Here is a 57,157-nt window from a genome sequence, read left to right as displayed (position 1 = left end):
CGCCGCCGAAGGCCTCGTCGAGCGCCTCGGCCAGTCGGCCTTCAGCGGCCTGGCGCCAGACGGCCAGCAGCGGCGGGCAGGGCGAGCGGCGGTAGCCGTACTCGCCGCCCACCGGGAGCCAGGCGAGCACGGCCAGCACCTCGGCGTCGGCGCGGCGGGCCTCGACGACAGCCCGGTGCAGGGCAGCAAGGCTGCCGAGTGATCCACTGACGCCGACCACGACACGCTGCTGTCTCTCCTGGGTGCCCGAGTACATTCCAGTCCTTCCTCTTTCGACTGTCCCCAGCAGAACCCCGGGACAGCCGGTTCGGGCCCGCTCCTGACGCCACCCTGACGGACGCACCCGGAATCCGAACGTGCCCCTGACGGGAGGGGCGGGCGAGGGGTCAGAGACCCGGGATGAACTGCACCAGCAGGTCGATGACCTTGATGCCGACGAACGGCAGGATCAGCCCGCCGAGTCCGTAGATCCGCAGGTTGCGGCGCAGCAGGTCGGAGGCGGAGGCGGGTCGGTAGCGGACCCCGCGCAGGGCGAGCGGGATCAGCGCGACGATGATCAGCGCGTTGAAGATGATCGCCGAGGTGATCGCGGACTTGGGGCTGTGCAGGGCCATGATGTTGAGGTCGCCGAGTCCGGGGTAGGCGGCGGCGAACATCGCCGGGATGATCGCGAAGTACTTGGCGACGTCGTTGGCGATCGAGAAGGTGGTCAACGCACCTCGGGTGATGAGGAGTTGCTTGCCGATCTCGACGATGTCGATCAGCTTGGTGGGGTTGGAGTCCAGGTCGACCATGTTGCCGGCCTCCTTGGCGGCCGAGGTCCCGGTGTTCATCGCCACGCCGACATCGGCCTGGGCGAGGGCCGGGGCGTCGTTGGTGCCGTCGCCGGTCATCGCGACCAGCTTGCCGCCCTCCTGCTCCTGCCTGATCAGGGCCAGCTTGTCCTCGGGGGTGGCTTCGGCCAGGAAGTCGTCCACGCCCGCCTCCTGCGCGATCGCGCGGGCCGTCAGGGCATTGTCGCCGGTCACCATCACCGTGCGGATGCCCATCCGGCGCAGCTCGGCGAACCGTTCGCGGATGCCGTCCTTGACCACGTCGGTCAGCTGGATCACGCCCATCGCCCGGGCGCCGTGCCGGTCGTGGACGGCGACCAGCAGCGGGGTGCCGCCGTCCCTCGCGATCGCGTCGACAATCTCGAACGCCTGCGCCGGGACCTGCCCGCCGTGCTCGTGCACCCAGGTCGCGACCGCCGTCGAGGAACCCTTGCGCACCAGGACGGACGGGCTGCCCGGCCAGCTGAGGTCGACGCCGCTCATCCTGCTCTGCGCGCTGAACGGGACGAACTCCATGTGCCCCAACTCCCCCTCCGCGCGGGCCCGCAGCGCGTAGCGCTCCTTGGCGAGCACCACGACCGAGCGACCCTCCGGGGTCTCGTCGGCAAGACTGGACAGCTGGGCGGCCTCGGCGAGTTCGTCGTCCGGCACGTTCGACAGCGGTACGAACCGAACGGCCTGCCGGTTGCCGAAGGTGATGGTGCCGGTCTTGTCGAGCAGCAGAGTGTTGACGTCGCCGGCGGCCTCGACCGCGCGCCCCGACATCGCCAGCACGTTGCGCTGCACCAGCCGGTCCATACCGGCGATGCCGATCGCCGAGAGCAGCGCGCCGATGGTGGTCGGGATCAGCGCCACCAGCAGGGCGACCAGCACGGCGATGCTCTGCTCGGCGCCCGCGTAGACACCGAACGGCTGGAGCGTGACGACGGTGAGGATGAAGACGACGGTCAGCGCGGCCAGCAGCAGGTTGAGGGCGATCTCGTTCGGGGTCTTGCGGCGCTCGGCGCCCTCCACCAGGGCGATCATCCGGTCGATGAAGGTCAGCCCGGGCTTGGAGGTGATCCGGACGACGATCCGGTCCGAGAGCACCCTGGTCCCGCCGGTCACCGCGCAGCGATCGCCCCCGGCCTCCCGGATCACCGGCGCCGACTCACCCGTGATCGCCGACTCGTCGACCGCCGCGATGCCGTCCACCACGTCGCCGTCCCCGGGCACCGTCTCACCGGCCTCGACCACCACGAAGTCGTAGAGCCGCAGCTCCTCGGCCGGCACCAGCTCCTCGGGGCAGCGCTCGATCCCGACCCGCCAGCGGATCAGCCGACGGGCCACCGTCCCCGTCCTCGCCCGGCGCAGCGACTCGGCCTGCGCCTTGCCGCGCCCCTCCGCGACCGCCTCGGCGAGGTTGGCGAACACCACCGTGAGCCAGAGCCAGAGGCTGATCAGCCAGGTGAAGACGCTCGGCGCCAGGACCGCCGACAGCGTGGTGAGGGCCGAGCCGACCTCCACCACGAACATCACCGGGTTCTTCGCCATCACCCGCGGGTGCAGCTTGCGCAGCGCCTCGGGGAACGAGCGGATCAGCTGTTTCGGGTCGAACAACCCGCTCGGCGCACGGTGGCGACTGACCGTCGGAAGCTGTGGTGAGCCGTCGACGGTGACGTTCTTCTCAGGTGTGGGAGCCAGGAGAGGCATGCGGCGGGACCTTCTGCGCGCGGGCGGGTGTCACGGCGGGAATCAGGTGACCCCAGGGCCCAGCCAACCGGCCGCGCGGGCGACGGCAGCCTCTTCCTGACAGGTTCCTGACGGAGCGCCAGAAAAGCTTGACGCGCCCTTCACGTCCGAGCGGGACTCCCGGCCGGCCCGACAACTCCCCGGCGTCACGGCAGGGAGCTCCACGGGTGGCGGTCCGCGTCAAGGCCTCGTCAGCGATCGGGGCGCAACAGTCAACGAGACGTCAGGAATGGGTGACCGGAGCATGACCCGGCGTAGCGTCGGGGACGTTCCCGTCGGATCGGCGGAGCCCCCGCACTGGGCCCGGCTCCCCAGAAGGTATCCGACGGCGCCTCGGACAGGTGGCTTCCCAGATGACGGCTCTCGCTCCTTTCCCCTCCCTCACCCGCCACCGGCCGCCGGTCCGGCTCCGCTCGCGCCTGGCCGGCGTGTTCCGGCGGCTCGCCCTGAGCCCGCTCGACAGCCCTGTGCTGCACGCGCTCCACGGTCCGCTCGCCGACCGGAGCCCGGTCACCGCCCGTCGAGCATCGGGAGTGCGGGCCACCTGGCGAACCGTCACCGGACCCGACGGACGGCCCCGGCTCGAAGCGTCCTGGGCACCCGACCACTGAGCGCGCGCAACACGGCAGCAGCATCGCAAGGAGAAGGACTGTGTCACTGCACTACCCTCGGGTCTCGCACGCCCGCTCGCCTCACCCGCACCACGCCGTCCGCTCCATCGGCTCGCACGGCGACCTCGCCGGTCCCCCGCCGGCTCCGCCGACTCCCGCGCCCCTCGGCATCCTGGTCGATCAGGAGGCCCGACTGGCAACCGCGGGCGGCCGACCGCTGGACCTCACGTACACCGAGTTCGAACTGCTCGCCCATCTGGTGGCCCATCCGCAGCGGGTCTACACCCGCACCCAGCTGCTGACCGCCGCCGGGGGCCAGCCGCCGTTCGGTGACACCCGCACGGTCGACGTCTACGTGGCCCGGCTGCGCCGCAAGCTCGGGCCCGTCTACCGCGCCACCATCGCCACCGTCCGCCAGGTCGGCTACCGCTTCGACCCCGCCGGCGCGGCACCCGCGCGGAGTTGACGGCGACCTCGCGATCCCGCCCGTCAGGGCCGCGTCAAGGAAGCCGTGAAGGGCGTAGTGCGTACGTCAAGGAGCCGGGGCGGGACGCCACGCAGGTGTCCACTGGAAGCCGATCCGATCGGGTGTCCTGATCGGCGCATCGGTGGCCACGGTCCCGCGACCTCGTCGGCCCGGGCAGAGGAAGAAGGCGAAGTGCCATGTCCGAGGGTTCTCGTGTCATCGTCGGGGTCAACGGCTCGCTGAGCAGTCTCGCGGCCGTCTACCGCGCCGTGGAGGAGGCGAGCAGGCGGGACGCCACGCTGGTCCCGGTGATCGCGTGGTCCAGCACCGACGACGACCGGCTGCGGCCGCTGTCGGAGCTGGAGCACACCGCGCGCAGGCGGCTGGACACCGTCTTCGAGCAGGCCTTCGGCGGCTATCCGCACGACGTGGTGATCCGGCCGCTGGTGGTCCGCGCCGACGCCGGCCACGCCCTGGTCGCGACGGCCGACCGGCCGACCGACCTGCTGGTGGTGGGCAGCGGGCGGCACGGACGGCTCCGCCACGCCCTGCACGGCTCGGTGACCCGTTACTGCCGTGCTCATGCGGTGTGCGAGGTCCTGGTCATCTCCCCGTCCGTCCTCCTGGACAGCCTGGAACTGACCGCCCGCAGCGGAGCACCCATGCCCTTCCTGCTCGGCCACCGCTGGACGGCCCACCACCCCGCGACCACCGCCTGAGCGGTCGAGCCCGATCGACACGAGCGGAGCCGGTGCCCGAGCACCGGCTCCGCCGCGTTCTGTGCGTCTCGGCTGGTAGGGGATCCACGTCCCAGTTCGCGACCCGCATCGCCTCCACGAACACGTGGAGTTCGCGCCGCAGCTCGGCCCTGGCGAGAGCGCCGACGTGCGCCTGGCTCCCCTGCAGCCCGAACAGTGGCAGCACTCAACCGGTCGGGAGCGTCGGCGGGCTCGTCCGGGGGATCGGCACGCCGGTGATCACGGTGACGCAGTCCGTACTGCCGTCGAGCGAGTGGAGCAGGACCTGGCCGGGCGGGCAACTGGTCGGGTGCGGCCGTACGTAGCTGATCGTGGGCCGGGGCCCCGGGTCACCGGGCACCGGACGGGTCGCCGACGGCTTCGCCGGCACCGCCGGGGTGTGCCGGGTCGCCGCAGGCGCCGGCGCGTGGGTCGGCGCCTGCTCGGACGGCTGACGGGTCGCCGACCCGACGGGCACGAGCGAGGGACTGGGCGAGAGGCTCGGAGCGGAGCTGGGGGACGGGCTCGGGCTCAGCGTGGGACTCGCACCGGAGGACGGGCTCGCACTGGGCGCGGGGCTGGACGGCCGCGGCGCGGTCGCGGCTGCCGAGGTGTGCCCGCGGAGGGCCAACCCGCCGACACCCGCCAGCACCAGGGCAGCCGCCCCGACCGACAGGCCGAGCGGGAGCATCCGCTGGACTGCCGACTGCACCGGCTGCTGCTCGTCACTGCTCTCTGACACTGGTGGGCCCCGTTCGATCAGCCGTCTCAACCACGCGGATCCTAGCGAGCAGGCCACTCGCACGCCTGAGGCGGGGGCGGACCCCGGGGGGCCGCCCCAACCTGCTGCGCGTCGGTCTCCGGTGGGAGCAGAAGGAACGCCGCCGCCGCAGGTCAGCAACGCCTCAGCTGCTCGGCGTGCTTTCGTCGTTGCCGGCCTGATCCACGGCGTCCGCCGCAGGGTCGGCCGTTGCTGCCTCGGCCGCGGCCGTTTCAGCCGCGGTCGTCTCGATGGGGGTCGCCGCGTCCGACTTGGCGCCTCCTCCCGTGTAACCGGGCATCGCCTTACCTCCTGAGTAGTTGGGCATTGTGTCGGCGTCGGGTGAAAAAGCTGGTTCTGGATCACTTTCCGTGCCTGGGCCACGGAGCGTCACCGGAACCGCGATCATGAACGGTCGTGACTGACGATTCCCTCCAAGACCTCTGGCTCCACCAGGCCGCCGACATCAAGGTCAACACTCTGACCATCCGCGCCGACAGCGTGACCGTCCACGCCGCCACGACCGGCGACGAGGCGGGCTGTCCGTTGTGCGGAACCGTCTCGACCCGGGTGCACAGCAGCTACGTGCGGCGGTTGGACGACAGCGCGGCGGGTGGGCGGCGGGTGGTGGTCGAGTTACGGGTCCGCCGGTTCCGCTGCCGTGAACGAGCTTGTCCCCGGGCCACGTTCGTCGAGCAGGCGGCAGGGCTGACCTTCCGTCACGGACGGCGGAGCCAGGGCCTGCAGACCGCGCTGCAGCAGCTCGCTCTGGCCCTGGCCGGCCGGGCGGGCTCCCGTCTGGCCGAGAGCTTCGCGGTCCCGGTGAGCCGCTCCACGCTCCTGCGGCTGATACGCGCCCTGCCGGATCCGGCGCACGCGGTGCCGCGCGTTCTGGGCGTCGACGAGTTCGCCCTGCGCAAGGGCCACGTCTACGCCACGATCCTGGTCGACATCGAGACCCGCCGCGCGGTCGATCTGCTGCCCGACCGCACGGTGGCAACCGTCCGGTCCTGGCTGGCCGACCACCCCGGGGTGAAGGTCGTCTGCCGCGACCGATCGGCCTCCTATGCCGAAGCCGTCCGGCTCGGCGCCCCGGACGCGATCCATGTCGCCGATCGGTTCCATCTGTGGCAGAACCTCGCCGACGCGGTGGAGAAGACCGTGCTCCAGCACCGTGCCCTGCTACCTGAACCGGCCCCTCCAGCCGAGTCAGCTCCGGCTGTCGCCCTAGCGTCCGTCAGCTCCGAACCCCGCCGGACCGGGCGACTGTCCGACCGGGTCCGCGAACAGCATGCCGCCGTCCACGCACTCATGGAGGACGGGTTCAGCCTGCGCGTCATCGCCCGCAGACTGGACCTGGCTCGCGGCACAGTTCGCCGACTGGCCCGCGCGAAGGACCCCGACGAACTGCTCGTCGGCCGCTGGACGGGACGCACCAGCATCCTCGACCCCTACAAGCCCTACATCGACCAGCGTTTCGCTGAGGGCCACACGATCGCCCGGCGCCTGTTCGAGGAGATCCGGCAGCGCGGATTCCCCGGGCAGGAACAGATCGTCCGCGAGTACGTCCGCCGACTTCGAGCAACGTTCCCACACCAGGACCCGCCACGCCGAAAGCCCTCCGTCAGGGACGTGACCAGCTGGATCACCCGCCGCCCCGACCGCCTCCGCAGTGAAGAGGCCCAGCAGCTCAAGGAGCTTCTCGCCCGAGTCCCGGCGCTGGCCACCACCGCCGAGCACGTCAGGGCCTTTGCCGAGCTGATGAACGACCGCCGCGGAAGCGAGCTCAAGGACTGGATCACACGCGTCCAGCAGGACCAGGTCCCGGCCCTTAGCAGCTTCGCCAACGGTCTCCTGCAGGACCTCGATGCAGTCGTCGCCGGCCTGACCCTGCCCTACAGCTCCGGCGCGGTCGAGGGCCACAACAACAAGATCAAAATGATCAAGCGTCAGATGTTCGACCGTGCCGGGTTCGACCTCCTGCGCAAGCGCGTCCTCCTCGCGGCATGAGGCCGCCGGTCGTGGCGGCGTGGACGGTCACGCGGTCGGCGCGGATGGTCAGAGTGTTGACCTTGATGTCGGCGGCCTGGTGGAGCCAGAGGTCTTGGAGGGAATCGTCAGTCACGACCGTTCATGATCGCGGTTCCGGTGACGCTCCGTGGCCCAGGCACGGAAAGTGATCCAGAACCACCGTTTTCAACCGCCGCCGACACATTGCCGTACCTCCCGCGATCCTGGGATGGCTCATCCTCCCCGGCGCGTTAAACGACCGCTCAACGTCCAGGCGGGAGAAGGACCAACGCTCCCGGCTGATCCACGGGTTGCGTGTGTCTGCCGAAGCTGCAAGGGCAGACCAAGGCCAGTGACCCTGAATCCGCGTGACCGGAGGAGGTGGCGCCGCGGATGCGGGAGGCTTCGGCTGGATGCGACGTCTGTCAGGTCGGGTTCGCTGCCAGGGTCAGGATGTCCTTGTTGCCCTCGCCCCACCCGGCGGTCATGACGATTTCGTCGATCTTCCATCCGGTGCTGGTCCTGGTCAGCCCGAAGCGGTACGTGCCGTAGAGGGTCCACTGCGGCGAACCGTAGGGGTTGGCCAGCCGGTGTGTGGACTGGAAGGAGGCGGTGAGCACTGCGCGATCGCCGTCCCCCGTGACGAGGTGGTTGCCGAGCAGGTGCTGGGCGGCGTCGAAGGCGCCGATCAGCTTCGACCAGATCCCGGTCACCTCGGCCGCCGTCAGAAGCTGGGGCTCGCCGCCGTGGATGCTGGTGAAGTCGTGGACGACCTTGTCGCCGAGAAGTCCCGGCAGTGCCGCCCAGTCGCGGGTGTCAACGCTCCACATCATCCGGGTGCAGGTCTCGATGATGTCGTGACGGTCCTGAAGTTCCATGACGTGCTTACTCCTTGATGAAGGGTGGGACAGGCAGCAGCCCGCGCTCGTCGAAGACCCGGCGGGCGACCGACATGGCGGCCAGGGTGCGCGGGAACCCGGCGTACGGCGCGGCTTGGATGATCGCCTCGACGACCTCCCGCGGCTGGACGCCGGCTCCCAGTGCCGAGCCGATGTGGGCGTCGAGCTGCGATTCGAGACCGCCCAGTCCGATGAGGACGCCGAGGATCACCAGTTCACGCCGCCCCGCGTCCAGACCGGGCCTGGCGTGGATGTCGCCGTACGCGAACTCGACGGCCAACCGCGGCAGATCCGGCGCGATGTCGCCGAGGGCGTCGTAGGCCCGCTCGCGAGCCCCGCCGGCCCCGCCCAACTCGGCCTGCCGGACCAGTCCCCGCTCGTAGCGTGTCGACATGCGTCCTGCCCTCCCGTATCCATGCGATGCGTGCAGGTCAGAGTCTGGACCGCGGCGGTGCGACCACCCAGACCCCTCCTTGTACGGGTACTGCCAGGGCCACCCTGAGCCGTGGGGATACTGGACGTCATGGAAGATCTGGGAGCGTTCCTGTACTCGCGCCGGGCCCGGGTGACCCCCGAGTCCGTCGGACTGCGGCCCAGCGCCCGCCGCCGGGTCCCCGGACTGCGCCGCGAGGAAGTCGCCCACCTGGCAGGGATCAGCGTGGAGTACTACCAGCGCCTGGAACAGGGCCGGTCGGCCAGCCCCTCTCCGGCCGTACTCGACGCCATCGCCCAGGTCCTTCGCCTGGACGAGGTGGAACGCGGCCACCTCGGCACTCTCGCCCACCCGCCCCGCCGCCCGGCCGACCACCAGTCCGCACAGGTCCGGCCGGAACTGCGCCGCATGCTCGAGCACATGACCCAGATCGCCGCCCTCGTCATCAACGACCGCTTCGACGTCCTCGGCGCCAACGCACTGGGCGCGCGCATGTTCGAGCCCGTGCTGACCGGACAGAACGCCAATCCCAACATGGCACGCCACCTGTTCCTGGACCCGGCCGCCGCCGACTTCTACCTCGAGTGGAGCGACGTGGCCGCAGCCACCGCCGCCCAGCTCCGGCTGGTCCACGCCCGCTCCCCTGCGGACACCGAACTGACAGCACTGATCGATGACTTGACCACCGGAAGCGTCGCCTTTGGAACCCACTGGGCGGCAGGCGATGTGGAACTGAGGACCGCAGGAAGCAAAAACCTGCGCCACCCCGAGGTGGGAGTGCTGGCCTTGCACTACGAAAACCTCGACCTGCCCGGCGACCCCGGACAACGCATCGTCACCCTGAGCCCGGCCGAGGACTCCGCCACCAAGAGCGCCTTGAGACTCCTGTCCCTGCGGACGGCCGACGCGCCGTGAGATAGCGAGGCGACAGCTGACAGCAAGCCATATGTGTCAGGGCGCCTTGGGCTGCGGCGACGGACGGGGACTGTCGTTGGCCGGTCTTGATTGGCTCTGGCGCGAGTTCCGCGAAAGCGGCGAACGTGCTGTGACTGTCGGACGCCCGGAGAAGACCTGTCGAGCGGTGCGGGCCGCTTCGGCTTCGGCTTCGGCTTCGGCTCGGGAAGTGGCCGGGTGCAGCTGCGGTGACTGGGAGGTCACCGAGGGCCGCGCCCGGGCGCGGCCGGGACGGGTAGTCGGCAGGCTCCTTGGCGTACTGGTCGCAGGTGGCGCCAGGGGCGCGGCGGCCCACTGTGGAAATAGCGAAAACCGCCGAAAGGAATTGCGCATGTTCCCTGAGCGCGTGAGCGAAGAAGAGGAAGCGCAACTCGTGCGGCACGCCGCTGCATTGGAAGCCGACCTTAGTGGTCTGGTTCGGAAGTCCTTCGGGGGTTGATCACGCGGCGAGGTAGAACGAGGATTCTTCTGGGTGATCGGCAGTGTGCCGGTCGAGTCTGGCCAGCAGATCGTCCAGGTCGGAGGTGGTGAACTTCCACTGGAATGGCTGTGCCGTGGCGTTGTAGCGGTCTTCGAAGGCTCGGAGCCGGTCCCCGACCTGGGTGAGGTCGGTGAAGTCGTTCGGCGTCACGACCTTGCGCTGCACGACGGAGAAGAAGATCTCCACCTGGTTCAACCAGGAGGCGTGCACTGGGGTGTGGACCAGCACCGCGTTCGGGAACGCCGCGGTCAGCCGGTCCGCTGCCGCCTTGCCGCGATGGGAGGAGCCGTTGTCGACAATCCAGAACACCCGCTTGGAGCTCGCGTAAGGTTCATGGCTCATGACCTGGGCGACCAGGTTCATGAACGGGTCGATGCCGGTGGTTGGTTCGCAGCGGCCGAACACCTTGGCCTGGTGGACGTCGTAGGCGGCCAGGTAAGCCAGCGCGCCACCGCGTCCGTAGGTGTGGTTCACGCGCATCGCGCGGGCCTGCCCGGGGGCGAGGGTGGGGTGGCAGCGGCAGCGGGCCTGGATGGAGGTCTTCTCGTCGGCGCTGATGACGTGCTCGTCCGGTCCGAGCGGCTCGCCGTTCCAGGTGCGGGCGTACAGGTCCAGGACGCGCTCGGCCTTGGGTCGGAAGTCAGGGTCGGTGATGAAGATCCACGAGCGGTGCTGCCAAGGTTTGATCGCGTCCTTGGCGAGCCAGCGGCGCACGGTGGAGGCGGACAGGAAGGGCGTGATGCCGTGCTCGACGGCTTCGCGGGCCAGTTCCGGGCAGCTCCAGCGCGACAGCGGCGTGCCGGTTTCGGCGGGAAGTTGGCAGGCCAGCGCCGTGACCTGAGCGGCCTGCAGTGCGCTGAAGACGTGGGGGCGGCCGGATCGCTTGCGGTCGGCCAGGCCCGCAAGGCCCTGCCCGGCGAATCGGCGCCGCCAGGTACGAACCGTGTCCAGGTGCAGTCCGGTCTCGCGGGCAATGCGCGCGTTGGAGCGTCCGCGCGCCGCGTGCAGCACGATCTGCGCCCGGCACCGAGCCTGGGAAGGAGTCTTGTGCCCGTAGGCCATCTTCTTGAGCCGGTGCCGCTCGGCGGCAGTCAGCGATATCGGGTGGGCAGCGGCCACGGGCATGGCAGACGGGCCGATCGGGAGAAGTGGATCAGGGGTGGAACGCAGCTTGTCGCATCGCGCGGGGCCAGGTCGACACCTGACAGTAGGCATGCCCACGACCGGTTCTGGCGCCAACCCCTGAAGAACTTCAGAGCCGATCGCTTTGCCCGCTGGTGGCCTCGGTCGGATCGGCCTCGCGCCGGCGTCAGTTGGACCGCAGCACGCAGGGGTGGACCAGGTAGGCACCCAGCCAGCCATCCCGGTCGCCGTCCTTGAACGCTATGGCCCGGCCGGCCAACCGGTCCCGCTCGGCACGTAGTTCGAGACCGAAGCTGGGGCTGTTCAGCCGAGCGTCGGCGGTAGCTATTTGCATCCGGGCGCTCACGCGCAGGTCCCAGCGCTGGGACGCGATGGCCGACGCGGTGACGGGCGGGCCGTCGGCCAGCCGAATCTCTACCTGACCGTTTGCCAGGATCCTGATCCACAGCGGGATGTCCCCCTCCGCGGTGCTGATCTCTCCGGCCCACTCGCCCTGCGCCAGCGCCATCGGTCGGGTCTGCTCGGTGACCGGGTTGAGCTGGTCGCTGGAGAAGCCGGGCGCCAGGATGCCCACGAGATGATCAACGATGGCGTCGCGGGCCGCCTTGTTGGTGGAGTTGGCCAGGACAGCGACCGAGAGCTCGCGCTCGGGGATCTCGATCATCATCGCGGCGACGCCACCCATGCCACCGCCGTGGCTGCGGATCACCGGTCCGATGCCGCGCGAGACGATCCGGCCGAGCCCGTAGCCGAGATGCTCGTTGATCGGCACGGCGTCGTGCATGGCCGCGATCGTGGCGGGCTTGAGCAGTTGGGAGGTAGTTCGGGCGAAACGCGCGATGTCGCCGGCGGTCGCCCAGCCAGCCCCCGCAGCAGGGTGACCACTGAAGCAGGTGGCGTACGCGCGACCATCGGCGGAGTAGCGCTGGGCGACGGGCGCTGGCCCGGCGTAGGCCGGCCCGTACCCGAAGCTGGTCAGGCCCAGCGGCTCGGTGATCCGCTCGCGCAGGTAGTCGCCCAGGTTCTGGCCGGTCACAGCCTCCAACAGCCTACCCAACTCGTGGTAGCCGATGTTGGAGTACTCGAAGTCGGTACCCGGCTCGCGGACGAGCGTGCGGTAGCGGTTGATGTCGATTGGCAGCGGGCCGGTGTCGTAGTAGAAGTTGTAGAACGCCGGAAATCCACCGCGGTGTTGGAGGAGCTGGCGTGGTGTCGGTGCGGTCCACTGGAAGCTGCCGGGGATCGGGGTGTCGAGGTCCAGCAGGTCCTCGTCGGCGGCCAGGCAGAGGGCTGTGGCGGTGAAGGCCTTGGTGATGGAGGCCAGCCCGTAGACCGTCTCCGGAGTGGCCGGCTGCTGGTCGGCGACGCTCGCCTGGCCGTAGGCCCGGGTGAGCACGAGCTCGTCGCGTTCGGCCACCGCGACGGAGACGGACGCACAGCCGTGTTCGGCCAGCGCCCGCGCGCAGAACTCGTCCAGCTCGTCCAGCATGCGGTCGACCTCCCGATCGGATTCTTCGTCGGTCGAACGATAGTGCTCCGCCTCCGAACGGTCATCGGCAGGGATGATCCGGAGTCGACGCACCGCCAGAAGTGGCCGTGGGCAGAACTTCTATGTCGCTGAGGTCCGCCCTTTGACGTGGTCCAGTACGTCCTTGGCGAAACGGGGCGCAGCTGCGGCGGGATGCCGGTGCCGTCGTAGGTACACCGACGTGGTCCAAGAACCCATGCCCTCCGCGTCAACCCCCGAAGGACTTCCGCACCAGACCACTTAGGTTCGTCGGACTGCCCGTTTGTCCATCGGTAAGGCCGGCCGAACGGTCGCGGTGATCGGCCGGCGACAGGTCGCCAGGGTGTGAGTGGTGCGGCCGGACCGGCGAACTCCCCGTTCATCGAGTGGGACAAGACCTTCGGGGACGCCCGCCTCTGCGCGGCCATCGCCGACCGGATCACCTTCCGCTGCTCCGCCGCAGACCGTGAGCAAGCGGTGCGCGCCCAAGAACCGATGCGCGCGGCAGGGTGCCCCGAAGATGTTCACGCGGATCCGGACCGACTTCCTGGCTGCTGGGGCCGTAGCCGGCGGCCTGCTGGTCGTCGCCGGCGAGGGACATAGAGGCCGGCGCAGGTCGAGAGCGATGTGGAGGGGCGGGTCCAGCCGGGCGGCGGTGAGCCGCTGGTCCGGGGCCTTCGTGGGCGCGCCCGATCAGCGGTGCGGGTCTTCGGCGACCGGGCTGCGACCGAACGCGTGTCGGCGCCACCACATGGTCACTGACAGCCATCACGATGTGAGCTGGATCCCCTTGAGGAGGGTGCCGGACCGGGGCGGCCCGTGACGGTGCTCACGCGTCCTGGGCGCCCCCTACCCTTCCTAGTAGGCCACCCATCGGCTCCGGCCACCGCGCTCGCCCGGCTGCTCGCCGCCCCCGCCGCGCTCCCGCGCCGACGGCCGAGCCTCCACTGTTTTCGCAGGTCAAACCGGTGCAAAACGCCCAAAAAAGCATGCCATGCCAGGTTTGACCGCCCGGACGACGAGCAGTCGGCCCGCGCGCGAGCGGCGCGTTCGCCCCACCCTGCTACGACGCGGCGTCGTAGCAGGCACCCCTTGGAGCCAGCCGCCGACCCCGCTAACAATGGCTCAGTCGCCAGCTGCGGCGGTGGTCCGATCCACTCCCGCAACTCCCGTACGGCGGTCACCACTCGTGACCGCCCCGGTGCCGACTCCCGCCCGCCGGGCCCCACCGGGTCCGCCGAACCGCGGGGCGAGGCGCCCACACGATTGAGGTCGAACTCCACATGCCCGTGATCTCCACCCGCATGCGCAAGTCCGTCGCCCTGCTCGCCTCCGCCGTCGGCATCGCCGCGATCGGCGCCTCCATCGCCCCGACCGTCGCCTCGGCCGAAACGCCGCAGTCGCTGGCGGCGAGCATCGTCCCCGCCGGCCAGCTCGCCTCCTTCGACCAGATCATCAGCCACGAGAGCGGCTGGAACGTCACCGCGACCAACGCGTCCTCGGGTGCCTACGGCCTGGGCCAGGCCCTGCCCGGCAACAAGATGGCCTCCGCCGGCTCCGACTGGCAGACCAACGCGGGCACCCAGATCAAGTGGGCCTACGACTACATGAACAGCCGCTACGGCAGCCCGAACCAGGCCTGGGCCTACTGGCAGGTCCACCACAACTACTGACCGGCCGCAGCCGCCGATCGGCCACACCACCGATCCGCCGCTCAGCCACCCACCCCACGACCCACGGCGGACGCCACAAGCCGAAAGCGGGGTCGAACGGGGCCAGAGCCGAGGGGCCCGACGCGCGAACCACGCGCACCGGGCCCCTCGGCCTCATCGTGTCCGCGCCGCGCCGGTGTCCGCGCCCGTGTCCAGCCCGGACCGGGGCGAGAGCGCCTCCGCGACCGACGCCAGCGCGACGACCGGCCATGGCAACCCGCTCCCGATCGCTGCGGCCCAGGCCCAGCGGCCGACCGAGGAGCCGCGCGCGTTGGTGAGAATGGTGCGCTCCGCCCTGCCGCTGCCACTGCTGGGGGGCTCGCGTGTCGGCGTACACGGGTAAGTGCTCAGCCACGTACTACTGAACGTGCTCGCCTGTCCGCTTCGGCGAAGCCTCCCCCCACCGTGTGGTTGCCCGACGGTGAGTGGCGCGGATCAGTACGGTGACCAGAGCCGCCAGATCGAGGGCGCCGTCCGGGTCGTCCGCATAGCGGGTGGTCTGCAGCGGCCCCACTTCGTCCAGGCGTACTCCTTCCCTCTCCAGGACGTGGGCGAGGACCAGCAGGGCCAGACGGGCGTTGCCGTCCGGGTAGGGGTGGAAGAAGGCGATGTCGAGGTACGCCCTGGCCGCCCGGGCTGGCAGGGGGACCGACGGGTCGGCGCTCTGGTGCAGGAAGGCGGCGAATTCCTGCCAAGTGCGAGGCGTCAGCCCGTATCGTTCCCGGCCGCCCTTGGCGAAGGCGTCGCTCTGACGCAGACCCACCTCGTTCACACCGAGGACCAGCTTCTGCCAGCCCGCGAGAAGGGTCGGGGTGAGCGGCTCTCCCTGGGAGGCAGCGGCGCGTGACAGGGTCATCGCGGCGAGCAGCCGGTCGGCGCGGTCCGGGTCGCGGAGGCGGACCGGGCCGTTGAACCAGGCGGCGAGTCCGTCCACGACCGGGCGCACCAGTGCCGGGCTCACGCTCGCGGCCGAGGACCAGTCGACCTGCTCCCTGACCTTGCACCACGCGGCCAGCGCGTCACCGCTCACGGTAGAAGCCGCGGCCGGTCAGGCTGATCGCCAGGTCCTCTCCTACCGTGTCGACCAGGGTCGGGGCGGGCGCAATGTGGCTCCTGAATCGGCCGCCGATCGCGGCTTCCACCGCCTTCCGGGCCTCGTCCGGTCCCAGGCCGGTGGAGGTGAGGAACCAGGTCAGCGTCGTTTCGCAGGTCCCGTACCAGGACGACTCGGCGTGGGTGCTGTTGACGACTGCGGTGACCAGGCGGGTCACCGCGCGTTCCAGGTGCCAGCTGCGGTCCTCGGCGTCCGCGCCGGGAAGGGGTGCAAGCTGCTCGAACCGCTCGGCCATGTCCTCCAGCCAGTCACGCCACTCCAGCAGGCAGGTCACGACGCGTTCGGCGGTCTCCGCCGCCTCTCCGACCGAGTGCGAATCGCAGCACCAGGTTTCGACAGGTCCACCGTGGTGGTTCGAATGGTCCCAGCCGCAGGCCCACCGGCCATACCGGGACACCAGGAGCACGGTGACCTCGTCGATGAACCGAAAGCCCGCCATCCGCTCGGCACCGATGGGAGGCACCATCGGAACGACCAGCGCCGTCAGCCGCGCCGCCTCGTCGTCGTCCCAGTCGAAAGCGTTCCGGCCGGGGTCAGCAGCGGACCACGGCAGGTCCCGGGCTCGTTCGGGGTGGATGGACGTGGCGTACCTCCGAGGTGAGACATGACGGAACAACTGACCGATCATGCCGACCAGGCCGAGAACTGTCATCCCAATTTGTTGACCACCGACCGGATCGGTGTCCCGGCCGGTGACGGAGCCTGTGGCAGCACGCACCCAGGACCGGGCCGGACTCGACGAGTCCGGCCCGGTCCTGGGTGCGATCAGTCAGCGAGCGGTTCGGGCGATCACCGGCTGAGGATCATCTGGGTGCCGTCGGAGCCGGCCGCGATCGACTTGACGACGGCGTCGCTCTCCTGGGTCCAGTTGTAGAGGCCGATGCTGTTCTTCGCCAGCACCGTGCCGGAGTTGTCCAGGATCATCTGGGTGCCGTCAGCGCCCATCGCGATCGACTGCACCACGGCGTCGCTCTCCTGCGTCCAGTTGTAGAGGCCGATGCTGTTCTTCGCCAGCACCGTGCCGGAGTTGTCCAGGATCATCTGCACGCCGCCGTTGGTGGAGATCGCCTTGACGACGGCGTCGCTCTCCTGCGTCCAGTTGTAGAGACCGATGCTGTTCTTCGCCAGCACCGTACCGGAGTTGTCCAGGATCATCTGGGTGCCGTCGGAGCCGACCGCGATCGACTGCACCACGGCGTCGCTCTCCTGCGTCCAGTTGTAGAGACCGATGCTGTTCTTCGCCAGCACCGTGCCGGAGTTGTCCAGGATCATCTGCACGCCGCCGTTGGTGGCGATCGCCTTGATGCCGGGGTCGCTCTCGACGGTCCAGTTGTAGAGGCCGATGCCGTTCTTCGCCAGGACCGAGCCGGTGCTGTCCAGGATCATCTGGGTGCCGTCCGAACCGACGGCGATCGCCTTCACTCCCGGGTCGCTCTCCTGCACCCAGTTGTACAGCCCGATGCTGTCCTTGGCCCAGACGACACCGTTGTTGTCGAGGATCATCTGCACGCCACCGCCGGTCGCCCCGGCGACGACCACGGGGTCGCTCTCCTTGGTCCAGTTGTAGAGGCCGATGCTGTTCTTCGCGAGGACCGTGTTGTACTGCACGGCGGGCGGGGTGTTGCCGGTGGTGAACGAGCCGCCCCCGTAGGTGTGGTTCAGGCCGTCGGTCTCGTTGGCGGTCATGCTGATCGTGTAGGTGCCGTTGGCCAGGCGCGTCGTGTCGAGCGCGTACGGGTAGTTCAGCGCGCCACCGCCGGCGCGGACCTCGCTGTGGTAACCGCCCGGGCCGTCGATCACGTAGTCGAGCCACTCGATGACGCCGCTCTGGGTCGGGTGGGCGGTCAGGTTGACCGTGCCCGAGAGGGTCTGGCCGGAGTTGAAGCCCCACAGCGCCACGTTGAAGCCGGCCGGGATGGCCGGGGCGACGGCGCCCATCCGGTAGTAGCCGATGTTGCTGATGGGCGGCACCCAGCGGTGGTGCCCGACGATGCCCGCGGCGACGTAGTTGGCGTCCACCACGTCGAAGCTGCCGTCATGGTTGTTGGCGACCACGATCGCGGTGTGCAGCTGGTCGCCGTCGTAGGTGCCTTCCTGGATGATGTCACCCTTGACCGCCGTCGCCGCCGTGACCGCCACGCCACCGGCGTCGAGGTAGCTGCGCTGGTAGTTGCCGCCGGAGTCGACCGGCCACTGGGAGTGGCCGCTGACCATGTAGACGATGCAGTTGGCGAACTGCTTGCACTGGTCACCGCCGCTCTGGTGGGCCTCGGCGCAGGCCGTGGTGCCCGAACCGCCCACGTAGGTCAGGGCCTTGTCCGCGAGGTCGGCGTTGCTGTACGAGCCGACCGCGTGGGCGGCGGTGACGCCCAGCATCACGGGGGCGAAGCCTGCGATGGTCGCGGTGGCCAGCAGGGCGGCGGACAGCCGACGGCGAGCGGGCTTGGTGCGGCCGACGGCGGTGCGGGCAGCGGCGGTGCGGGATTCGGTGGTGCGGGATTCGGTGAACATGCGGGATTCTCCCTGTGTGTGACGAGATGTGAGGTGAGAGACAAGCTCAGGCGGAGCGGCCGCCGGTATGCACGGCGGGGTACTGCTGGGTACTACGGGGTGCGGCGGGCTGTCGCGGAACTTGCCGGCGGGCGGGCGGTGCTCAGCCGTCCAGCGCCGCCAGCGGCAGTGCGCTGACGCTGAAGTCGTCGGTGAGCCAGCGGGACAGGACGGGGCTTCGACGGGCTCTGTCGAGCAGTCCTTCGGTGATGCGGATGGCGTCGGCGGTGGTCTCGGCCCGTAGGAGTACGAGCAGTTCGAGTTCGCCGACGGGCAGTGGGGCGCGGACCCGGACGTGGTCGAGCTGGTCGGCGGTGACGGCGTGGGCCCAGACGAGGTCGACCACGGTGGCCGGGTGCGGGGCCCGGTCGTCGGTGGGTGGGCCGGTCAGGCGGGCGGCCACCGCGTAGCGGGTGCGCATCGGTCTAGGCCCAACAGGCCCCGCAGACCTGGCCGTCGGTACTGGCCGGGCCGACTGAGGCGGTCGAGCCGGCGTCGGCGGTCGGGCTCGCGGCAAAGGCAAAGGCAGCCGGCCCGGAGGCGGCGGTCGGCACTGCATCGGCGTTCGCGGGTGCGGCGCAGAGTCCGAGACCGAACAGGGCGATCAGGCCGAACAGGACGAATCGCAGTGTTCCGGGCATGGCTGGACCTCCGTCGGGCGTCTTCGGGGTGTCGGCAGGGGCGTTCGCTCCGCTGCCGGATCCGTCGGACTGTCGGCGTCCTCCGGTGAGAAGAAGTCTTCCGTGCAGCTCAGGCGGGCGGAAGCCGCTGCCACTGGCCCGAAGGTTCCATGGCACGATCGGGCCACCCCTCGGGCCGGCCGGCCCGGACCTTGCCCCCGTCGGACCGCCCGTGCCACGCTCTGATCGCTTGCAGGCACGGCAACGTCATCACACGGGGGAACGGGGGCTGGAGCGATGCTGCGCGCTCTGGGACTGGACGCGGTCTGCGACCAGGTGTACCGCGAACTGCTGGCCGAACCGACACTGGACGCAACCCTGCTGGCCGATCGCCTCGGCCTGAGCCAGGACCAGGTCGGCGCCAGCCTGGACACGTTGGCGGATCTCGCGCTGCTGCGGATGTCACGCGAGGCGCCGGACCAGCGGCGGCCGGTCAGCCCGGAGCGCGCCCGCGCGTTGCTGCTGCGCCGTCAGGAGGAGGATCTCCAGGCCCGCCTCGCCGCCCTGGAGGCCAACCGCGCCGCAGTCGCCACCGCGGCCGAACAGCAGACCCGCGACCAGTGGCGCACCCCCACCGGCGGCGACCGGCTCGACGGCCTGGACGAGATCCAGTCCCGCCTGGAGTCCCTGGTCCAGGGCGCCACCACCGAGATCTGCTCCATCGTCCCCACCCAGATGTCCCCCGAGGCCCTGGAGGCCTCCCGCGCCCTGGACGAGGAACTGCTCGCCCGCGGCATCACCCTCAGGACCCTCTGCCACGAGGGCGCGCGCACCAACCAGCGCTCCCTCTCCTACGCCAGCGCGATGGCCGCCAGCGGCGCACAGCTGCGCACGGCGCCGGCGCTGCCGCACCGCCTGCTGCTGGTGGACCGGACCACCGCCCTGGTCCCGCTCGACCCGGCCGTACCGGCCCCCAGCGCGGTGGTGGTCACCACCCCCGGGATCGTGGCCGCCCTGGCCGAGCTCTTCGACCGGATCTGGGCGGACGCCGTCCCGCTGGGCCCGGACCCCGTCCGCGACGACGCCACCGGCATCACCGCCGGCGAACGCGAACTCCTGAGGATCCTCTCCACCGGAGTGACCGACGAAGCCGCCGCCAAGCGCCTGGGCGTCTCCGTCCGCACCGTCAAACGCCGCATGGAGGACCTGATGCGCCGACTGGAGGCCGGCTCCCGCTTCGAAGCCGGGTTCAGGGCCTGCCGCCAGGGCTGGCTCTGACACCCGGCGACAGCCACCCGGCGACAGCCACTCAGCGCCCCGAGGACTGAGAGGACATCTCATGTGGGTGGCGTCGAGTCCTCCAAGCGCCTTGGCCGGCTTCGTAGAAGGTGCCGTCTCGGAGCATGGCGAAGAGCACGTCGATGCGTCGTCTGGCGAGGCAGACGGGGGCGGCGACGTGGTGTTTGCCAGCCGCGGCGCTTCTTGTCGTAGTAGGCGCGTGATGCGGGCTGGGACAGTGAGGCGAACGCGTCGCTCTCCGTCGATGTCTCGGGGCCCGAGTCGTACGGTGCGAGTCAGGCCACAGATGGGTCCTGGGCGCGGACGGCATCGCCGTCAGTAGTGCTCTTGGGAATACGGATCCGCGCTTGATCTTTGAACGCGGTGACACGGTCGGCGTCGGTCCTCTGGCGCGCGGCCGTCCAAGCCTTGTCCGGACGAGAAAGTGCGGTGATCACGCAATGCAAGCGGTGCGGTTTCACGAGTACGGCGGGATCGATGTGCTGCGGGTGGAGGAGGTGGAGCGGCCGGTGCCCGGTCCTGGGCAGGTGCTGGTCGAGGTCCGCGCGGCCGGGATCCAGCCTGGCGAGGCGCACATCCGCATGGGCGGGCTGCACGAACGCTGGCCGGCGGCGTTTCCGTCCGGGCAGGGCAGCGATCTGGCTGGCGTCGTTGTGGAGGCCGGCCCGCACGTCCGGGGCTTCGCGGTGGGTGATGAGGTTTTGGGCTTCACCCACAGGCGGGCCAGCCACGCGCAGTTCGTCGTGGTCGACGACGTGAATCTGGTCTCCCGTCCGGCGGGGTTGGCGTGGGAGGTGGCTGGGGCGCTGTACGTGGCAGGAACGACCGCCTACGCCACCGTGTTCGCGGTGGACCCCGGCCCGGACGACGTGGTCGTCGTCTCCGGTGCGGCGGGCGGCGTCGGGTCGCTTGCCGTGCAGCTCGCGCGGCGGCGCGGCGCCACGGTGATCGGGCTGGCGAGCGAGCGAAACCACGCCTGGTTGAAAGATCGCGGTGTCCTCCCGGTCGAGTACGGGCCGGGTGTGGCCGAGCGGATCCGTCAGGCGTCCGACGGCAGGGTCGACGCGTTCATCGACACCTTCGGCGACGGCTACGTGGCACTGGCAGTAGAGCTGGGCGTGCGGCCCGAGCGAATCAACACGATCCGCGACTGGCAGACCGCGGCCAAGGTCGGCGCGCGAACCTACGGAGAAGGCGCGGCGGCGTGCGCGGTCGTGCTCGGCGAGCTGGCCCGGCTTGCCGCACGCGGGCAGCTGGAGGTGCCGATCGCCCGCACCTACCCCCTGGAACAGGTGCGAGACGCCTTCCGCGAGCTGGAACAGCAGCACACCCACGGCAAGATCGTGCTCCGACCCTAGCCGCAGCGGCTGCCCGAGGCGACCACCGAGAAGGCATCCACGAACATCAGCGCAGCGTCACCGCTGGCGGAGCCAGATGACTCCCCATCAGGTGGCTGGCCGTCCAACCAGGTGGTTGCCACCGCCTGGTGCGCCGGACGACCAGCGCGACCTCTTCTCAGTGCTTACCGCTGGCAGCAGTTCCCGATGGCCTGGTCGCTTCACCGATCGGGCCATCCTGCTGTCGGGCTACTGGTTGTCGAGCCAGTCCCACACCTTCACGATCAGGGGCGCCAGCTGTGAGGCCGTCTCCACCCAGTACTTGGCCTCAGTCACCGGATCGGGCAAGCCGCTGCGCGGGCCCAACGGCGCCGATAGCGTGGGCGGCCGGGAGTTCGTGAACGGGAGGGCGGCTGCGGTGAGGTTTCTCAGCAGGCAGAGGCTGGCGGCGCTGAGTGACGTGGAGTACGAGGCTCTCGCCTCGCTGCACTTCGCGGTGAACGACCTGCGTCACGAGTGGGTGGCGTCCCGTGCGGTGGTGGATCGGATGATCGCACTGATCGACCACGCGGACCACGCCGACAGCGAGACACGGTTCGCCCACCGGTCGAAGGCACTGTCGCAGGTGAGTCGAGCTGCGTACCGGTACAGCCGGGCTGTGGAGACGGCGATGTGGCCCTGCGTCAGCGCGTACACCGTCCTCGGCATCACGCTCCTGGATCGGGTGGTCAGCGGGCATGGGCCACTGGAGGCCCACACCGTCCATGCCCTGAGCGGCGAGCCCACCGTCGCCGAGCTCCAGGCCGCCCTGTCCATCCCGGTCGCCGGCTTGCAGCGTGCCCGCTTCTCCAGCGCCCAGGAATCCGCGCAGGAGCACCAGGACGAGGTGCTCAGTGCGGTGGAGGGCCTCTACCAAGATCTCGCCGACTCAGCCAGGGACAAGCCGCTGGACCGGGTGCAGGCGGCTGCGTGCCGACTCACCGAAGCCGACGACCCGGGCATCGACCCCCTGTGGGAGGGGCTGCTTGAGCCGCTCGCCTTCCTTGCCGAGCAGAACACCCTGGAGATCGGCTACTACCTCGACCATCGGGACTGACACCGCCGCACCAGCGAGCCGGTCCTGGGCGTGGCGGTGCCGGTCGACGACGAGACGCTGGTACGCCGCTGGTACGTGCACCGAGTGGGGTTCGACAGCGTCGGCACCGCCCGGCGGGTGCGGATCGGCACGCAGGCCTTCGCGCGCGAGACCGAGTGGTTCGACCTGAACGAGTGCTCGATGACGCCCGAGGGCTTTCGCACACCGGCGGTCGAGCGCATCATCCACGCCCGCAGCACCCGCGCTCCCCAAGGCGTGTGGAGGCCACCCGCGCCGGCGCCTACGGAGCGGCAGGCGCAGCAGCCGCACCCCGCGGGGCGCCTGGAGGCTGCCCTGCGGTCCGGCTCCAGAAGCGCCGTCCAATCGGCGTACGACGACCTCGAAGCCGCCGGCCCCGACTGGGGCGAGGCAGCCGAGAAGGTAGCCGCCGTACTCGAGCGGGCCCAGGCATGGCTGGCCGAACACCACCGCGAGCGCGAGGAGATGTTCGGGCCACTGCGCAGCAAAACGGGTCGAACCGGACAGGCTGCGACGCTGCTGGGACGGGGCTGGGACGTCGCGGTCCGATCCAGCTGAGCCGACTGCTGTTTGCCCGGTATGGGCCGGGCGGCTGATCGCACCGCTCACGGATGGGTGACGCGCAGGCACTGGTGCCTGCGCCGCTGCTAGAAGTCTGGCAGCGCAGACATGTCACACAACGGATCGAGGCCGCAGTGAACGCCCTTGCCACGGCGAGCCTCCGGCTGGACGCCGGACCCGTCGACTACGCCCTGCTGCTCGTCTACTTCGCGCTGGTGCTCGGCATCGGCACGCTCGCCCGCCGATCGGTCTCCTCCAGCCTGGACTTCTTCCTCTCCGGGCGCTCGCTGCCCGCCTGGGTGACCGGCCTGGCGTTCATCTCGGCAAACCTCGGTGCGGTCGAGATCTTCGGGATGACCGCCAACGGCGCCCAGTTCGGCATCCCGACCGTGCACTACTACTGGATCGGCGCGATCCCGGCCATGGTCTTCCTCGGCCTGGTGATGATGCCCTTCTACTACGGCTCCCAGGTCCGCAGCGTGCCCGAGTTCCTGCTCCGCCGCTTCGGCCGGTTCGCGCACCTGGTGAACGGGATCAGCTTCGCGCTGGCACAGGTGCTGATCGCCGGCGTGAACCTCTACGCTCTGGCCACCGTGGTGAACCTGCTGCTCGGCTGGCCGCTCTGGGTCTCCATCGTGGTCGCGGCTGTCATCGTCCTCGCGTACACCTCATTGGGCGGGCTCTCGGCCGCGGTCTACAACGAGGTGATGCAGTTCTTCGTGATCGTGGCGATGCTGGTCCCGATCACCCTGGTCGGCCTGCACAAGGCGGGCGGCTGGAACGGCCTGACGCACCGGATCATGGCAGCCAACACCGACGCGAGCGAGCAGTTGCACGCCTGGCCGGGCAGCAACCTCACCGGCATCGCCAACGCCACGCTCTCCGTCCTGGGGATCGTGTTCGGCCTCGGCTTCGTGCTGTCCTTCGGCTACTGGACGACCAACTTCGCCGAGGTGCAGCGCGCCCTGGCGGCCAGGAACATGTCCGCCGCCCGCCGCACCCCGCTGATCGGCGCCTACCCGAAGGCGCTCATCGCCCTGGTCATCGTGATCCCCGGCATGCTGGCTGCGGTGCTCTCCCCGGAGCTGGCCGCCTACAAGGCCAGCGGCGGGACCCTCGCCAACGGCGTGACCTACAACAACGCGATCGAGCTGCTGATCCGCGACCTGCTCCCGAACGGCATGCTGGGCGTGGCGATCACCGGGCTGCTGGCGGCGTTCATGGCCGGCATGGCGGCGAACGTCAGCTCGTTCAACACGGTGTTCACCTACGACATCTGGCAGACCTACGTGGTCAGGGACCGGCCGGACGCCTACTACCTGCGGGTGGGCCGGCTCACCACGGCACTCGGCTGCGTGATCGCGATCGGCACCGCGTTCATCGCCAGTGGCTACAACAACATCATGGATTACTTGCAGACACTGTTCTCCTTCTTCAACGCGCCGCTGTTCGCGACCTTCATCCTGGGCATGTTCTGGAAGCGCATGACCCCGATGGCCGGCGGGGTCGGTTTGATCGTCGGCACCGCCTCGGCCGTGACGGTGGACCAGCTCAACCGGCACGGCGTTCTGCACATGTCCGGGCAGGGCCCCAGCTTCGTCGCCGCGAGCGCCGCCTTCGTCATGGACATCGCGGTCAGCGTCGCGGTCTCACTGCGCACCGCGCCCAAACCGGACAGTGAGCTGGTCGGCCTGGTCTGGTCGCTGACGCCGCGGGACACCCTCAAGAGCACCCGCCTCGCCGAGGACTACGGCTGGTACCGCAAGCCCGTGGTGCTCGGGAGCGGGGCGCTGGCCCTCGCCGTCGTACTCGACATCATCTTCTGGTGAGGAGCCGCCCGCCCATGACCGATCAACTCCACAAGCCCCGGGGGGTCGGCCTGTTCGACCTCCGGTGGATCCTCGCGCTGCTGTTCGCCGTCTACGGCGTCGTGTTGACCGTGATGGGCGCGGCCTTCACCTCTCAGGCCGACCTGGACCGGGCTGCCGGGACCAACGTCAACCTGTGGGTCGGGATCGGCATGCTGATCGGCGCGGCGGCCTTCGCAACCTGGTCCCTGCTCCGGCCGATCCGGCTGCGGCCGGCCGCGCCGCCGGGGCCGGGGCCGGGCCGGGACTAAGGGTGCCCGCCGCCGGAACGGAGTGTGCCGGGCCGTCGTCGAAGCCGGTCACGGACTTCGTCAAGGGCTACGTGGACGCCGTACGCGCAGCGGGCCTGCGGGTCGGGCTCTACTACTCGCCCATCGACTGGCGCTACCCCGGCTACTACGACGTCACCGGCGCGAAGCCGCCGAGCCCCGCGCTCGCCTCCGACTGCGTGCTGCCGAACAGCCTGTACCCGTGGAACTACGAGGGCACCGACCCGGCCGGCTTCGACTACCACGAGGACGCCCGGACCATGAAGAACGAGGTGTACCAGTCCGTGAAGGAAAACTGGTCACCGACTACGGCGCGGTCGACGACTTCTGGTGGGACGGCGGCTGGCTGGCGCAGCAGGGCACCGACGCGTCGGGGTCCTTCTTCTGGGAGCCCGGCCAGTACCGCGACCCCGGCAACAGCTGGCCGGTCGACGCCGCGTACGGCGAGAACGAATCGAGCACCGGCAAGCCGCTGGGCCTCACCGGCCTGGTGCGCCGGCACCAGCCGAACGCCGTGTCCAACTCGCGTTCGGGATGGGTGGGCGACTACGACATCGAGGAGGGGGGTACGTCTCGACCGGGCCGATCCGGTTCGGCCGCCTGGTCCAGAAGGCGTTCAGCATCTCCGGCACCACCTGGGGGTACGACGGAGACGTCGCCATGTCCTTCCCCCAGGCCATGGCCGTCTTCGTCAACGCCTTCGTCCGCGACATGTGCGTGATCGTCAACGTCGGCCCGGACGCGACCGGTACGGTTCCCAGCAAGCAGGCGGCGGTGCTGCGACAGGTCGGCGGATTCCTGAGCGCCAACAGCGAGGCGCTCTACAGCACCCGCGGCGGCCCGTGGAACCCGGTGGAGGGCCAGTACGGCTTCACCTTCACCAACCAGACCGTCTACGCGCACCTGCTGGCCGGCTACAGCGTCTACACCACCACCAGCGGCAGCGGCGGCAGCGGCGGCGGCGGCGGCGGCGGCGGCGGCATGGAGAACATCAGCGGCCTGTCCGGTTCCGGACGGTACGTGCGGATGTACGGCACCGCGCGCGCCACCCAGTGGAGCTACTCGCTCTACTCCCTGGAGGTGTTCAGCAGCTGACCCGGACGGGTCGCAACGCGTCGGCGCGGGTCCGCCGGATCGTCATCCGGCGGACCCGCGCCGGACCCCGGCAACAGAACCGACGAGTGAGAGCAGACCTCCTCTTGAACCACCGCCGACCACGACGACCGGTGGCTCGCTGATCATCGGCAGTGCCAACCAGGGCTCCGACACGCTCACGGCTTTCCACCGCGACCCGTCATCGGGGAACCTGACACCCACCGGGGAACATCTGGCGGTCACCGAGCCCACGTCCGTCCTGCCCATCGGGCCGTGAACCGACATCGAGCACACCGCTGTCAAGAACGAACTTCGCTACGAACAGCGGAAGTTGATGGTGGATCAGAGATCGGGCGCAGGCTGGACGACCCCGAGGAGTCGGCCTCCGAGCCGCCCTGACGGCCCGACGACCTCACGGCCTGTCGGTTGCGCCGGGCGTCCATCGGCGGCATAGCGTGACCGGTGGCGCCCGCCCTTGCGGAGACGGCACGCCGGAGACAACGGCACCTTGGAGGTTGGTTCATGCACGCGGTGACCTACGACTCGTACGCCCCGGACAACTCGCGGCTGCGGTACGGCGAGGTCGCGGATCCCAAGGTCGGCCCCGGGCAGGTGCTGATCCAGGTCCGCGCGGCGGCCGTCAACCCGGTCGACTGGAAGGTCATGGCCGGCGGCCTGGACGGCATGATGGACACCGTCTTCCCCGTCATCCCCGGCTGGGACGTGGCCGGCGTGGTGACCCGGACCGGCCCCGACACGCCCGAGTTCGCGCCCGGGGACGAGGTGATGGCCTACGCCCGCAAGGACGCGGTGCAGGGCGGCACCTTCGCCGAGTACGTCGCGGTCGCCGCGCCGTCGGTCGCGCGCAAGCCCGCCGCACTCGACTGGGCACAGGCGGCCGGGCTGCCGCTGGCCGGCCTGACCGCACTGCGCAGCCTGGACCGACTCCGGGTCGGGTCCGGTGACGTGCTACTGGTGCACGGCGCGGCCGGCGGCGTGGGCAGCCTGGCGGTGCAGCTCGGCTGGGACCGCGGCGCCCGGGTGATCGGCACCGCCTCGGAGCGCAACCACGCGTTCATCCGCGAGCTGGGCGGCGAGCCGGTGAGCTACGGGGACGGCCTGGTCGAGCGGGTGCGGGCGCTGGCGCCTGACGGTGTGACAGCCGTGGCCGACTTCGTCGGCGGCCAACTGGAGACCACGCTCACGGTCCTTGCCGACGGTGGCCGGCACGTCTCGGTCGCCGACCCGGGTGTGGAGCAGCACGGCGGTCACTGGATCTGGGTCCGCCCGGACGGCGCCAAGCTGGCCGAACTCGCCGCGGCGGTGGACCGGGGAGCACTGACCGTCGAGGTCGCCCAGACCTTCCCGCTGGAGCGCACGGCCGAGGCCTTCGACGCCAGCCGCACCGGCCACACCCGGGGGAAGCTGGTCGTCGTGCCCTGACGGCGCGGCGTCAGTAGTAGCTCGCCAGCACCAGGGCGAGCCCGATCAGGCCGGAACGGTCTGGACGAAGAGGATCTTCCGGCTGGCGGTGGCCGCGCCGTACGCGTCGGCCACCGCCACGCACACCAGACCGGCGGCACGGCCGTCTCCCCTACCGGTGTCGTGGCGGAGCGGGCGGGGGTGGGCCGGCGGGGGCCGCTCCGGGCCAGACCAGCAGGACGGGGCAGGCGGCGTGGTCGACCACGAAGCGCCCTGCGGGGCCGAGGCTGTGCGGCCCGAGGTGGGTGCGGTCGCCGTCCCGGGCGAGCACGAGCAGGTCGGCGCCTTCCGTGGCGGCCACCACCTCGCGCTCGATCCGGCCGGTTCGCGCCACCTGGACACAGGGCCGTCCCAGCAGCTCGGCGGCGGCTTGGAGCAGTTGCCGGGAGGAGTCGGCGGCCAGGTCCTCCAGGCGGGTGCCCGGGTCGCTCCCCCAACCCCCGCTCTGGTGCTGCCCCTTCGGATGCCCGCGCCCGAGCAGTCCGGCGAACGCACCGTGCGCCACCCCGGGCACCTCGGTGCCGGTGACGTGCAGCAGGACGATCTCGGCGCCCTGAGCGGCGTGCACGCGGGCGGCTTCGACGCAGGCGGGCCAGGTACCCTCGGCGATCCACACGACGACGGCCACGGCCTCACCCTCCGACGATCTGCAGCGATCCCCACAGTGCTACCACAGCCAGCACCAACGCCGGTGGCACGACGAGCAGTCCGAGCCGGGTGAACTCGCCGAGCGGGACGTCGGTGTCGTGCTCGTGCACGATGCGCCGCCAGAGCAGGGTGGCCAGGGAACCGGCGTAGGTCAGGTTGGGGCCGATGTTGACCCCCAGCAGCACCGCGAGCACCGCGCCGGGTCCGGCCGGGGCGGCGAGCGGCAGCAGGACGAGGGTGGCGGGCAGGTTGTTGATCACGTTCGCCAGGACGGCGGCCAGGGCGGCGGTGCCGAGCAGCGCCGGCAGCGCGGTGCCGTGCGGCACGAGGTGCGCGAGCCCGGAGGCGAGCCCGTTGTCGACCACCGCGCGCACCACGATCCCGAGCGCCAGCACGAAGGCGAGGAACGGTACGGCGGCGGCCCGCCCGATGGCGGTCACCGTGGTTCGACGCCGGGTCAGGGCCCGCACCGCGAGCGTCAGGGCACCGGCCAGCGCGGCCCAGGCCGGGTTGATCCCGATCGCCGAGGCGAGGACGAAGCCCGCCAGCGTGCCGGCGACGGTGAGCAGGGCGAACAGCGGCATCTCGGGTGCCGCCCCGCCCGCCGGCGCCTGTGCGCCCGCATCCAGATCGGCCGCGAAGAACCGCCGCAGCACCACGTACTCGACCCCGATGGCCACCAGCCACGGCAGGGCCATCAGCGCCGCGAACCGGGTGAAGCCGAGCCCGCTGGCGGTGAAGGCCAGCAGGTTGGTCAGGTTGGAGACCGGCAACAGGAGTGACGCGGTGTTCGACAGGTGGGTGCAGGCGTAGAGGTGCGGCTTCGGGCGGGCCCCGAGCCGGGCGGCGGTGGCGAAGACCACCGGCGTGAGCAGCACCACCGTGGCGTCCAGGCTGAGCACCGCCGTGATCACCGAGGCGACCGCGAACACCTGCACCAGCAGCCGACGCGGACGTCCTACGGCGCTGCGGGCCATCCAGGCCCCGCAGGCGTGGAAGAGGCCCTCGCCGTCGCAGAGCTCGGCGAGCACCAGCACGGCGGCGAGGAAGCCGATCACCGGACCGAGCCGCGCGGCCTCGGCCCCGGCGTGGGCCGGCGAGATGGCACCGGTGGCGACCACCAGGACGGCGGCCGGGACGGCGACCACCGCCTCCGGCCAGCCCCACGGCCGCACCACGGCGCAGACCAGCACCACCACCAGCAGGCTGACCGACAGGGCCTCGGCGAAGAACGTGTTCAGGGTCGGCTCCAGGAGAGGTGTCAGCGGTGATCACCATCCTGGCATCCCCGGAACGGCGGTGAGCTCTCGGACGGGAAGGAGAGCCGGTAGCGTCCGCCGGGCGCCGCCTGGAACCGGTACCGGCGGTCGTCGCCGGGCACCGCCGCAAGCGGGACGGCGTTTCCCGTCTCCCGATTCGCCTCGGGCGAGAAGCAGGAGTGAGGGGCCCTCGACGTCACGGATCAGCCGCAGCCTGATCGGCGGCGCGCCGTACTGGCCGCCCGGCGCGCCCGGTGGAGGCGGCCGGGCCGTCGGCCTGACGCGGTGTCACTTGCCGTGGGCGCCCCTGCGGCGGCGTCCGCGCAGCACCAGCACCGAGCCGGCGGCGACGGCGATCAGGCCGCCGACGGCGCTGTACTGGACCCCGGCGCCCATCCCGGTGAAGGCCAGGCCGCCGGCCGTGCTGCTCCCGCTCGGCTCGGCGGTCGGCGCGGCGCCCGCGCTCCCCTGGGCGGGCCGGCCGACGGCTGCGCCGGCCTCGGACTGGGCGCGGCTGCCCACCGTGCCGGTGGCGGAGGGGACGGGCAGGGCGGCGCTGGGAACGGGAGCCGCCGCGGTCGGCGGGGCGGCGGGCGACGGGCTGCCCGCGCCGGTCGCCGAGGCGGGCTTGAGCTGGAGGGTGGTGATCGAGTACGGCGGCAGCGTCTGACCGGCCGCCGTGCCCTGCACCGCCGTTGTCAGGGCGGTGGCGCCCTTGGTGTAGGCGACGGTGGCGACCGTACCCAGGGCCGGGGTGTATCCGGCGTAGGAGAGCGACACAGTACCTCACGCCGTAGCCCTTGGTGACGTTGGCGTACCTGACCCAGTCGGCGGCCTCCTGGGGCGTGCCGGAGCCGTAGTTGGCGGTGATGATCGGCTGGGCGCCGATCGCCTTCGCGTTGGCCATGAAGCTGTCGAAGTCGGTGCCCGGCGCGACCCAGCCGTTCTCGGCGAGCGTGCGGGTCTGCCAGTGGTAGCCGTCCGCGTCCGAGCCGCCCGGGTAGCGCAGCTCCCGGATGCCGGCGTCCTTGATCAGCGAGGACGCCTTGGGGTCGTTCATGTTCGGGTCGTAGACGGCCGTGTTGAGGCCGACACCGGTGCTGGGCACCGTGCCCAGCGAGGTGCCGGCGTCGATGGTGACGGCGACGGTCGACGCGGCACTCGCCCCTGGCGCCAGCGCGCCCGCGCCGGCCCCGGCCCCGGCCCCGGCCAGCAGGGTGGCCGCCGCCCCCGCCGCGATGCGGCGCAGGGCACGGCCGCGGCGGTGCGTACGGGCCCGGGGCAGGGGCTGCGCGGCGGTGGTCGGGTCGTCAGCTGACACGTGTGGCTCCCGATCGGAGTGTGTGGGTTCGGCCGGGCGGGGCGCGCTGACCGCGGCGCGCCGTCGCCCTTCACCCCTCAGTGGTCGCCCGACGCGAAAAGGTTGCCGCCCACTCAGATTTCTTCGCCGCGTCCCGGTGCAGGGCGAGGTACTCCTCGCGCCGCTCGGGTCGCAGCCGACTCAGAGTGCCTTGCGCGCCCACTCCACCACGCCGCCGACGTGCACCGCCGCCCGCGCCCTGGCCGCCTCCACGTCGTGCGCGACCAGCGCGTCGAGCAGCCCGCGGTGCTCGGCCATGGTGCGCTCCACCGCCTGCTCCTGCGTGACGCCCCGCCAGATCCGGGCCCGAGCCGTGCGGTGCGCCAGCGAGTCCAGCAGGGAGGCGAGCACGGCGTTGCCGCCGGCCCGGGCGATCAGGCGGTGGAACTCCAGGTCGTTCGCGACCAGTTCCTCGACCGTGGGGTCCGGCCCGAGGCTGTCGAGCAGCTCGGCCAGCTCGGCCAGCTGCTCCTCGGTCGCCCACTGGGCCGCCAGCCCGCAGGCCGCGGAGTCCAGCACCGCCCGCACCTGGAACAGCTCGACCACCGACTCGTCCTGGTGCAGGTCCAGGATGAAGGTGAGCGCCTCCAGCAGCAGCGCGGGCTCCAGGCTGGTCACGTAGGTGCCGTCGCCCTGCCGCACGTCGAGCACGTTGAGCAGCGACAGGGCCTTCACCGCCTCCCGCAGCGAGTTGCGCGAGAGACCCAGCTGCGCCGCCAGGTCGGGCTCCTTGGGCAGCCGGTCGCCGGGCTTGAGCCGTCTGACCGGTCATTATGCACGCCGGGCCGGGACGCCCCCGGGCCGGTCAGGCCAGGGGCAGCCGGGTCGGGTCGGCGATCAGCTGACGGGTCGTCAGCAGGGCCGCGCCGAGCAGCGCGCCGCGCCGCCCCAGGGCCGAGGGGCGCAGGGCTCCGGGCGGCCAGGGCCGGACCGTGACCCGGGCGGCCAGCTCCGCGCGGACCGCCGGCAGCAGCCAGTCCGCGAGCTCGGCATAGGCGCCGCCCAGCACGAGGGCGTCCGGGTCGATCAGGTTCACCGCGGAGGCGAGGGCCAGACCCAGGGCGCGGCCCGCCCGGTCCAGCGCGCGCAGCGCCGCCGGGTCCCCCGCCCCCGCCCGCTCGGCCAGCAGGGCGACCGGGTCCCCCGCCCCGGCGAGCCCGGCCTCGCGCAGCACGGCCGCCTCGCCCGCGTACTGCTCCAGGCACCCGCGCGAACCGCAGGGGCAGGGCAGGCCGTCCGGGTGGACGGGGATGTGCCCGAGTTCGCCGGCGAAGCCGCGGGCGCCGCGGAACAGCTGCCCGTCGACGATCAGGGCGGCGCCGATCCCGGCCTCGGCGGAGACGTGCACGAAGGTCTCGGCGTCGTGCTCGGCCTGCCAGTACTCGGCCAGTGCACCGAGGTTGGCCTCGTTCTCCGGTTCGGGCACGGCGTCCGGGTCGGGCCAGTGGTCGGCGGGTCGGACGGCGTGCCAGCCGAGGTTGGGGGCGTGCTCGACCAGGCCCGGCTCGGCGCTCGGCACCACCCCGGGCACGGCCAGCACCCGGCCCTCGACGCGCAGTCCGAGCCCGGCCGCCTCGGCCTGCGCCTCGGCGCCCAGCGCGGCGACCTCCGCCAGCACCTCCCCGGCCGGCCGACCCGCGTTGGCCTGCTCCACGCGCCGCCACACGCGGGGCTCGCCGCGCAGGTCCACGACGCACGCGCCGAGGTGCGTGACGCCGACCTCCAGCCCCAGACCCGCCGGTCCCCGGTCGCTCACGGCCAGCGCCCGGCCGGGCCGACCGACCCGGCCGCTCGGCGCGGTCTCCGCCTCGGTCAGCGCGCCGCGGCCGATCAGCTCGTCGACCAGCGAGGAGACGGCCGCCCTGGTCAGCCCGGTGAGGCCGGCGACGTCCGCCCGGGAGAGCCCGGTGAGCGGGCCCTGCCCGGCGATCGTGCCGAGCACCACCGCGAGGTTCTGCCGGCGCATGTCCTGCTGCGAGGCCGGCCCGCCCTCCGGGTGCCTGCTCACTCCGCCGACCGCCACCTCGCGCCTGCCCTCCTACTGGTCCCGCTCCGGGGCGCCCTGCAACGCTCCCGCCCGGCGCAGGGTATCCGTGATCCTCTCAAGCGCCTCGCCGTCCCGCGCCACCGGCTCCAGCACCAGGCCCTCGGCGGTCCGCCAGCGGCGGGCCACGGCGTCGGCCGGCTCCCCGGTGACCAGCGCGGCCGCCTGCGCGGCGGCACCGAGCGCGACCAGTTCCTCGGCGGCCGGCACCTGGACGGCGCGACCGCTCAGGCGCAGCACGGTCCGCTGCCAGGCCCGCCCGCGGGCGCCGCCGCCGATCAGCAGCAGCGGTACGTCCTGGTCGGGGCTCTCGCCCCCCGCGCCCAGCACGTCGTCCAGCGCGGTGAGCAGGGCGTGCGCGGCGCCGTCGTAGGCGGCCTGGAGCAGCTGGCCAGGGGTGGTGTCGTGGCGCAGGCCGTGCACCAGGCCGGAGGCGCCCGGCAGGTCGGGGGTGCGTTCGCCGTCGAGGTAGGGCAGCACCACCGCCGTGCCGCCCTCCTCGACCTCGTCGCGGCCGCGCCCCAGGAGCGCGGCGAAGCGGTCGACGGCCAGGGTGCAGTTGAGCGTGCAGGCGAGTGGCAGCCAGCCGCCGAGGGCGTCGGCGAAGCCGGCCACGGTGCCGCTCGGGTCGGTGGGGCGCCTGCGGCCGACGGCGTAGACGGTGCCGGAGGTGCCGAGGCTGAGCACCGGCTGACCGGGTGCCAGGCCGAGTCCGAGCGCGGCGGCCATGTTGTCGCCGGTCCCGGTGGCGACCAGCGCCCCCCGCCGCAGCGGCAGGCCGGGGCCGACGAAGCCGACCGCCGTGCCCGGTTCGAGGACCGGCGGCAGCAGCGCCGGGTCGAGGCCGATCCGGTCGAGGATCTCCCGGTCGTAGCCGGCCGGGCCCCACCAGCCGGTCCCCGAGGCATCCCCGCGGTCGGTGGCCGGCTCGCCGGTCAGGCGCTCCGTCAGGAAGTCGTGGGGCAGCCGGACGGCGGCGACCCGGTCGGCGGCGGCGGGCTCGTTGGCGCGCAGCCAGGCCCACTTGGCGGCGGTGAACGCGGCGTTCGGGACGCTGCCGGTGCGGTGGGCGATCTCCTCCCGGCCGAACCCGTCCCGCAGCTGCGCGGCCTGGGGCGCGGACCGGACGTCGTTCCAGAGCAGGGCCGGGCGGACCGGCCGGCCCGCCGCGTCGAGGGCGACCAGCCCGTGCTGCTGGCCGGCGACCGACACGGCGACCGCGCGGTCCGCCCACCCGGTCCCGGCCACCGCCTCGCCGAACGCCCGCCACCACTGTTCGGGGTCGCTCTCGCGACCGGCACCCTCGCTGACCGTGTGCGCGGCGCGCCCCTGACCGAGCACGGCCCCGGTGGCGACATCGACGGCGAGGGCCTTGGTGGACTGGGTGGAGCTGTCGACGCCGATCACAACTCGCTGTACTGGCATGCGTTCCTCCGTCTGGGGGGTTCCTTCTGACGCCTCGGCAAACTAATTTGTTTTCTGCCCTGACAAACAAGTGCCGGGCGGAAATATCCAGGCAGTGATCGGAGCCAGCAGTGACCAGCGCCCCCCTCGTCCCCACCCCGGCCGACAAGTTCACCTTCGGCCTGTGGACCGTCGGCTGGCAGGGCCGGGACCCGTTCGGCGACGCCACCCGGCCGGCCCTCGACCCGGTCGAGACCGTGCAGCGGCTCGCCAGGCTCGGCGCGTACGGCGTCACCTTCCACGATGACGACCTGATCCCGTTCGGCGCCTCGCAGGCCGAGCGCGAGCAGACCGTCAAGCGGTTCCGCGCCGCCCTGGACACGGCCGGCCTCAAGGTGCCGATGGCCACCACCAACCTGTTCACCCACCCCGTCTTCAAGGACGGCGCGTTCACCGCCAACGACCGCGACGTGCGCCGCTACGCGCTGCGCAAGACCATCCGCAACATCGACCTGGCCGCCGAGCTCGGCGCCTCGGTCTACGTGGCCTGGGGCGGCCGCGAGGGCGCCGAGTCCGGCGCCGCGAAGGACGTGCGCACCGCGCTCGACCGGCTCAAGGAGGCCTTCGACCTGCTCGGCGAGTACGTCGAGCAGCAGGGCTACGACCTGCGCTTCGCCATCGAGCCCAAGCCCAACGAGCCGCGCGGCGACATCCTGCTCCCGACCCTCGGCCACGCGCTCGCCTTCATCAACGAGCTGGAGCGCCCCGAGCGGGTCGGCGTCAACCCGGAGGTCGGCCACGAGCAGATGGCTGGACTGAACTTCCCGCACGGCATCGCCCAGGCGCTGTGGCACGGCAAGCTCTTCCACATCGACCTCAACGGCCAGTCGGGCATCAAGTACGACCAGGACCTGCGGTTCGGCGCCGGCGACCTGCGCCAGGCCTTCTGGCTGGTCGACCTGCTGGAGTCGGCCGGCTACGACGGCCCGAAGCACTTCGACTTCAAGCCCCCGCGCACCGAGGACTCCGACGGCGTCTGGGCCTCGGCCGCCGGCTGCATGCGCAACTACCTGCTGCTCGCCGAGCGCTCCCGCGCCTTCCGGGCCGATCCCGAGGCCCAGGCCGCGCTGGCGGCCTCGCGCCTGCCCGAACTCGCCGCCCGCACCGCCGATGACGGCCTGGCCGGCCTGCTCGCCGACCGCACCGCCTTCGAGGAGTTCGACGTCGACGCGGCCGCCGCCCGCGGCATGGCCTTCGAGCAGCTCGACCAGCTCGCCCTGGAGCACCTGCTCGGCGCCCGCTGACCGAGTACGTGCCACTGTCGGCGGACAGTGGCACGTACTCACACCTGAGCGCGGCACACGCCGAAGGCGGGGTCCCCTCGGGAGCCCGCCTTCGGCGTGTGGGGAATTCAGAACCGGTACGGGAGGTCGGCCTCCGAGGTGCCCGCCGGGCGGGTGTGCAGCACGCCGTCCGGGCCGCCGATGCGCAGCTGCCACGGGTGCGGGCTGTCGGTGCTCACCCGCAGGCGGTCGCCCTCGCGGCGCAGGCGGAAGACGGCGGTCCGGCCGGGGCCGTCGGTGCGCGGGATCTCCACGCTGCGTTCGGCCCCGTCGGCGAAGGCGTGCACCCGCAGTTCGACGCCGTCGGCCCAGGCGGAGACCGGGTGCTGGTCGTCGGCGCCGAGCGGGATGACGGAGTCCGGGCGGGCCAGCAGCGGCAGGGTGTGGAAGCCGTGCTGCTCCCGGACCCAGCGCGGGCCGGTGAACTGCGCGCCGGTCAGGAAGTTGGTCCAGGTCCCCTCGGGCACGTAGTACTCGACCGTGCCGTCGTCGGTGAAGACCGGGGCGACCAGCAGGTCCTCGCCCAGCAGGTACTGCCGGTCGAGCGCGGCGGCCGCGGGGTCCTGCGGGAACTCCAGCACCATGGCCCGCATCACCGGGATGCCGGTGGCGTGCGCCCGCTGGGCGGCGTGCTGCAGGTAGGGGGCGAGGCGGTGCTTGAGCAGGGTGAACTCGCGGGTGACCTCGACGGCCTCCTCGCCGTAGTCCCACGGCACGCGGTAGGACTTGCTGCCGTGCAGCCGGCTGTGCGAGGAGAGCAGGCCGAACTGCACCCAGCGCTTGAAGACCGCGGGCGTCGGCGTGCCCTCGAAGCCGCCGATGTCGTGGCTCCAGAACCCGAAACCGGACAGGCCGAGCGAGAGTCCCCCGCGCAGCGACTCGACCATGGCGTTGAAGTGCGACTCGCAGTCGCCGCCCCAGTGCACCGGGTACTGCTGGCCGCCGGCGGTGGCGGAGCGGGCGAAGAGCAGCGCCTCGCCCTCACCACGCTCCTCGCGCAGCAGCTCGAAGACGGCCCGGTTGTAGAGGTGGGTGTAGTAGTTGTGCATCCGCTGCGGGTCGGAGCCGTCGTGCCAGACGACCTCGGTGGGGATGCGCTCGCCGAAGTCGGTCTTGAAGCAGTCCACCCCCTGCCCCAGCAACTGCCGCAGCTTGTCGGTGTACCAGGCGCTGGCGGCGGGATTGGTGAAGTCGACCAGGGCCAGCGCTCGAGTGCAACTGGAGCTGGGAGCCCGCCGACGTGCTGGCCCCCACCGACCTGACCGACGTCCTGGACGGCAGCACGGCCGCCACGGGCACGCAGCTGCACCTTGGCCCGTGGGACGTGCGGGTCCTCACCGCCGGCTGAGGTCATCCTCTGTGGACGACGTCGACCAGGCGGGCGGCCAGGCCGACGTAGTCGGCCGGCCGCAGGGCCATGAGGAGCGACTTGTCCTGCTCCGGCAGTTCCAGAGCGCTGATGAACTCGTGCAGTTCGCGCTTCGTGATCGCTGCCCCGCGGGTGAGGCTCTTCAACCGTTCGTAGGGTTCGCTGACACCCGCCCTGCGCATGACCGACTGGCACGCTTCTCCCAGGACCTCCCAGGCCTCGCTGAGGTCCCTGTCGAGGGCTTCGGGCACAAGCGCGAGTCCTGACAGTCCGATGTCGCTCTGCACGATCGCCACCAGTGAGTGTCCGAGTGCCGCTCCGATGTTCCGCAGCAGCGACGAGTCGCTCAGGTCACGCTGCATCCGCGAGGTGGTCAGGTTCTCGGCGAGGCACCGAAGCAGGGCGTTGCTCAGCTCGGTGTTCGCCTCGGCGTTCTCGAAGCGGATCGGATTGACCTTGTGCGGCATGGTGGACGAACCGACCGATCCCGCGTCGACCGGCTGGCGAAAGTATCCGAGGGCGATGTACTGCCACATGTCCGTGTCGAAGTTGTGCACAATGCCGTTGAACCTGGCGATGTCGCAGAAGAGTTCGGCCATGTAGTCATGGGGTTCGATCTGCGTCGTCAGTGGATTGAAGGTCAGGCCCAACGACTCGACGAAGTCCGCGCAGACGGCCGCCCAGTCGACGTCAGGGCAGGCCACGACGTGTGCTCCGTAGGTGCCGGTGGCACCGTTGAACTTGCCGAGGAACTCCTGCCGGCGGACCCGCTCCAGCTGCCTGCGCAGCCGGTGGCCGAACACCGCCAGCTCCTTTCCGACCGTGGTCGGCGTGGCCGGCTGGCCGTGGGTCCGCCCGAGCATCGGCTGGTCGCGGTACCGATCGGCGAGCTCCGTGATCCGGCCGACGAGCGCGGCCGCCGCGGGCAGCCACACGTCACCGATCGCCCTGCGCAGTTGGATGCCGTACGCCAGGTTGTTGATGTCCTCCGACGTGCAGCAGAAGTGGACGAACTCGGCGACATCGCTCATCGAGGTCTGCTTCATCCTCCGCTTCAGGTAGTACTCGACGGCCTTGATGTCGTGGTGGACAGCGCGCTCGATGGCACCCAGCTCCGCTGCCTGGTCGGCTCCGAAGTCGGTGACGAACGAACGCAGCACGGCGCACTCGTCCGCAGTGAGCGGGCGAAGGGGACGCACTGTCTGTTCGGCTGCGATGAGAACCAGCCATTCCACCTCGACGGAGAGCCGCGCCCGGTTCAGCGCCTCCTCCGACAGCAGTTCGTCCAGTTCCGTGACGATGGATCGGTAACGGCCGTCGAGGGGGCTCAGCACGCCGTTCACCTGCTTTCTCTCGTTGACGGCATGGGTGCGGGTCAGTCGACCGCGGCGTGCTTCTGCGTCTGTGCGACCTCGTCGGGCGCCTCGCGGCCGGTCACCGCGTGCAGCGGGAGGTGCGGCGCCAGAAGTCGTAGGGCGACTGCGGCGACTACTGAGGCGGCGGCCACGACCAGCCACGGCAGCCACGCGGCTGTCGAAAGCAGCGCGACCAGGCCGGGGGCGGCGATCTGGGCGGCCGTGAACGCGTACTGGTAGGCGGCGAGATAGCGGCCGCGGGCGGCTCGGGGCGCTGCGGCCTCCGCCAGCGCGCTGGCTCTCGGCCCGAAGACCAGTCCGGCCATCGAGATGATCAGTGTGCTGCCGAGCAGGTACACCGGTCGCCATCCCGGGGCGACGAGTACGGTGGCGGCGACGGTGAGTGCCCAGAGCGCGTAGAGCGCGGCGCCGTAGCCTCGAGAAAACGGAACGTGGGCCGCCGGCGGGCGCGGGAAGGCTGGGGGGCACCCACGCCTGCCGGCGGAGCTTTATGTGAACGCTCAACTAGATTGTTAACGTTCACACTGGTGCTGTCAAGCCAGGTCAGCCGAGGGTCCACTGCTGGTTGGTCTGGCCGGAGCAGGTCCACAGTTGGGCGAGCGCGCCGTCGGCGGTGGAGGCGTTGGTGACGTCCAGGCACAGGCCGGACTGGACGCCGGTGACGCTGCCGTCGGCGTTCAGGTGCCACTGCTGGTTGGTCTGGCCGTTGCAGGGCCACACGTCCACCTTGGTGCCGTTGGTGGTGCCCCTGCCGTAGGCGTCCAGGCACAGCTGGGTGCTGGCGCCGTAGACGGTGAGCTGGTCGGAGGCGGTGTGCGTCCAGGTCTGGTTCGAACCGCCCCAGCAGTCGTAGATCTGCACCTGGGTGCCCGCCGTGGTGGAGGCGTTCGGCACGTCCAGGCACTTGCCCGCACCCACCGCCCGCAACGCACCACTGGCGACCCCGCTGGAGGTGCCGTACCCGGCGGCGGTGATGTTGGCCTGGACGGCGTTCTCGGTGGCGTCGGACGGGTAGCCGGAGGTCATCACGCCCTCGTAGAACGTGCCCGCGGAGCCGTTGCTGTTGTCACCCCCGATGCCGAGGATGATGGCGCCCTCCTTGTGCATCGGGTTGTAGCCGGAGACGTTGGGGCGCGCTCCGCTGTAGCCGGTGGCCAGGCCGCCGGACTGCGCGTTGCCGGAGCGGATCGCCCACTGGTTGGGCTCGCCCTTGACCATGGCGGTCAGGAACCGGTCGTTGACGCTCGGGTCGTTGGCGTTGTAGCCGGCGTTGACGCCGGAGAACAGGCCGTTCTCCTGGTCGGCCATCACCCACGGTCCGCTGCCGCTGCCGTAACCCCAGACCTTGATGTCGCCGAAGTAGACGGCCTCCATGGTGCCGTTGCCGTCGTCGTGGTTGCTGGTCTCGGCGTTGCCGTAGTCGAAGCAGCAGCCGCCGTTGAAGTGCGTGCCGTCCAGGACCGCGTACATGCCCTCCGGCTGGTCGCCGGTGGCGATGCCCGAGGTGTTGTCGTCGCGGTAGCCGGTGCCGGCGGCCACGTAGACGCCGTAGGCCTGGTGCCCGCCCAGGGTGATCGGCGCGGCGGTGGCGTTGGCCAGGTTGTCGGCATTGGGGGCGGCCCCGCCGCCGGGGGCCTGGGTGAGGTTGTTGTGCCGACCGGACTGGTCGTAGATGACGGTGATGACGCAGGTGGTGCCCGCGCAGAAGGAGTCCTGCGCGGCGGAGTCGGCGTAGCCGCCGGCACCGAGCACGCCGATGTCCGCCGTGGTTGCGTCGGAGGCGCGCCGCACCTGGTAGAGCGGGCCGTCGTAGGAGCCGTACAGCGCCCGCGTGGTGGAGTGCGCGGCCACACACGGCGTGCCGCCGCCGGCGTAGAGGTCGCACGGCCCCTGGGTGGCGGCCTGCGCCGGCCCGGCCGTGGTGCCGGCGGTGACCAGCGCGCCGAGGAGGATGGTCGCCGCGGCGGCCGCACGGGCGAGGGCGGTGGTCCGCAGTGGCCGCCGGAGGCGGCGCCAGGCATGGGGGATCTTCATTCGGGATTCTCCTTGGGGAGCGCGAACGGGTGGGTGTGTTAGCGCTAACATCCTGGCCCCGGGATGCCGGTCCGCGGGGAGGGTGTCATGGGAGGAGACAGTGCAGCGCGTCTGACTGACTGTCAAGTAGGTGCGTAGGAACAGGGTTTCGCTTCAACCGCGTATTGACGCTTCGATCGGGCTGCGGCTTTCCTGGCCACGGGAGCCGATCCCGCCGACCAGGGCCCGTCGCCGGGCTCAGAATCCCTGGGCCAGGCGGTGGTATGCCTGGTTCCAGCGCAGTTCCCTGGTGAACCGCCGGACCGTGGTGTCGGCGTCGATCAGCAGGAGTTCGACCCTGAGCATCTCCGCGAGGTCGTCCAACTCCTCGGCACCGAGGGCGCTGGAGAGCACTGTGTGGTGGGGCGCACCCGCCGTCAGCCAGGCCTCGGTGGAGGTGCGCAGGTCCGGGCGGGGTCGCCAGACGGCGCGGGCGACGGGCAGGTTGGGCAGCGGGGCGGCCGGTTCGACCACGTCGACCTCGTTGGCGACCAGCCGGAACCGGTCGCCCAGGTCCGCCAGGCCGACCACCACGGCCGGGCCCGGCTCGGCATCGAAGACCAGGCGGACGGGGTCCTCGCGGCCGCCGATGGAAAGCGGGTGGATCTCGCAGGAGGGCGTGCCGGAGGCGATGCTCGGGCAGACCTCCAGCATGTGCGCACCGAGGATCAACTCCCGCCCGGGCTCCAGGTGGTAGGTGTAGTCCTCCATGAAGGAGGTACCGCCGGGCAGGCCGGTGGACATCACCTTGAGGGTGCGCAGCAGCAGCGAGGTCTTCCAGTCCCCCTCGCCGCCGAAGCCGTAGCCGTCGGCCATCAACCGCTGGACGGCGAGCCCGGGCAGCTGGCGCAGGCCGCCGAGGTCCTCGAAGTTGGTGGTGAAGGCCTTGAAGCCGCCGGCGTCGAGGAAGCCGCGCAGGCCGAGCTCGATCCGTGCCGCGTAGCGCAGCGAGTCGTGCCGCGCGCCGTCCGCGTCCAACTCGGGCGCGAGGCGGTAGGTCCCCTGGTACTCCTTGACCAGCGCGCCGACCTCGGCGTCGGAGGTCGAATCCACCGCCGCCACCAGGTCGTTGACGCCGTAGGTGTTGACCGAGACGCCGAACCGCCGCTGCGCCTCGACCTTGTCGCCCTCGGTGACCGCCACGTCGCGCATGTTGTCCCCGAAGCGGGCCAGCTTGAGGCTGCGCAGTTCGGCGCGGCCGACGGCGGCCCGCGCCCAGGAGGCGATCCTGGCGGTCACGACCGGGTCGCTGACGTGGCCGGCCACGGTCTTGCGGGCGACTCCGAGCCGGGACTGGACGTAGCCGAACTCCCGGTCGCCGTGGGCGGCCTGGTTCAGGTTCATGAAGTCCATGTCGATGGAGTGCCAAGGCAGTTCGACATTGGCCTGGGTGTGCAGGTGGAGCAGCGGCTTGTTCAGGGCGTCCAGGCCGGCGATCCACATCTTGGCCGGCGAGAAGGTGTGCATCCAGGTGATCAGGCCGGCGCAGCGGTCCTCGGCGTTGGCCTCCAGGCAGATCCGACGGATCGCGGCGGCATCCGTGAGCACCGGCATCCAGGTGACCTTCACGGGAAGGCCCGAGTCGTTCAGTGCGGCGGCGATCTGCCGCGACTGGTCGGCGACCTGGCGCAGCGTCTGCGGCCCGTAGAGCCCCTGGCTCCCGGTCAGGAACCAGACTTCACGTTCCTCGGTGGACTTCGTCACGAGTGACTCCTCACTGGGCCGCGGGACGCTGGCCGTAGACGGTTCGGTAGCGGTGGTTGAGGCTGTCGATGTCCGCCTGGGCGATGGGCAGCGGCTCGCCGAGCTGGCGGGAGATGTGCACGGTGCGCGCCACGTCCTCGCACATCACGGCCGCCTTGACCGCGGCCTTGGCGTCCTTGCCGATGGTGAAGACACCGTGGCTGCGCATCAGGACGGCCGGCGAGCGGTGGCCGCTGAGGGTGTCCACGATCCCCCGGCCGATCGAGTCGTCACCGATCAGCGCGAACGGGCCGACCGGGATCTCGGCGCCGAACTCGTCGGCCATCGCGGTGAGCACGCAGGGCACCGCCTCGCCGCGGGCGGCCCAGGCGCAGGCGTAGGTGGAGTGCGTGTGCACCACTCCCCCGACCTCGGGCAGGTGGCGGTAGACGTAGGCGTGCGCGGCGGTGTCGGAGGAGGGCGAGTAGTCGCCCTCGACGACGTTGCCGTCCAGGTCGCAGAGGATCATGTTCTCGGGCGACAGTTGCTCGTAGGAGACGCCGCTTGGCTTGATCACCAGCAGGTCCTCGCCCGGGACGCGGGCGGAGACGTTGCCGGCCGTCCAGACCACCAGGCCGTAGCGCACCAACTCCTGGTGCAGGTCGCTGACCTGGCGGCGGATCGTCTCGATGGTCGTGGTCACGGTGCCTCGCTCGGGTCGGTCTGAGTGGTGCCGGCTGCGGCGGCCGCCAGCGCGGCGTTGCGGATGCGGCGCAGCCGGTGCAGCGTGCCGTCGGTGGCGAACCGGTCGTGCAGGGCGCGGTACTCGGCATAGAGCCGGTCGTACGCGTCGGCCCGGGACGGATCCGGCCGGTACGCCGCGGGGCGCACCCGGCCCATCGCCACCGAGGCGGTCCGCACGTCGGGGTGGGCACCGGCGGCGACGGCGGCGTGGATGGCGGAGCCGAGGGCCGGCCCCTGCTCGGACACGGCCAGCGACACCGGCCGGCGCAGCACGTCGGCGTGGATCTGCATCAGCAGGGCGTTCTTCCCGAGCCCACCGGTGACGATGTACTCGGTGACCGGCACCCCACCGCGCTCCAGCGCCTCCACGATGACCCGGGTGCCGAACGCGGTGGCCTCCAGCAGGGCGCGGTAGACCTCCTCCGGACGGGTGGCCAGGGTGAGGCCGACGATCACGCCGGAGAGGTCGTGGTCGACCAGGGTGCTGCGGTTGCCGTTCAGCCAGTCCAGGGCCACCAGGCCGTGCCCGCCCACGGGCTGGCCCGCGGCCCTGCGGGTGAGCAGCTGGTGCGCGTCCTCGCCGTTGGTCTCGGCCTCCGCGAGGTACTCGGCGGGCAGGCCCTGGCGCAGCCACCAGGCGAAGATGTCGCCGACGGCGCTCTGGCCGGCCTCGTAGCCGTAGCTACCGGTGACGATGCCGTCCTCGACCACGCCGCAGATGCCGGGCACCTCGGCCAGCACGGCGCCGTTGACCACGTGGCAGGTGGAGGTGCCCATGATGGCGAGCAGCTGCCCGTTCTCCACGGCCCGCGCGGCGGGCGCGGCGACATGGGCGTCCACGTTGCCGGCGGCGACCGCGATGCCCTCCGGCAGGCCGGTCCAGCCGGCCGCCTCGGCGGTCAGCGAGCCGACCCGGGAGCCGAGCAGGGCCAGCGGGTGCTCCAGCCGGGTGCGGGCGAAGTCGGCGAACTGCGGGTGCAGCGCGGCCAGGTAGTCCTCGCTCGGGTATCCGCCGTCCTGGTGCAGGCCCTTGTAGCCGGCGGTGCAGGCGTTGCGGCTCTCGGTACCGGTGAGCTGCCAGACGATCCAGTCCGCGGCCTCGATCCAGCGCTCGCAGACCGCGTAGACCTCGGGGTCCTCCTCCAGCAGCTGCAGCGCCTTGGCGTACTGCCACTCGGCGGAGACCTTGCCGCCGTAGCGCGCGATCCACTTCTCGCCGCGGGCGTGGGCCAGGGCGTTGATGCGGTCGGCCTGCTGCTGGGCGGCGTGGTGCTTCCACAACTTGGGCCAGGCGTGCGGGCGGTCGGCCCACTGCGGCATCTCGGCGAGCGCGGTGCCGTCGGCACGGGCGGGCAGCACCGTGCAGGCGGTGAAGTCGGTGGCGATGCCGATGACTTGGGCGGGATCGACGCCTGCGGCGGCCACCGCGGCGGGGACGGCGGTGCGCAGCACCTCGCGCCAGTCCGCCGGGTGCTGGAGTGCCCAGTCCGGGGGCAGCGCCGCGCCGGTGCCGGGCAGCCGCTGCTCGATGACGGCGTGCGGGTACACGTGGACGGCGGTCCCGAGCTCCTCGCCGTCCCGGACGCGGACCACCACGGCTCGACCGGAGAGCGTGCCGAAGTCGACGCCGAGGACGTAGCTGTCCGGGTCCGGGCTGGCAGGTGGCACGGTCACGTCTGTGGTCCTTCGCTTCGAGGATGTCCGGTGTATTGGCCGGTCGCCGACGTCATCGCCGCAGCAGCGCGGGAGTCGGCGACCGGCCGTGTGTTCCGCGCTCCTTGGGAAAAGGGGCGGAACGGCACCGTCGGCGGGCGGCACGAAGCGGGATTCCCCGCCCGCCGGCGGACTGGGTGGGTGCATCACGCGACTGGCCCGCAGCCGGTTGACAGGCCGATTGTTAACGCTAACAATCGGCCTGTCAAGGACGCCACCAGGCGCCGACGGGCACATCTGTCCGCCCCCGCGGGTGCACCGTCGAGCGGCCGCGGAGGGCTTGCACACGACCCCGCCGGAACCGTTGACGCCCGATGCTGTGAGCGCTAACAATACTCGCCACCCGTCGAAACACCCCCGCAACGTCAACTCCCGCACCACACCGACGGCGAGCCGACGCCGGCCATCCCGCGATCCGCCGTTCCCACCCGGTACGACCCACCCGAGAGGACAGCACCGTGCGCTCCGCAATCCCGCCCCGCCGAAGCCCGCTAGTGCCGCTCACCGTCCTGTTGTCAGCCACCTGCCTGGTGCTGTCCGCAGCCGCCTGCAGCAAGCAGGGCGCCGGCGCCGCGAGTCCCGCGGCCTCCGGCACCGCCGCCGCCGCCGCCGCGAGCATCCAGGGCGACATCACCTTCAACGACGCCAACCTGGCCAAGCTGGACCAGTCGATCAAGGACGCCCTCGCCGGCAAGGACCTCTCGCAGCTCAACGAGGCCATGGTGGTCAACGTCGCGGTGGACTACTGGAACGCGGGCAAGGTCGGCTTCACCAAGGGCACGGGCGAACTGTCCGTCAAGGGCACCTTCCAGGCCCCCGCCAACGGTCGCCTCGACCAGCAGCTCTCCATGCTCTCCGCGCTGCACTCGCAGAACCTCACCGGCCTGGAGGTCTCGGCGATCGACGCCACCGCGGTCAGGGCTCCGATCGACTCCTACACCAGCGCCGGCACCCCGGTCCTGGCCATCGACTCCCCGCTGCCGCCCGAGGACGGCGCGGCGCTCTACCTCGGCACCCCGAACTACCAGGCCGGGCAGAAGGCCGGCGAGGCGATGAAGGCCGCCCTCGGCGGCAAGGGCCAGGTGGTGGTCCTGGTCGGTTCGCTCACCGCCTCCAACGCCGTCCAGCGCATCCAGGGCTTCGAGGACGCGCTCAAGGGCTCGGACGTCAAGGTGATCCAGAAGATCAGCGACGGCATGGACCAGTCCAAGGCGCTCTCCAACGCCGAGAACGCCTTCCAGACCAACCCCGACGTCAACGGCATCTACGGCGTCTTCTCCTACGACGGCCCGGCCGCCGGACAGGCCGTCCAGTCCTCCGGCAAGACCGGCAAGATCAAGATCGTCTCCGACGACAGCGACCCGCAGACCCTCGACTTCATCAAGAAGGGCGTCATCCAGGCCAGCATCCTCCAGCAGCCCTACCAGCAGGGCTACACCGGCGCCTATCTGCTCGCAGCCCTCAAGGTGCTCGGCGAGGACGCCACCATGAACCTCGTCAAGCCCTACCTGGAGTCCGACGGCACCACCCTCAGCTCCGGGGTCGGCGTGGTCACCCAGGCCAACCTGACCGACTACCAGTCCCTGCTGACCAAGCTCGGCATCACCGGATGACCAGCGGATCCGGGACCGCCATCGCCCTGCGCGGCGTCAGCAAGAGCTACGGGCCGGTCACCGTGCTGGACCTGCCCGAGCTCGATCTGACGCGAGGTCAGATCGTCGGCGTGGTCGGGGAGAACGGCGCGGGCAAGTCCACCCTGATGGGCGTGCTCTCCGGCACCGTCACGCCCAGCACCGGAGAGGTGCTGGTCGACGGCCGCCCCCTGCACGGCGGCCGCCCCGACCACGCCAGGGCCCTCGGAGTCGCCCTGGTCGCCCAGGAGTTCCCGCTGGTCGGGCAGTTGTCGGTGGCCGAGAACCTGCTGCTCGGCCGCCGCCCCGCCAGTGCCGACCAACGGCCACTGGGCCGCTGGCTCTTCGACCGCGGCGGCACCCGCCGAGCGGCCCGCGAACTGCTCGACGAGGTCGGCGTCCAGGCCGATGTCGACCAGCCGGTCGAGCAACTGCCGGTCCCGGTCCGCCAGATGATCGAGATCGCCAAGGCCTGGGGACAGCGCCCCCTGGTGCTGATCCTGGACGAGCCGACCTCCTCGCTGGGCCCGGTCGAGGCACGACAGGTCCTCGACCTCGCGAAGCGCCATGCGGCGGCCGGCGGCTGCGTGCTGTTCATCGGCCACCGCCTGGACGAGGTAAGGGAGTTGGCCGACCGGGTGATCGTCCTGCGGAGCGGGCGGCTGGTCGCCGACCTCACCCCGGCCGAGGCCACCGAGGAACGGCTGATCCGCGAGATGGTCGGCAGCGAACTGACCCGGATCGACGTCACCCCGCCGCCGGCCGACCGGGCCACCGTGCTGTCGGCCCGCGGGCTGACGGCCGACGGGCTCGGTCCCGTCGACCTCGACCTGCGGGCCGGCGAGATCGTCGGCGTGGCCGGGCTGATGGGCTCCGGCCGCAGCCGACTGCTGCACACCCTCATGGGCGCCCAACCGCGCACCGGCGGCACCGTCACACTCGGCGGCACGGACTTCCACCCCCGGCACCCCGCCGACGCGGTGGAGGCCGGCATCGGCCTGGTACCGGAGGACCGCAAGCAGCAGTCGCTGGTCCTCACCCACTCGGTGCGCTGGAACGCGACCCTGGCCACCCTGCGCGGGATCAGCCGCCGCGGCGTGCTCACCCCGCGCGCCGACAAGGCGCACGCCGGCCGGATCGTGAAGGACCTCAAGGTCCGCCTGCACAGCCCGGAGCAGCCGATCGGCAACCTGTCCGGAGGCAACCAGCAGAAGGTCGTCTTCGGCCGCTGGCTGGCCGCGCGCCCCCGGGTGCTGCTGCTCGACGAGCCCACCCGTGGAGTGGACGTCGGCGCCAAGGCGGACATCTACCGCCTGATCGACGACGCCGCCAAGGAGGGGCTCGCGGTCCTCGCCGCCTCCTCCGAGCTGGAGGAACTGCTGTGGATCTGCCACCGGATCGTGGTGATGGCGCACGGCCGGATCGTCGCGGACATCCCGCGCGACCGGTTCAGCAAGGAACTCATCATGACCGCCGCGGCGGGGACGGAGGTTTCGACATGAGCACCGATACGGTACCGGCCGGCCAGCGGGAGCAGGCCGCGAGCACCGCGGACGGGTCCGCGCTGAGCCGGCTCGCGCGCAGCCCCGAGGTCGGCGTGGTGCTCGCCTGCGTCCTGCTCTTCACCGGCCTGGCGATCGCCAAGCCGGCCTTCGCCGGAGCGGTCAACCTGCAGAACATGGGCACGGACCTGGCCCAGTACGGAGTCATCGCGATCGGCGAGTCACTGGTCATCCTGACCGGCGGCATCGACCTGTCGGTGGGCGCGCTGCTCGGCCTGTCCGTGGTGCTCGCCGCCTGGTTCAACGTCAAGGCCGGGATGCCGGCCGGGCCGGCCATCCTGTGCACCCTGGCCCTCACCGGCCTGGTCGGCTGGATCCACGGACTGGCCGTGACCAAGCTCGCCATGCCGCCGTTCGTCACCACCCTGGTCACCTACACCGTCGCCCAGGGCGCCGCGCTGGCCATCACCTCCGGCATCCCCGTGGTCGGGATCTCCGGCCTCTTCAGCGACCTCAGTCAGACCTTCGTGGCCCAAGTCCCGTTGCCTGCCGTGCTGTTCGCCGTGACAGCGGTCGCGGCCTGGTTCTTCCTGGAGCGCACGTACGCGGGCCGCCAGGTGTACGCGGTGGGCGGCAACAAGGAGGCCGCCCGGCTGGCCGGCATCCGCGGCGACCGGCGGATCATCGCCATGTACGTCACCAGCTCACTGCTGGCCGGGTTCGGCGGCGTGCTGGTGGCCGGCCGGATGGGTGTCGGCTCCCCGACCGTCGGCGTGGGCTGGGAGCTGTCGGCCATCGCGGCGGCGGTGATCGGCGGCGTCTCGCTGGTCGGCGGGCAGGGGCGCATCCTCGGCATCGTCGCGGGCGCCGTGCTGCTGGAGCTGATCAACGACGGCATGATCGCCCTCGCGGTCAACGCCGACTACACCAACATCGTGCTGGGCGTCGTGCTCGGGCTGGCGATCCTCGCCGACCGGCTCCGCGCCCGGCGGTTGTCCCGCCGCGGATAGTGGGGTCGCTGTCCGTCGGCGTGGCACCGCGCGGTGGGGTCGCCGCGCGGTCGGGCCGCCGTGCGAGGCGTTCACACCGCGCGCACGGCGGCCTTCGCCATGCCGGCCCCGCACGGGCCCGACCCGCCGCGGTCAGCCGCGAGCGGCCGGTCCGGCGCTTCGGCGCAGCACCATCTCGGGCGAGATCCGGGCCCGGGTCGGGGTCTCCCGCCCGCCCGCCAGTTCGGCGACGAGCAGTTCGAGCGCCCGCCGGCCCAGCTCTCCGAAGTCCTGCCGCACGGTGGTCAGCGGCGGGGTGAAGTACGCCGCCTCCGGGATGTCGTCGAACCCGACCACGCTGATGTCGCGGGGGATCGAGCGGCCGGCCTCGTGGAAGGCGCGGAGCAGGCCGAGCGCCATGTGGTCGTTGGCACAGAACACCGCGCTGACGCCGTCCGCCTCCGCTATCCGCAGTCCGGCCTCGTACCCGGACCGCGCACTCCAGTCACCGCTCTCGACCGGCGGCACCTCGGCCCCGGCGGCCTCCAGGGTGCGGCGCCAGCCGTCCTGGCGGTCCTCGCTCTCCATCCAGCCCGCCGGCCCGGCCAGGTGGTGCACCGTGCGGTGCCCGAGGTCCAGCAGGTGCCGGGTGGCCGCCTCCGCGCCCGCCCGGTTGTCCACCGAGACCGTCGGCACCCTCACCTGGGTGCCCGCCCCCACCGCGACCACCGGCACCGAGCTGGACAGCTTGGCCACCGCACTGATCGCGGAGGTCTGCGGCGCGATCACCACGACGCCCTCGACGCCCTGGTCGCGCAGCCGGTCGACGGCCTCCTGGACCGAGCGGCTGTCCAGCGAGCGCAGGCTGGCGACACTGACGAAGTACCCGGCGCTGCGGGCGGCGCGCTCGATCCCGTCGAGCATCGAGGCGGGCCCGTACAGCGTGCTGTCGAAGGTGACGACGCCGAGCGTCTGGGAGCGCCGGGTGACCAGGGCGCGGGCGGCGGAGTTGGGCCGGTAGTCGAGCTCGCGGATCGCCGCGAGCACCCGGTCCCTGGTGTCGGGGCGCACGTGCGGTGCGCCGTTGAGGACCCGGGAGACCGTCTGGTGGGACACCCCGGCCAGCTTCGCGACGTCCGCCATCACCGGCTGGCGCTGCTCCGTGCCGTCGGCTGCTGCTCCCACTCCCAGCTCCCCTCCTCGACAGCGGGACACGACTGCTCCCGCGCCTGGCAAGCGTATCGGCCCGAGCACGTGTCAGCGTTACCCTCCGTCGACGCCGGAACCCGGCACCCGAACCGTGATGCGCTGCGCGGCTTCCTGCACGGCAGGACGGGGACACTGCCGTCGGGGCACCAATGACAGGCGGGGGATGCCATGAGCGCGAGCGGGGAGCAACGGCCCGGCACGGGAGAGGGGTTGGCCCCTCCGGGCCCACCCCGGGCGCGGCCGCCGCGGAGGTGGGTGCAGGGTGGCGTCAGCGTGATTGTTTCGGCACCGCTGCCCGGGTCTGGGAGGATCACGCGGTGAATAGCACTGATGACACCGCCCGACAGACCCTGCTCCACCGCGGCTTCGCGCTGGAGTACACCACGCTCGGCTGGAACGTGATCGGCATCGTGGTGCTCGCCGTCGCCGCGATCTCGGCGAGGTCGGTGGCACTGGCCGGCTTCGGCCTGGACTCCCTGATCGAGATCGGCGCCTCGACCGTGGTCATCTGGGAGCTGTCCGGCACCGGCGAGGCGCGCCAGAAGCGTGCGCTCAAGCTGATCGGCGGCGGCTTCGCGCTACTGGCCCTCTACCTGCTGGCGCAGTCCACCTGGGTGCTGGCCACCGGCTTCCGCCCGCACCACTCGCCGCTGGGCATCGCCTGGACCGCCGTCACCGCCGCGGTGATGTTCGCCCTCGCCGCGGGCAAGGCCCGCACCGGCGCGGCCCTGGACAACCCGGTGCTGAAGACCGAGGGACGGGTGACCCTGATCGACGGCCTGCTGGCCGCCGCCGTCCTGATCGGCCTGGTACTCAACTCACTCGCCGGCCTCTGGTGGGCCGACCCGCTCGCCGGGTACGTCCTCGTCTACTACGCGGTGCGCGAGGTCAGGGAGATCTTCCTCGGCGACCACTGACGACGCATGGACCGGGGCGGCCTGCGGACCTTGCCGGCGCTTTGAATCGCCAGAACCGAAGCTGTTGGCGATCTTCACTTGGCCCGCTGCGCCGCGTGGCTGGTTTCTACCCCGCCTTCTTCCCGTACCGCCCTGGGGTCACCGACTCTGAGACCGGATGGCGGACCTGAGCTGTGTGAGGAGAGTCGGCATGAGCGGTATGCGGAACAAGGGGCATGGGAACAACGCTGCCAGCGGCTCGCAGGCGTCGGCGATCCCCATCCCAGAGGGTATGGCAGCGTTCGACGACATCTACGATCAGCCAGATCCTCGGGCCTATTTCCGGGCATTGGGCCCGCTGGAATATCAGGCTCCCCAGCACGGACAGGGCATCTTCCGGCGGGCGGTCGCGGCCCGCAGGCGGACAGTCCGCGCGGCGGAACCGGTGACCGTGCTGGACATCTGCTGCTCGTACGGCATCAACGCCGCCCTCCTCAACCACGACGTGACGCTGGACGACCTCTACGCCCACTACACGTCACCGCAGGCCACCGCGCTGACCACGGCCGAACTGATCGAATGGGACCGCAGCTACTACGCGGCTCGTCGGCGCCGTGACCCGGCCCGGGTAATCGGACTCGACATGGCCACCAACGCGATCTCCTACGCACGCGAGGTCGGCCTGCTGGACGAAGGCTTCGCCGAGAATCTCGAAACCGCGCCTCCCTCACCGTCGCTGCTCCGCGCCGCGCGGCACGCCCGTCTGATCACGATCACCGGAGGGGCGAGCTTTCTGTCCCCCCGCACCTTCCAACCGATCCTGACCTGCGCCCACGACCCGGTGTGGGTCGCAGCCTTCGTGCTGCGCACCACCTCGTACGCGTCCATCGCCGCATGCCTGGCTTCATACGGCCTGGTTACCGAGAAGGCCACCACGCACACGTTCCGGCAACGACGCTTCACAGACGCGGACGAACAGCGGTACGCCGTCAAAGCGGTGACCGCGGCCGGCGATGACCCGTACGGGAAGGAGACCGACGGCTACTTCCACACGACGCTGCACTTGTCGCGCCCCTCTGAAGACGTGACGGCATGGCAGCTGACCGACCTGATGCCGAGCCTGTGAGCCGAGCCCTGCCCACACACTCCCCGGACTCCGGCGAAGATCGCCGACAGCATCCAGAACTCGTGCCAGAGCCACTTCACGTGAACGAAGCCAGTTCGGCCGGACGCCCGTCAGCGAAGCCGGTGCGCCCCTGGCAGGATCTTCCCGCCGGCTGGCGGCCCGGCCACTGGTCAGCGCTGCGGCGGGCCGGGCAGGCTTGGGCCATGACGACACCCGAGAGCGCCACCGCCGAGATCGTTCCCGACACCAAGGACTGGACCTGGGTCCTGGAGCGGGCCTGCCCCGCCTGCGGCTTCGACACGCCGGGCGTGAGCGCCACCGAGGTGGCCGCACTGGTGCGCGCCAAGGCCGATGCCTGGGCCGCTCTGCTAGCCGGCGACGACGCCGCGCTGCGCCGCCGGCCCGACCCGGTGGTCTGGTCCCCCCTGGAGTACGCCTGCCACGTGCGCGACGTCTTCCGGATCTGCAAGCAGCGTCTGGAGCTGATGCTGAGCCAGGACGACCCCTCCTTCGCCAACTGGGACCAGGACGCCACCGCGGTGGCCGAGCGCTACGGCGAGCAGGACCCCACTGCGGTCCGCGCCGACCTGCTCGCGGCCGCCCAGCTGCTGGCCGCCGGCTTCGACCAGGTGACGGGCGACCAGTGGCAGCGCACCGGCGCGCGCAGCGACGGCGCCCGATTCACGGTGGCGTCCTTCGCCCGCTACCTGATCCACGACCCGGTGCACCACCTCCACGACGTCACCGCCGTCACCGCCGCCACCGCCGTCCCGGCCGGCTGATCCCGGCGTCCGGGGAACGGTCGACCCCCGAGCCCCTCCGGAGGCCGGTTTCGGGAGCGGCTGGGTGCGCAGCCGGGGGGCGGTGACGACGTCGGCCGGGCCGGCGGCCGCGGGCCAGGCCCCCGTCGGGAAGCGCCGGCGCCCACGCCGTCCGCCCACGCCGTCCGCCCGGGCAGGGGCGAGCGGCGCGGGCGGTCCCGGGAGGGTCACTCGCTCCAGGGGTTGGCCTGCTGGTCGTTGATGGCGACCCAGAACCGGGTGCTGGTGGCGATGGTGCCGTTGGCCCAGAACGACCAGCCTCCCTGACTGCCCGGATTCGAGCCGACGTAACCGTCGTGGAACTCGGCCTCCCGGTAGCCGGGACCGAACTGCCCGGCGCAGAGCGCGTCCGCGTCCGCCCGGCTGTGCAGCGCGGAGCCCGCCACTGGTGCGCTCAGCGCGACCGTGCCCCTGGACCAGCCGTCGTAGAAGTCGGGGGTGAGGTCGGCCGGCGCCCCCGCACCCGTGATGGTGAGGCAGAGCAGCGGCAGCACAGCGGTGGCCGGAGTGTCGCCGTTGTAGGCGTTGGTCGTGGCGTCGTACCCGACGTGGACCTCACCGTCGGGCTGCTGCGCGCGCACCGTCCAGGTCATCCCGGCATGGACGGCGGGCTGCGTGGGGACCGGGTGGACGGCGGTGCCGCAGACACCGTCGGGCAGGCTCTGGAAGCCGTAGCCGGCCAGGTCCGCCTGGGCCACCGGGTCGGTGCAGACCCAGCCGTCGGAGCCGAAGATGTCCTGGAGCTCGCCTGCGTGGTCGTCGGTGCCCGTCCAGTCCGCACCGCGGATCACGTTGTACAGCTCCCGGCCGTACCCGCTCGAGGTGAAGGCCGGGGCGAGGGTGTGGTCGGCGGCGAGCGGGCCGACGCCGTCGATGGCGCGCAGGGTCAGGTTGCCGGGCGCGTCGGTCGCGGTGGTGTGACCACCGTAGACCTGGCCGATGTAGTGCCCGGCCGAGTACGGCACCAGGGCGTCGGGGTCGGCCAGCAGCGGGTCGATGCCGGTGTCCCAGGACTGGAGCTCGGGCTGCAGGCAGGCACCGGGGGTCACCGGACCGAGGCTGCCGCCGAGCGACCGCAGGAAGGACTCCCCGGTGTCGGAGTTGCCGTTCGGCAGGAAGGGCCTGATGGTGGCGTTCGGACCGTGGTAGCCGGGGACGTCGGTGATCTGGTTCCAGTTGGTGATCGAGCAGGTGTAGATGGCCGTCAGGTCCCGTGAGGTCAGGTTGGCCGGCGCGTCACCGCCCGCAGGGGCCGCCCAGGTGACGGCGTCCTCGGCGTAGCCCACGAAGGCGTCGGTGGTGTCGTCGCCCTCCTCGGGGCCGCGGCTGGAGCGGGCGAAGTCGAAGGTCGAGCTGTCGACGAGCCCGAGGTCGTGGATCGCTATGTCGGAGTTGTACGGGCGGGTCAGCCGGGGAGCACCGTCCTTGAGGCTGATGTGGAACGTCGGGGTGGCGTCCCAGCTGTAGAGCCGCGGGGTGTCGGTGTCACCGGTGGCGGTCAGCGCGGCGTTGTAGTCGGTGGAGAACTGGTTCAGCAGGCCCTGGGATGCCTGGTCGCCCGCACCCACGATGTCCTGGGCGGCCGGCATCACGGCCGGGTCGGCGGCGGCCGGGCCGGCGGCAGCGGTGGTCAGCGAAGCGGCGATCGCCAGAGTCGCGGCGGTCGCGAGCAGTCCGGTCACGGTACGGGGCAACGGCTTTTCCTCATCCTAGGTCCAAGTGGCTTGCCATGGAAGCTGGTTGGCCCGGCAGGAGGAGCGGTGCCGGGTGGTGTCCCGCCGATCATCTCCACCACCCGCCGGGCCGTAAAGGGCGCGTTGATGATCGCCACCCTTTGGGTAGCCGGCGCACCGCAGCCACCGGCCGTTGTGTGCGTCGATCGCGTTCGTCACCGTCCTGCTGACGGTTCATCAGATGGTGCGAACTCGCGGTTGTCGGCTGGTTGGACCAGATGGGGCATGGATACGGTCGGGTGCTGCACCCGTCCCGGCCATCACGCGCGGGCACGGATCTCGCTCGGGCAATTCCATGGGAGTGGACATGAGTTCTGTAGGTCGTAAGACCGTCGCGGTGATGGCCGCGGCTTTGGCGTCGCTGGGCGCGGGGAGCGGTATCACCGCGTCGGCGACCGCCCCATCGGCCGAGTCCTGTAGTAGCGGGGCGCGGTGCCCCAGTCTGGAGCCGACCAGGCTCACGGCCAGCCAGGCCACCTTGAATGTCACCCAGATGCAACTGGAGAACATCAATGCGATGGCGTCCGACGCCGTGACAGGGGAGCCCATCCGCGGTGCGAAGATCGTGTTCGCCACCATGGCCGGCCGGACGCTGGGGATGGCCTACACGGACGACACCGGCATCGCCGCGATCGCCGCTCCGGAGGACCTGGGCCCCGGAACGCTCCAGGAGTTGCTGGGCGGCTACGAAGCCGCGATGGTCGGCGACGGCATCCACGCCCCGGCCGGGGCCCACGGAGCGATCACCGTCGGCACCGACCAGGGTCCCGGCCTCCCGGGCAACCCGTGTGCCGTCTGCAGTGACCGCGGACTCAAGCAGGACGTGCTCCCGGTCGACTGGAGCCGGTGAGGATGCGGATCTTCCGCCGGCGGCCCCGGACGGCTGACCACAGTGCCACGGCCCGTCCTTCGCCCGGCGCCCGGGAGAGCGGCGCCGTGGCCCCGGTCGGTGCGGTCAACGGATACGCGGTCCTGGGGACCGTGGCCGCACTGCCCATCAGTACCTGGCGCTACCTCTGGGAACCCGAAAGCGTGCGCCACCTCGGACCGATGGCCCAGGACTGGCACGCCGCCTTCGGCTTCAACGAGGACGACACCACCATCCCCGTCGTCGACGGCCTCGGCGTCGCCCTGGTGTGCATCCAGGCACTGCACCGCCACGTGGAAGAACTCACGGCCGAAGTGGATCGACTTCGAGAAACCGCGAGCGGGAACACCGCCCGAGGCCGCGTGACGACGCCAGAGGTCCTGCTGTAGCGCCCGGCACTCGGAGGGCCGGATGGCCGGTGCCACTGGCGCGTACCGGGCCGAGCACGGCTCACGGTTCGTCCACCCTCCGAGAAGGCTGGGGCGCTCGGCCCCAGCGGAACACTCATCGCGATCCAGAAGGCAGAACACCATGACAGGACAGAACGCGTTGGCACGACACGGCACCCTCACGGAACCATCCGAGGCGATGGATCAGCGGTCGCCGGTCTGTACGGACGCGATCTGGCGGCTCCCGGTGACGGTCTGCCGCATCACCCAGTTCCTGGGCGCGCAGACGGCCGCCGCCCTACTTGAACGCGCCATCGCCTCGGCCGGCGACGCGTTGAAGCCCTCCATGATTCAGGACCAGCAGGTGGTCCCCGACATTCGCCGGTCCCGGTCGTGCCCGGACTTCGCCGCGCCTGAGTTGATGGCAGCCATCGACGAGGTCGTGGAGGCGGTCGAGCACACTCTGGGAGTCTCCTGCCAGTACACCGAACCCAGCTACAGCCTCAACGTCCACAACGACGGCGACTTCTACCGGCCGCACCAGGACACCAGCACCGACTTCGCCCCCCGGCGCCTGCTCACCTTCGTGTACTACCTGCATCGCACACCCCGGCCTTTCGAGGGCGGAGAGCTGCGCATGTTCGACGCCGCCCTACCACTGCACACCGGGACAACCGGACGGTGGGAGGAGAAAACCTGGCGGGACTGGGAGCCCGAGCACGACAGCATCGTGTTCTTCCGCCCCACAGCCTGGCACGAGGTCCGGCCGGTCAGCTGCCCGAGCAGGCGGCACGCGGACAGCCGCTTCGCCATCAACGGTTGGCTGTGCAGCCCTGACCCCACAGGAACGACGCGAGCCTGAAAAACACCTCGTCCCCGGCGGACGACCGACAACAATGCACCCCCCGACCACCCCCGCAGAGAGGGCCGCAGGACGATACCGAGCCCCGCCCGGAGAAACACCAGAACCGCAAGGGAATCCACGTCAGCACCTCGGCGCGGGTGCACGGCCGGTACCTGCGGCGCCTGTCCGACGCGGCGGTCAGCGGCGCCCGGGTTGTCATCGAGCTGTTGGTACACCGGTCCCGCTCACCCTTTGAGCTATCAAGAGGCCCTGTTCTCATGCACGACAGCCGTCGTAGTCACCCGATCGAGACTCCCGTTCGACCTGCAGCCCTCAAGATCGGACGACAACAACCACTCGCGCACAGGGCTCAGGACGAGACCGGCTCCGGGGTCTCGGCCTCCGCCTCCGGGGACGCCCGGTTGGCCTTGACGGAGTCCAGCAGCAGCTGGGCGACGTCGACGACCTTCAGGTGCTCCTTCGCGGCGCCCTCGTTCTTCTTGCCGTTGACGGAGTCGGAGAGCATCACCAGGCAGAACGGGCAGGC

At 71.3% G+C, this 57,157-nt stretch carries 49 protein-coding genes and 5 pseudogenes (1 of these 54 cut by a window edge); 25 read left to right on the top strand and 29 right to left on the bottom strand.

All coding sequences use genetic code 11. The annotated features are described in order from the left end of the window. Nucleotides 1-256, bottom strand: partial view of a universal stress protein gene (locus P3T37_RS34730; protein ID WP_280727940.1) — the 5' portion only. The gene continues 278 nt to the left of window position 1, outside the view; 256 of the gene's 534 nt are visible here — the first part of the coding sequence; it begins with the start codon at nucleotides 254-256; the stop codon falls past the left edge of the window. A 130-nt stretch (nucleotides 257-386) separates the two neighbouring features. After that, nucleotides 387-2,525 (bottom strand): potassium-transporting ATPase subunit KdpB, encoded by a 2,139-nt coding sequence (gene kdpB / locus P3T37_RS34725; protein WP_280727939.1) that lies wholly within the window; start codon nucleotides 2,523-2,525, stop codon nucleotides 387-389. Between the two features lie 392 nt (nucleotides 2,526-2,917). Between kdpB and P3T37_RS34720 the strand changes: the two genes are divergently transcribed. The 3 genes and pseudogenes from P3T37_RS34720 to P3T37_RS34710 all read left to right on the top strand — a co-directional run bounded on the left by P3T37_RS34720 (nucleotide 2,918) and on the right by P3T37_RS34710 (nucleotide 4,360). Continuing rightward, nucleotides 2,918-3,175, top strand: a complete 258-nt coding sequence (locus P3T37_RS34720; RefSeq protein WP_280727938.1) for a hypothetical protein — start codon at nucleotides 2,918-2,920, stop codon at nucleotides 3,173-3,175. Between the two features lie 208 nt (nucleotides 3,176-3,383). After that, nucleotides 3,384-3,641 (top strand): annotated as a pseudogene (locus tag P3T37_RS34715) (helix-turn-helix domain-containing protein); the annotation flags it as partial. A gap of 197 nt (nucleotides 3,642-3,838) precedes the next feature. Beyond that, nucleotides 3,839-4,360: a universal stress protein gene (locus tag P3T37_RS34710; RefSeq protein WP_280727937.1), complete on the top strand. Its 522-nt coding sequence runs from the start codon at nucleotides 3,839-3,841 to the stop codon at nucleotides 4,358-4,360. Between the two features lie 205 nt (nucleotides 4,361-4,565). Here the strand turns inward: P3T37_RS34710 and P3T37_RS34705 are convergent, their stop codons facing one another. Continuing rightward, nucleotides 4,566-5,120, bottom strand: coding sequence for a hypothetical protein (locus P3T37_RS34705; RefSeq protein WP_280727936.1), 555 nt, complete (start codon nucleotides 5,118-5,120; stop codon nucleotides 4,566-4,568). Between the two features lie 163 nt (nucleotides 5,121-5,283). Then, a complete protein-coding gene (locus P3T37_RS34700; protein ID WP_280727935.1) occupies nucleotides 5,284-5,439 on the bottom strand; it encodes a hypothetical protein in 156 nt (51 codons plus the stop codon). A 116-nt stretch (nucleotides 5,440-5,555) separates the two neighbouring features. Between P3T37_RS34700 and P3T37_RS34695 the strand changes: the two genes are divergently transcribed. After that, entirely contained in the window at nucleotides 5,556-7,148 is a 1,593-nt protein-coding gene (locus tag P3T37_RS34695) for an ISL3 family transposase (protein ID WP_280727934.1), read from the top strand. 425 nt (nucleotides 7,149-7,573) lie between these two features. On the opposite strand, the gene P3T37_RS34690 is transcribed toward P3T37_RS34695, so the two are convergent. After that, a complete protein-coding gene (locus P3T37_RS34690) occupies nucleotides 7,574-8,026 on the bottom strand; it encodes a nuclear transport factor 2 family protein (protein ID WP_280727933.1) in 453 nt (150 codons plus the stop codon). Between the two features lie 7 nt (nucleotides 8,027-8,033). Next, nucleotides 8,034-8,441, bottom strand: coding sequence for a carboxymuconolactone decarboxylase family protein (locus tag P3T37_RS34685; RefSeq protein ID WP_280727932.1), 408 nt, complete (start codon nucleotides 8,439-8,441; stop codon nucleotides 8,034-8,036). Nucleotides 8,442-8,570: 129 nt separating this feature from the next. On the opposite strand from P3T37_RS34685, the gene P3T37_RS34680 reads away from it, so the two are divergent. After that, complete coding sequence (locus P3T37_RS34680; RefSeq protein WP_280727931.1) at nucleotides 8,571-9,395, top strand: helix-turn-helix transcriptional regulator; 825 nt, start codon at nucleotides 8,571-8,573, stop codon at nucleotides 9,393-9,395. Between the two features lie 478 nt (nucleotides 9,396-9,873). Here the strand turns inward: P3T37_RS34680 and P3T37_RS34675 are convergent, their stop codons facing one another. Next, a complete protein-coding gene (locus tag P3T37_RS34675; RefSeq protein ID WP_280727930.1) occupies nucleotides 9,874-11,034 on the bottom strand; it encodes an IS630 family transposase in 1,161 nt (386 codons plus the stop codon). Nucleotides 11,035-11,224: 190 nt separating this feature from the next. Next, a complete protein-coding gene (locus tag P3T37_RS34670; RefSeq protein ID WP_280727929.1) occupies nucleotides 11,225-12,547 on the bottom strand; it encodes a serine hydrolase domain-containing protein in 1,323 nt (440 codons plus the stop codon). Between the two features lie 1,301 nt (nucleotides 12,548-13,848). Here P3T37_RS34670 and P3T37_RS34665 point away from each other — a divergent pair. Then, entirely contained in the window at nucleotides 13,849-14,238 is a 390-nt protein-coding gene (locus P3T37_RS34665; protein ID WP_280727928.1) for a transglycosylase SLT domain-containing protein, read from the top strand. Between the two features lie 397 nt (nucleotides 14,239-14,635). Here the strand turns inward: P3T37_RS34665 and P3T37_RS34660 are convergent, their stop codons facing one another. From P3T37_RS34660 to P3T37_RS34640, 5 genes are all read right to left on the bottom strand, one after another. Beyond that, on the bottom strand, nucleotides 14,636-15,307 hold the full coding sequence (locus P3T37_RS34660; RefSeq protein WP_280727927.1) for a Fic family protein: 672 nt from the start codon (nucleotides 15,305-15,307) through the stop codon (nucleotides 14,636-14,638). Then, complete coding sequence (locus tag P3T37_RS34655; RefSeq protein ID WP_280727926.1) at nucleotides 15,297-16,043, bottom strand: hypothetical protein; 747 nt, start codon at nucleotides 16,041-16,043, stop codon at nucleotides 15,297-15,299. The genes P3T37_RS34660 and P3T37_RS34655 overlap by 11 nt, the downstream gene beginning before the upstream one ends. Nucleotides 16,044-16,180: 137 nt before the next feature. Further along, nucleotides 16,181-17,902 carry a hypothetical protein gene (locus P3T37_RS34650; protein WP_280727925.1) on the bottom strand — a complete coding sequence of 574 codons (1,722 nt, stop codon included), beginning with the start codon at nucleotides 17,900-17,902 and terminating at the stop codon, nucleotides 16,181-16,183. A 142-nt stretch (nucleotides 17,903-18,044) separates the two neighbouring features. Further along, nucleotides 18,045-18,362, bottom strand: coding sequence for a hypothetical protein (locus P3T37_RS34645; protein WP_280727924.1), 318 nt, complete (start codon nucleotides 18,360-18,362; stop codon nucleotides 18,045-18,047). Nucleotides 18,363-18,366: 4 nt separating this feature from the next. Next, nucleotides 18,367-18,582 (bottom strand): hypothetical protein, encoded by a 216-nt coding sequence (locus P3T37_RS34640; RefSeq protein ID WP_280727923.1) that lies wholly within the window; start codon nucleotides 18,580-18,582, stop codon nucleotides 18,367-18,369. A gap of 276 nt (nucleotides 18,583-18,858) precedes the next feature. On the opposite strand from P3T37_RS34640, the gene P3T37_RS34635 reads away from it, so the two are divergent. Next, entirely contained in the window at nucleotides 18,859-19,839 is a 981-nt protein-coding gene (locus P3T37_RS34635; RefSeq protein WP_280727922.1) for a helix-turn-helix domain-containing protein, read from the top strand. A gap of 31 nt (nucleotides 19,840-19,870) precedes the next feature. Here P3T37_RS34635 and P3T37_RS34630 read toward each other — a convergent pair. Next, nucleotides 19,871-20,090: pseudogene (locus tag P3T37_RS34630) on the bottom strand (hypothetical protein); the annotation flags it as partial. 210 nt (nucleotides 20,091-20,300) lie between these two features. Here P3T37_RS34630 and P3T37_RS34625 point away from each other — a divergent pair. The 7 genes from P3T37_RS34625 (at nucleotide 20,301) to P3T37_RS34595 (ending at nucleotide 27,547) form a co-directional block, all read left to right on the top strand. Then, a complete protein-coding gene (locus P3T37_RS34625; protein ID WP_280727946.1) occupies nucleotides 20,301-21,218 on the top strand; it encodes an NADP-dependent oxidoreductase in 918 nt (305 codons plus the stop codon). 439 nt (nucleotides 21,219-21,657) lie between these two features. Then, the gene (locus P3T37_RS34620) at nucleotides 21,658-22,293 is read left to right on the top strand and encodes a hypothetical protein (protein WP_280727921.1); all 636 of its coding nucleotides are present in this window, start codon (nucleotides 21,658-21,660) and stop codon (nucleotides 22,291-22,293) included. A gap of 30 nt (nucleotides 22,294-22,323) precedes the next feature. Then, nucleotides 22,324-22,869 (top strand): hypothetical protein, encoded by a 546-nt coding sequence (locus P3T37_RS34615; RefSeq protein WP_280727920.1) that lies wholly within the window; start codon nucleotides 22,324-22,326, stop codon nucleotides 22,867-22,869. 137 nt (nucleotides 22,870-23,006) lie between these two features. Further along, nucleotides 23,007-24,701, top strand: coding sequence for a sodium:solute symporter family protein (locus P3T37_RS34610; protein ID WP_280727919.1), 1,695 nt, complete (start codon nucleotides 23,007-23,009; stop codon nucleotides 24,699-24,701). A gap of 14 nt (nucleotides 24,702-24,715) precedes the next feature. Next, nucleotides 24,716-24,991, top strand: a complete 276-nt coding sequence (locus P3T37_RS34605) for a hypothetical protein (RefSeq protein WP_280727918.1) — start codon at nucleotides 24,716-24,718, stop codon at nucleotides 24,989-24,991. Between the two features lie 678 nt (nucleotides 24,992-25,669). Then, nucleotides 25,670-26,104 (top strand): hypothetical protein, encoded by a 435-nt coding sequence (locus P3T37_RS34600; protein WP_280727917.1) that lies wholly within the window; start codon nucleotides 25,670-25,672, stop codon nucleotides 26,102-26,104. A gap of 522 nt (nucleotides 26,105-26,626) precedes the next feature. Then, entirely contained in the window at nucleotides 26,627-27,547 is a 921-nt protein-coding gene (locus P3T37_RS34595) for an NADP-dependent oxidoreductase (protein WP_280727916.1), read from the top strand. 151 nt (nucleotides 27,548-27,698) lie between these two features. On the opposite strand, the gene P3T37_RS34590 is transcribed toward P3T37_RS34595, so the two are convergent. The 6 genes and pseudogenes from P3T37_RS34590 to xylB all read right to left on the bottom strand — a co-directional run bounded on the left by P3T37_RS34590 (nucleotide 27,699) and on the right by xylB (nucleotide 34,322). Then, nucleotides 27,699-28,214, bottom strand: coding sequence for a universal stress protein (locus tag P3T37_RS34590; protein WP_280727915.1), 516 nt, complete (start codon nucleotides 28,212-28,214; stop codon nucleotides 27,699-27,701). Between the two features lie 4 nt (nucleotides 28,215-28,218). Beyond that, nucleotides 28,219-29,475, bottom strand: coding sequence for an SLC13 family permease (locus P3T37_RS34585; RefSeq protein ID WP_280727945.1), 1,257 nt, complete (start codon nucleotides 29,473-29,475; stop codon nucleotides 28,219-28,221). 306 nt (nucleotides 29,476-29,781) lie between these two features. After that, nucleotides 29,782-30,273 carry a hypothetical protein gene (locus P3T37_RS34580; protein ID WP_280727914.1) on the bottom strand — a complete coding sequence of 164 codons (492 nt, stop codon included), beginning with the start codon at nucleotides 30,271-30,273 and terminating at the stop codon, nucleotides 29,782-29,784. Between the two features lie 721 nt (nucleotides 30,274-30,994). Beyond that, nucleotides 30,995-31,609: pseudogene (locus tag P3T37_RS34575) on the bottom strand (FCD domain-containing protein); the annotation flags it as partial. Nucleotides 31,610-31,658: 49 nt separating this feature from the next. Beyond that, nucleotides 31,659-32,819, bottom strand: coding sequence for an ROK family protein (locus tag P3T37_RS34570; protein ID WP_280727944.1), 1,161 nt, complete (start codon nucleotides 32,817-32,819; stop codon nucleotides 31,659-31,661). Nucleotides 32,820-32,891: 72 nt separating this feature from the next. Continuing rightward, nucleotides 32,892-34,322 carry a xylulokinase gene (gene xylB, locus P3T37_RS34565; RefSeq protein ID WP_280727913.1) on the bottom strand — a complete coding sequence of 477 codons (1,431 nt, stop codon included), beginning with the start codon at nucleotides 34,320-34,322 and terminating at the stop codon, nucleotides 32,892-32,894. Nucleotides 34,323-34,432: 110 nt separating this feature from the next. Here xylB and xylA point away from each other — a divergent pair, with 110 nt between their 5' ends. Next, on the top strand, nucleotides 34,433-35,605 hold the full coding sequence (gene xylA / locus P3T37_RS34560; RefSeq protein ID WP_280727912.1) for a xylose isomerase: 1,173 nt from the start codon (nucleotides 34,433-34,435) through the stop codon (nucleotides 35,603-35,605). A gap of 107 nt (nucleotides 35,606-35,712) precedes the next feature. Here xylA and P3T37_RS34555 read toward each other — a convergent pair. After that, a pseudogene (locus P3T37_RS34555) lies at nucleotides 35,713-36,849 on the bottom strand (TIM-barrel domain-containing protein); the annotation flags it as partial. Nucleotides 36,850-36,872: 23 nt separating this feature from the next. Between P3T37_RS34555 and P3T37_RS34550 the strand changes: the two are divergent. Beyond that, nucleotides 36,873-36,992: pseudogene (locus P3T37_RS34550) on the top strand (Beta-galactosidase C-terminal domain); the annotation flags it as partial. A gap of 2 nt (nucleotides 36,993-36,994) precedes the next feature. Here the strand turns inward: P3T37_RS34550 and purB are convergent. The 6 genes from purB to P3T37_RS34520 all read right to left on the bottom strand — a co-directional run bounded on the left by purB (nucleotide 36,995) and on the right by P3T37_RS34520 (nucleotide 44,563). Further along, entirely contained in the window at nucleotides 36,995-38,347 is a 1,353-nt protein-coding gene (gene purB / locus P3T37_RS34545) for an adenylosuccinate lyase (protein ID WP_280727911.1), read from the bottom strand. 41 nt (nucleotides 38,348-38,388) lie between these two features. Then, nucleotides 38,389-38,727 (bottom strand): hypothetical protein, encoded by a 339-nt coding sequence (locus P3T37_RS34540; RefSeq protein WP_280727910.1) that lies wholly within the window; start codon nucleotides 38,725-38,727, stop codon nucleotides 38,389-38,391. Between the two features lie 205 nt (nucleotides 38,728-38,932). Continuing rightward, nucleotides 38,933-40,423, bottom strand: coding sequence for an arabinofuranosidase catalytic domain-containing protein (locus P3T37_RS34535; protein WP_280727909.1), 1,491 nt, complete (start codon nucleotides 40,421-40,423; stop codon nucleotides 38,933-38,935). Nucleotides 40,424-40,660: 237 nt separating this feature from the next. Then, nucleotides 40,661-42,166, bottom strand: a complete 1,506-nt coding sequence (gene araA / locus P3T37_RS34530) for an L-arabinose isomerase (RefSeq protein ID WP_280727908.1) — start codon at nucleotides 42,164-42,166, stop codon at nucleotides 40,661-40,663. Between the two features lie 10 nt (nucleotides 42,167-42,176). Then, complete coding sequence (locus P3T37_RS34525) at nucleotides 42,177-42,848, bottom strand: L-ribulose-5-phosphate 4-epimerase (RefSeq protein WP_280727907.1); 672 nt, start codon at nucleotides 42,846-42,848, stop codon at nucleotides 42,177-42,179. Continuing rightward, a complete protein-coding gene (locus P3T37_RS34520; protein ID WP_280727906.1) occupies nucleotides 42,845-44,563 on the bottom strand; it encodes a ribulokinase in 1,719 nt (572 codons plus the stop codon). The genes P3T37_RS34525 and P3T37_RS34520 overlap by 4 nt, the downstream gene beginning before the upstream one ends. A gap of 497 nt (nucleotides 44,564-45,060) precedes the next feature. Here P3T37_RS34520 and P3T37_RS34515 point away from each other — a divergent pair, with 497 nt between their 5' ends. Genes P3T37_RS34515 through P3T37_RS34505 form a run of 3 tightly spaced genes read left to right on the top strand, consistent with a single transcriptional unit; the run spans nucleotide 45,061 to nucleotide 48,745 of the window. After that, on the top strand, nucleotides 45,061-46,215 hold the full coding sequence (locus tag P3T37_RS34515; protein WP_280727905.1) for a substrate-binding domain-containing protein: 1,155 nt from the start codon (nucleotides 45,061-45,063) through the stop codon (nucleotides 46,213-46,215). Continuing rightward, nucleotides 46,212-47,735 carry a sugar ABC transporter ATP-binding protein gene (locus P3T37_RS34510; protein WP_280727904.1) on the top strand — a complete coding sequence of 508 codons (1,524 nt, stop codon included), beginning with the start codon at nucleotides 46,212-46,214 and terminating at the stop codon, nucleotides 47,733-47,735. Before P3T37_RS34515 ends, P3T37_RS34510 begins: the two co-directional genes overlap by 4 nt. After that, entirely contained in the window at nucleotides 47,732-48,745 is a 1,014-nt protein-coding gene (locus tag P3T37_RS34505) for an ABC transporter permease (RefSeq protein WP_280727903.1), read from the top strand. The genes P3T37_RS34510 and P3T37_RS34505 overlap by 4 nt, the downstream gene beginning before the upstream one ends. Before the next feature lie 132 nt (nucleotides 48,746-48,877). On the opposite strand, the gene P3T37_RS34500 is transcribed toward P3T37_RS34505, so the two are convergent. Then, complete coding sequence (locus tag P3T37_RS34500) at nucleotides 48,878-49,867, bottom strand: LacI family DNA-binding transcriptional regulator (protein ID WP_280727943.1); 990 nt, start codon at nucleotides 49,865-49,867, stop codon at nucleotides 48,878-48,880. A 383-nt stretch (nucleotides 49,868-50,250) separates the two neighbouring features. Here P3T37_RS34500 and P3T37_RS34495 point away from each other — a divergent pair, with 383 nt between their 5' ends. The 3 genes from P3T37_RS34495 to P3T37_RS34485 all read left to right on the top strand — a co-directional run bounded on the left by P3T37_RS34495 (nucleotide 50,251) and on the right by P3T37_RS34485 (nucleotide 52,737). Further along, nucleotides 50,251-50,850 (top strand): cation transporter, encoded by a 600-nt coding sequence (locus P3T37_RS34495; RefSeq protein WP_280727902.1) that lies wholly within the window; start codon nucleotides 50,251-50,253, stop codon nucleotides 50,848-50,850. A 190-nt stretch (nucleotides 50,851-51,040) separates the two neighbouring features. Beyond that, the gene (locus P3T37_RS34490) at nucleotides 51,041-51,955 is read left to right on the top strand and encodes a hypothetical protein (RefSeq protein WP_348533313.1); all 915 of its coding nucleotides are present in this window, start codon (nucleotides 51,041-51,043) and stop codon (nucleotides 51,953-51,955) included. Between the two features lie 203 nt (nucleotides 51,956-52,158). Continuing rightward, nucleotides 52,159-52,737, top strand: coding sequence for a DinB family protein (locus P3T37_RS34485; RefSeq protein ID WP_280727901.1), 579 nt, complete (start codon nucleotides 52,159-52,161; stop codon nucleotides 52,735-52,737). A gap of 206 nt (nucleotides 52,738-52,943) precedes the next feature. Here P3T37_RS34485 and P3T37_RS34480 read toward each other — a convergent pair whose 3' ends face one another. Then, entirely contained in the window at nucleotides 52,944-54,470 is a 1,527-nt protein-coding gene (locus P3T37_RS34480; protein ID WP_280727900.1) for a substrate-binding domain-containing protein, read from the bottom strand. A 556-nt stretch (nucleotides 54,471-55,026) separates the two neighbouring features. Between P3T37_RS34480 and P3T37_RS34475 the strand changes: the two genes are divergently transcribed. The 3 genes from P3T37_RS34475 (at nucleotide 55,027) to P3T37_RS34465 (ending at nucleotide 56,628) form a co-directional block, all read left to right on the top strand. After that, nucleotides 55,027-55,359 (top strand): hypothetical protein, encoded by a 333-nt coding sequence (locus tag P3T37_RS34475; RefSeq protein WP_280727899.1) that lies wholly within the window; start codon nucleotides 55,027-55,029, stop codon nucleotides 55,357-55,359. 2 nt (nucleotides 55,360-55,361) lie between these two features. Beyond that, a complete protein-coding gene (locus P3T37_RS34470) occupies nucleotides 55,362-55,766 on the top strand; it encodes a tail fiber domain-containing protein (protein ID WP_348533312.1) in 405 nt (134 codons plus the stop codon). Between the two features lie 199 nt (nucleotides 55,767-55,965). Next, nucleotides 55,966-56,628, top strand: coding sequence for a 2OG-Fe(II) oxygenase (locus tag P3T37_RS34465; RefSeq protein ID WP_280727897.1), 663 nt, complete (start codon nucleotides 55,966-55,968; stop codon nucleotides 56,626-56,628). Nucleotides 56,629-57,157: the final 529 nt, after the last annotated feature.

Origin of the sequence: Kitasatospora sp. MAA4, assembly GCF_029893355.1 — a bacterium.
In the GTDB taxonomy this organism is placed as follows: Bacteria; Actinomycetota; Actinomycetes; order Streptomycetales; family Streptomycetaceae; genus Kitasatospora.
This window is presented reverse-complemented; position numbering and strand designations above follow the sequence as displayed.

Bases quoted from the DNA above. Each gene is read 5' to 3' on its own strand.
- P3T37_RS34605 (WP_280727918.1), top strand. From the start codon at position 24,716: ATGACCGATCAACTCCACAAGCCCCGGGGGGTCGGCCTGTTCGACCTC.
- xylB (WP_280727913.1), bottom strand. From the start codon at position 34,322: ATGCCAGTACAGCGAGTTGTGATCGGCGTCGACAGCTCCACCCAGTCC.
- P3T37_RS34650 (WP_280727925.1), bottom strand. From the start codon at position 17,902: ATGTTCACCGAATCCCGCACCACCGAATCCCGCACCGCCGCTGCCCGC.
- P3T37_RS34510 (WP_280727904.1), top strand. From the start codon at position 46,212: ATGACCAGCGGATCCGGGACCGCCATCGCCCTGCGCGGCGTCAGCAAG.
- P3T37_RS34485 (WP_280727901.1), top strand. From the start codon at position 52,159: ATGACGACACCCGAGAGCGCCACCGCCGAGATCGTTCCCGACACCAAG.
- P3T37_RS34670 (WP_280727929.1), bottom strand. From the start codon at position 12,547: ATGCTGGACGAGCTGGACGAGTTCTGCGCGCGGGCGCTGGCCGAACAC.
- P3T37_RS34645 (WP_280727924.1), bottom strand. From the start codon at position 18,362: ATGCGCACCCGCTACGCGGTGGCCGCCCGCCTGACCGGCCCACCCACC.
- P3T37_RS34535 (WP_280727909.1), bottom strand. From the start codon at position 40,423: ATGAAGATCCCCCATGCCTGGCGCCGCCTCCGGCGGCCACTGCGGACC.
- P3T37_RS34500 (WP_280727943.1), bottom strand. From the start codon at position 49,867: ATGGCGGACGTCGCGAAGCTGGCCGGGGTGTCCCACCAGACGGTCTCC.
- P3T37_RS34700 (WP_280727935.1), bottom strand. From the start codon at position 5,439: ATGCCCGGTTACACGGGAGGAGGCGCCAAGTCGGACGCGGCGACCCCC.
- P3T37_RS34465 (WP_280727897.1), top strand. From the start codon at position 55,966: ATGGATCAGCGGTCGCCGGTCTGTACGGACGCGATCTGGCGGCTCCCG.
- P3T37_RS34665 (WP_280727928.1), top strand. From the start codon at position 13,849: ATGCCCGTGATCTCCACCCGCATGCGCAAGTCCGTCGCCCTGCTCGCC.
- P3T37_RS34490 (WP_348533313.1), top strand. From the start codon at position 51,041: ATGAGCGGTATGCGGAACAAGGGGCATGGGAACAACGCTGCCAGCGGC.
- P3T37_RS34625 (WP_280727946.1), top strand. From the start codon at position 20,301: ATGCAAGCGGTGCGGTTTCACGAGTACGGCGGGATCGATGTGCTGCGG.
- P3T37_RS34475 (WP_280727899.1), top strand. From the start codon at position 55,027: ATGGCGTCCGACGCCGTGACAGGGGAGCCCATCCGCGGTGCGAAGATC.
- P3T37_RS34640 (WP_280727923.1), bottom strand. From the start codon at position 18,582: ATGCCCGGAACACTGCGATTCGTCCTGTTCGGCCTGATCGCCCTGTTC.
- kdpB (WP_280727939.1), bottom strand. From the start codon at position 2,525: ATGCCTCTCCTGGCTCCCACACCTGAGAAGAACGTCACCGTCGACGGC.
- P3T37_RS34635 (WP_280727922.1), top strand. From the start codon at position 18,859: ATGCTGCGCGCTCTGGGACTGGACGCGGTCTGCGACCAGGTGTACCGC.
- P3T37_RS34655 (WP_280727926.1), bottom strand. From the start codon at position 16,043: ATGACAGTTCTCGGCCTGGTCGGCATGATCGGTCAGTTGTTCCGTCAT.
- P3T37_RS34505 (WP_280727903.1), top strand. From the start codon at position 47,732: ATGAGCACCGATACGGTACCGGCCGGCCAGCGGGAGCAGGCCGCGAGC.
- P3T37_RS34470 (WP_348533312.1), top strand. From the start codon at position 55,362: ATGCGGATCTTCCGCCGGCGGCCCCGGACGGCTGACCACAGTGCCACG.
- P3T37_RS34710 (WP_280727937.1), top strand. From the start codon at position 3,839: ATGTCCGAGGGTTCTCGTGTCATCGTCGGGGTCAACGGCTCGCTGAGC.
- P3T37_RS34720 (WP_280727938.1), top strand. From the start codon at position 2,918: ATGACGGCTCTCGCTCCTTTCCCCTCCCTCACCCGCCACCGGCCGCCG.
- P3T37_RS34680 (WP_280727931.1), top strand. From the start codon at position 8,571: ATGGAAGATCTGGGAGCGTTCCTGTACTCGCGCCGGGCCCGGGTGACC.
- P3T37_RS34690 (WP_280727933.1), bottom strand. From the start codon at position 8,026: ATGGAACTTCAGGACCGTCACGACATCATCGAGACCTGCACCCGGATG.
- P3T37_RS34685 (WP_280727932.1), bottom strand. From the start codon at position 8,441: ATGTCGACACGCTACGAGCGGGGACTGGTCCGGCAGGCCGAGTTGGGC.
- P3T37_RS34570 (WP_280727944.1), bottom strand. From the start codon at position 32,819: ATGCGCCGGCAGAACCTCGCGGTGGTGCTCGGCACGATCGCCGGGCAG.
- P3T37_RS34600 (WP_280727917.1), top strand. From the start codon at position 25,670: ATGTCCTTCCCCCAGGCCATGGCCGTCTTCGTCAACGCCTTCGTCCGC.
- P3T37_RS34595 (WP_280727916.1), top strand. From the start codon at position 26,627: ATGCACGCGGTGACCTACGACTCGTACGCCCCGGACAACTCGCGGCTG.